This is a genomic window from Shewanella sediminis HAW-EB3 (assembly GCF_000018025.1).
GTDB classification, from domain to species: domain Bacteria; phylum Pseudomonadota; class Gammaproteobacteria; order Enterobacterales; family Shewanellaceae; genus Shewanella; species Shewanella sediminis.
In genome coordinates this window covers 5247974-5305239 of the sequence record NC_009831.1, presented here as the reverse complement: position 1 = coordinate 5305239, position 57266 = coordinate 5247974, and the positions used below count along the sequence as shown (strand labels likewise).

Here is a 57266-nt window from a genome sequence, read left to right as displayed (position 1 = left end):
TTAATGAAAGGAAACTTGCCGGCGTATTGATAGAGATGAATGGGCAGGCGGATAGCCATTGTCACTTGGTCATAGGGATCGGGATAAATGTTTCGATGTCTGAAGCTCAGGGTGAGAAGATTGATCAACCATGGAGTGACTTGTCACTTCAGAACCCAAGTCTGAATAAGACAGATTTGATGGTGGCCCTACAGAAACAACTACATCAAGACCTGATCGAATTCGAATCTCATGGTATGAAAGTCTTCTTACCAAGGTGGCAAGAGATAGATATCTTTTATGGTAAAGAGGTCAAGTTATTGATGGGAGAAAATCAAGTGCTTGGTATCTGTCGCGGAATCGATGAGACTGGAGCTATTCTGCTCGATACAAATAATGGGTTAGAAGCCTTTGTTGGCGGTGAAATCAGTCTAAGAAGCGCTGTCTAGCGCTTCTGGCAATTTATTACTTTCGCAATAAAACTTGACTCATTAAGTGATCGTATCCTTTTTGCAGGATCAGATGTGCACGATCGCGAGTGGGCTCGATGTTTAATTTTAAATTGGGTCCGTTAATACTGTCCCAAATATTGGCAGCAATTGTTTTTGCTTCGTTATCGGCCAAGTTTGAATAGTGATGAAAATAAGACTTTTCATCACTGAAAGCACCACCACGAAATTGTAAAAATCGGTCGATATACCATTTCTTCAGTAATTGTTCCTCTGCATCGACATAGATAGAGAAGTCGACAAAATCTGATACGAACGGTTGTTGAATTCCTACCGCCGAATCCTGTCCCGATTGTAAAACATTCAATCCCTCTATGATTAGGATATCTGGCTGTTCAATGGCTTGGTAATCACTTTTAATTCGGTCGTAGCTGATATGCGAATAAAGTGGCGATTTGACGTGTTCATTTCCCGCTTTGACATTGGAAATGAATTCAACCAGCATCTTCATATCGTAACTTTCAGGGAAGCCTTTTCTCTGCAATAAACCGCGACGCTTGAGTTCAGCTAGCGGATAAAGGAATCCATCGGTGGTGACGAGATCGACTCTTGGGTGCTCAGGCCACTGGCTGAGTAGTGCCTGAAGAATACGAGCAGTCGTGCTCTTACCAACCGCAACACTGCCAGCGATACTTATAATGTAAGGGCGCTTGGGGGGCTTTCGACCTAAGAACTCGTTGAGTACTAAACCTCGTTTTTGCTTTGCACCCACAATTAGGTTGAGTAAACGGCTGAGTGGGAGATAGATATCGGTGACCTCAGTCAAAGACAGTTTCTCATTTATACCTCTAAGATCAGCAAGTTCAGGCTCGTTGAGTGTTAGAGGTACCGATTCCCTTAATTCTGCCCACTGTGATCTGTTGAATCCCAGATATAGTGCATTGTGAATTGAATTTTCGGATGTCATTGGTTTTCTCCCTGTGAGGAGGCACAGTACACTAACAAATTATCTCGAACAATATTAAAGCTGACTTTCAGCGAGATGTTTATATAGACTTGGTTCGTGTGCTGTAAAAATAAACGCAAAGCTGTTTTTGTAACCGAAAAAGCAGATATTAATGCTTTTTTTCATTTTTTTTCGATTTAGCTATTGCACTCCGGCCGACATTTCCATAATATCCGCTACCGAAATGACACGCCGGCATAGCTCAGTTGGTAGAGCAACTGACTTGTAATCAGTAGGTCCCGAGTTCGACTCTTGGTGCCGGCACCATTTCTCTGGAGGGGTTCCCGAGTGGCCAAAGGGATCAGATTGTAAATCTGACGGCTCAGCCTTCGAAGGTTCGAATCCTTCTCCCTCCACCATTTTCTAGGTAGTTAGGTAACCTGAAGTAGGTTGCGCGGATGTCGTATAATGGTATTACTCCAGCCTTCCAAGCTGATAACGCGGGTTCGATTCCCGCCATCCGCTCCAATTTTCGCTGACAGTGCTCTGACTTGATGAGCACGCCCTAAAGGGTTAGGTTCAAAGATTCTGCCCTTCAGTGCCAGCCACTTTCAAACATCCTAATTACAGACAACAATAATTGATTCGATGACATTTATGCATCGGATTTTTTGTTATATGTAGGTTTCATCACCAAGATATCTGATTGGGGCAATACCATGGCTAAAGAAAAATTTGAACGTAATAAACCACATGTAAACGTGGGTACCATCGGTCACGTTGACCATGGTAAAACAACTCTAACTGCTGCTATCTCTTCAGTTTTAACGAAGACTTACGGTGGTGAAGTTAAAGATTTCGCACAGATCGATAACGCTCCAGAAGAGCGTGAGCGCGGTATTACAATTAATACTTCTCACATCGAATATGACACTCCTGCACGTCACTACGCACACGTAGATTGTCCTGGTCACGCCGATTATGTTAAAACATGATCACTGGTGCTGCACAGATGGACGGTGCGATTCTAGTAGTTGCTTCTACAGATGGTCCAATGCCACAAACACGTGAGCACATCCTGCTTTCACGTCAGGTTGGCGTACCATTCATTATCGTATTCATGAACAAATGTGACATGGTTGACGATGAAGAGCTTCTTGAGCTTGTAGAAATGGAAGTTCGTGAACTTCTTTCTGAATATGATTTCCCAGGTGATGACCTACCAGTTATCCAAGGTTCTGCGCTTAAAGCCCTTGAAGGCGAGCCAGAGTGGGAAGCTAAGATCCTTGAGCTTGCTGAAGCTCTAGATACTTACATTCCAGAGCCAGAGCGTGCTATCGATGGTGCATTCATTCTTCCAATCGAAGATGTTTTCTCAATCTCAGGCCGTGGTACAGTTGTTACCGGTCGTGTAGAGCGCGGTATCATCAAAGTTGGTGAAGAAGTAGAAATCGTTGGTATCAAAGATACAACTAAGACTACTTGTACTGGTGTTGAAATGTTCCGTAAGCTTCTTGACGAAGGTCGTGCTGGCGAGAACTGTGGTGTTCTTCTACGTGGTACTAAGCGTGAAGATGTTGAGCGTGGTCAGGTTCTTGCTGCTCCTGGTTCAATCACTCCACACACAACTTTCAAGTCAGAAATCTACGTTCTGTCAAAAGAAGAAGGTGGACGTCACACTCCATTCTTCAAAGGCTACCGTCCACAGTTCTACTTCCGTACAACTGACGTAACCGGTACTATCGAATTGCCAGAAGGCGTTGAGATGGTAATGCCTGGTGACAACGTTGCTATGACTGTTACACTAATCTGCCCAATCGCGATGGACGAAGGTTTACGCTTCGCTATCCGTGAAGGTGGCCGTACAGTAGGTGCTGGTGTTGTAGCTGAGATTGTTGCTTAATAGCGACTAATCTGAGAAGACACTAAAGAAAAGGAAGCTTCGGCTTCCTTTTTTTGTTTTTTTATATGCTATGTTGATCCAAGGTCGCTAGTGTTCTTGCTTCGTAGCCGGAATAAGAATACAATCTATGGCCGATTTTTGACCCTCTGAGCTTACGTTAGGTGTTTAGAGTAGCAAGTTGGATTTTAATGGGTTGATGAATTTGCAGAAATTCAAACAGCCGATCACAAGCTCAGGTCGTAGTGAGTAACGGAATTAACCGATGACAACAAATACTGAAAGCCAGGGTAACTCTCTGGATATTGTAAAGTGGGCCCTAGTCGTTATCTTATTGGCTGCCGCCATTATCGGCAATCAGATGTATAGCGAAACCAGTGTGTTGGTTCGTGCAATAGGTGTAGTAGTAGCTTTCGTTATTGCAGGATTTATTGCGCTTCAAACTGAGAAAGGTAAGCAAGCGCTTGCTTTTGCTCGTGAAGCACAAATTGAAGTACGTAAGGTAGTTTGGCCTACGCGTCAAGAAGCGCTTAATACAACATTTATTGTATTAGCCGCGACCGGTATTCTTGCGTTGATCCTTTGGGGTATGGACGCAGTATTGCTGAGAATTGTCAATTTTATTACAGGCGTATAGGCACTTCGTATGACTGAAGCAACTGAAGCTAAAAAAAGATGGTATGTAGTCCAGGCATTTTCTGGTTATGAAGGTCGTGTGCTTAAGACTCTGAATGAATACATTCAGATGCACAACATGGAACACTACTTTGGCGAAATTCTTGTTCCGACTGAAGAAGTCGTCGAGATGAGAGCCGGTCAGCGCCGTAAGAGTGAGCGTAAATTCTTCCCGGGCTATGTATTAGTCCAGATGGAAATGAATGACGAAAGTTGGCATCTGGTGAAGAGCATCCCACGTGTGATGGGCTTCATCGGTGGTACTTCAGATCGTCCTGCTCCAATCTCTGACAAAGAAGCTGACGCGATCCTTCAGCGTCTTGAAGAGACTGTTGAGTCTCCGACTCATCGCGTTATGTTTGAGCCTGGTGAAGTCGTTCGTGTTACTGACGGCCCATTTGCTGACTTCAATGGTACCGTTGAAGAGGTCGATTATGAGAAGAACCGCGTTAAGGTTTCTGTCATGATCTTCGGTCGTTCGACTCCGGTTGAGCTAGACTTCGGTCAGATCGAAAAAAGCTGATTAATTTAAATACAAAAAGTATTTGGACTGGGTGCTGATTTGTTGTAAAATCCGCACCCATTATTTTCGGGGAGCTAACTGGCATGTTGTCGGTGGCGTTTGAACCCATACTGAGGAAATACTCATGGCTAAGAAAGTTGATGGTTACATCAAACTACAAGTAGCAGCCGGTGCTGCAAACCCGTCGCCACCAGTCGGCCCTGCATTGGGTCAGAAAGGTGTTAACATCATGGAATTCTGTAAAGCATTCAATGCTCGTACTGAAAAGTTCGAGAAAGGCATGCCAATTCCAGTTGTTATCACTGTATATACTGATCGCTCTTTCACTTTTGAAACTAAGACGCCACCTGCATCTTTCCTACTGCTTAAAGCAGCAGGTCTGAAATCAGGTTCAGGTCGTCCTAACACTGAAAAAGTGGGAACTATCAAGCGTAGCGCTGTTCAGGAAATTGCTGAAACTAAAGCTACTGATATGACTGGTGCTGATATTGAAGCGATGACTCGCTCAATTGAAGGTACTGCGCGTTCAATGGGTTTGGTAGTAGAGGATTAATATAATGGCAAAGCTAACTAAACGCGCTCGCTTGATTCGCGAAAAAGTAGAAGTAACTAAAAACTACGACATCAATGAAGCTGTTGCACTACTTAAGGAACTAGCTACTGCTAAGTTCGTTGAGAGTGTTGATGTAGCGGTTAACCTAGGTGTTGACCCACGTAAATCTGACCAAAACGTTCGTGGCGCTACAGTGCTACCACACGGTACAGGTCGTGACGTTCGCGTTGCTGTGTTTACACAAGGCGCTAACGCTGAAGCTGCTACTGCTGCTGGTGCAGAACTTGTCGGAATGGACGAGCTTGCTGCACAAGTTAAAGCTGGTGAAATGAACTTCGACGTAGTTATTGCTTCTCCTGATGCAATGCGCGTAGTTGGTCAGCTAGGTCAAATCTTAGGCCCACGTGGTCTAATGCCTAACCCTAAGACTGGCACTGTAACACCAAACGTTGCTGAAGCTGTTAAGAATGCGAAAGCTGGTCAGGTTCGCTACCGTACTGATAAGAACGGTATCATCCACACTACTATCGGTAAAGTGGACTTCGAAGCTGCTCAAATTAAAGAAAACTTGGAAGCACTGATTGGAGCACTAGTGAAAGCTAAGCCTGCTGCAGCTAAAGGTGTTTTCTTGAAGAAAGTTAGCATCTCTACCACTATGGGTGCAGGTGTTGCTGTTGACCAGAGTACTCTGGACGACGCTAAGTAATTTTACAAAGCTCGCACATTAGTCTATAATGCGCGCACTTTGTGGGTTGGGGCCTATCATTTAACCTTTTGGGTAAATGTATAGGCTTCCGTCCAAGACCGTAGGTGTCGACTATAAAGTTAACTTAATTTCCTACGTAGACGGTGTCGGACCCCAGATAGATTTTGTTCTGCTGGATATACGCACCGTAAGTCGTTAACCATGAATTTGGTTAGCATGGTAATTGCTAGGGATTTCCCTAGATAGAATCCAGGAGTAAAGCCAATGGCATTAAGACTCGAAGACAAACAAGCGATTGTTGCTGAAGTCAACGAAGCTGCCAAAGGTGCTTTATCTGCAGTTGTTGCCGATTCACGCGGTGTAACTGTAGGTGAAATGACCGGTCTGCGTAAAGCAGCTCGCGAAGCAGGAGTGTACATCAGAGTTGTACGTAACACTCTAGTTAAGCGCGCTGTTGAAGGTACTGATTTTGAGTGCCTTAACGAGACGTTTACTGGTCCTACTTTAATTGCATTCTCTAACGAGCACCCAGGTGCTGCAGCGCGTCTTCTTAAAGATTTCGCCGCTGACCAAGAGAAATTTGCAATTAAAGCAGCAGCCTTTGAAGGGGAATTAATCCCTGCAGCCGATATAGATCGCTTAGCGAAACTGCCAACATACGACGAAGCAATAGCTCAGTTGATGATGACAATGAAAGAAGCATCTGCTGGCAAGCTGGTACGTACACTGGCCGCCCTTCGCGATCAAAAAGAAGAAGCAGCTTAAGTTTATACTTAGCCGCTTAAATTCAGAACAATAGGAATTTTTTGTTATGTCTATCACTAAAGACGATATCTTAAACGCTGTTGCAGAAATGTCTGTAATGGAAGTTGTTGCACTAATCGAAGCAATGGAAGAGAAGTTCGGCGTATCTGCCGCTGCTGCTGTTGTTGCTGGCGGTGCTGAAGGCGGTGCTGCTGCTGCTGAGCAAACTGAATTTGACGTCATGATGACTTCATTCGGTGAGAACAAAGTTAAAGTAATTAAAGCTCTTCGTGGCGCTACAGGTCTTGGCCTGAAAGAAGCTAAAGCTATGGCTGAATCTGCTCCAGTAGCAGTTAAAGAAGCTATCACTAAAGAAGAAGCTGAAGCTCTTAAGACTGACCTTGAAGAAGCTGGTGCTTCTGTAGAGATCAAGTAAGTTATAATTTAACTTACTAAGCCCGAGTAATCGGGTGAAGGCTGGCGGTTTTTTAACCGTCGGCCTTTTTTGCGCTGTAAGCGTAGGCGATTTTTTTTTCACCGTTTGTCGCCAGATTATGCAGTTCCTGACAGAGATTACTGGTTAGGTTCTTGCCATCAACGGTGATGGGCAAACGTGCTGTTTCAATCAAATGATTGGTTCAGTCTTGGTCACATCTCGCAATCAGAGGAAACCCATGGTTTACTCCTATTCTGAAAAGAAGCGTATTCGCAAAGACTTTGGTAAACGTCCACAAGTTTTGGATATTCCTTATCTTTTGTCTATACAGTTGGACTCATTCAAGAAGTTCACCGATCAAGATCCTACCGGTGAGCGTGGTTTTGAGGCCGCTTTCCGTAGCGTTTTTCCCATCAAAAGCTTTTCTGGTAACTCAGAGCTACAGTATGTTAGCTATAAGTTAGGTGAGCCTGTTTTTGATGTGAAAGAGTGTCAAATTCGCGGTGTTACATATTCCGCACCACTGCGCGTTAAATTGCGTATGGTGTTGTATGACCGTGAAGCGGCACCTGGCACAGTTAAAGACATTAAAGAACAAGAAGTCTACATGGGTGATATTCCCATGATGACTGACAACGGTACCTTTGTTATCAATGGTACTGAGCGTGTTATTGTATCTCAGTTACACCGTTCACCTGGTGTTTTCTTCGATCATGACCGCGGCAAGACCCACTCATCTGGTAAGGTGCTTTATAACGCACGTATTATTCCTTACCGTGGTTCTTGGTTAGATTTTGAATTCGATCCTAAAGATGCTCTGTTTGTTCGTATTGACCGTCGTCGTAAACTAGCGGCTTCTATCATTTTACGTGCATTAGACTATTCTACTCAGGATATTTTGGATCTGTTCTTCGATCGCGTTAATTTTAAGATCAAGAAAGATTCATTAGTGATGGATCTAGTTGCAGAGCGCCTACGTGGTGAGACTGCTAGCTACGATATCAAAGATTCTGAAGGTAGCATTCTTGTTGAGAAAGGACGTCGTATTACTGCACGTCATATTCGTCAGCTAGAAAAGACTAATACTACAGAACTTGAAGTACCGGTTGATTACATCTCTGGTAAGATCTCTGGTCAGGATTACATCGATCCGGATACGGGTGAAGTGTTAGTTTCAGCGAACGCTGAGATAAGCCTTGAAGATCTAGCTAAATTATCACTGGCTGGCATTAAAGAGATAAGCACACTGTATATCAACGAGCTTGATAACGGTGCTTACATGTCAGATACGCTACGTATCGATTCTACGACTAACCGCTTAGAAGCATTAGTTGAGATCTACCGTATGATGCGTCCTGGTGAGCCACCAACCAAAGATGCTGCCGAAGCCCTATTCCAGAACTTGTTCTTCAGTGAAGAGCGTTATGACCTATCTAAAGTTGGTCGTATGAAGTTCAACCGTCGTTTAAGCATTGATGACGACGAAGGTACAGGCATCCTATCTAAGGAAGATATCGTTGCTGTTATGAAAAACATCATCACTATCCGTAATGGTAATGATGAAGTTGATGATATCGATCACTTGGGTAACCGTCGTATCCGTAGTGTTGGTGAAATGGCTGAAAACCAATTCCGTGTAGGTCTAGTTCGTGTTGAACGTGCCGTACGTGAGCGTTTAAGCCTTGGTGATCTTAACGAGCTAATGCCTCAAGATTTGATCAACGCTAAGCCAATCTCTGCAGCAGTTAAGGAGTTCTTCGGATCTTCACAACTGTCTCAGTTTATGGATCAAAACAACCCACTTTCAGAAGTGACTCACAAGCGCCGTATTTCGGCTCTTGGTCCAGGTGGTTTGACTCGTGAACGTGCTGGTTTCGAAGTTCGAGATGTACACCCAACTCACTACGGTCGTTTATGTCCAATTGAGACCCCTGAAGGTCCAAACATTGGTCTAATTAACTCGTTAGCAAGTTTTGCACGTACAAACTCTTACGGCTTCCTTGAAACACCTTACCGCAAGGTTATTGATGGTGTTGTGACTGATCAGGTCGATTACCTGTCAGCGATCGAAGAAGGTCGTTATGTTATCGCACAGGCTATCGTCGACTTAGATGCTGACGGTCGCATGATGGACGAGCTCATCGCTTGTCGTCATAAAGGTGATTCAACCTTTATGGGTGCTGGTGACATTCAATATATGGATGTATCGCCGCAGCAGATCATTTCAGTTGCAGCGTCACTGATTCCGTTCCTAGAACACGATGATGCTAACCGTGCCTTGATGGGTGCGAACATGCAACGTCAAGCCGTACCAACACTAAAAGCTGATAAGCCATTAGTCGGTACAGGTATTGAGCGTACATTGGCAGTAGATTCAGGTGTTGTTGTTGCTGCTAAACGTGGCGGTTATGTCGATTATGTCGACGCTAGCCGTATCGTTGTTAAGGTTAACGAATCTGAGCTTACTCCTGGTGAAGCTGGTATCGACATCTACAACTTGACTAAATACACGCGTTCTAACCAGAACACCTGTATTAACCAACGTCCTTGTTGTTCGATGGGTGATCCGGTTGTTCGTGGTGACGTTTTAGCCGATGGCCCATCTACCGATTTAGGTGATTTGGCTCTTGGTCAGAACATGCGTATCGCGTTCATGCCTTGGAATGGTTACAACTTCGAGGATTCAATCCTTATCTCTGAGCGTGTAGCTATGGAAGATCGTTTCACGACTATCCATATTCAGGAGCTTTCATGTATCGCTCGTGATACTAAGCTAGGTAGTGAAGAGATCACAGCCGATATTCCAAACGTTGGTGAGTCTGCGCTTTCTAAGCTGGATGAATCAGGTATCGTTTACATCGGTGCTGAAGTTAAGGGTGGTGACATCCTAGTTGGTAAGGTAACACCTAAGGGTGAAACTCAACTGACTCCAGAAGAGAAACTACTCCGTGCTATTTTCGGTGAGAAGGCCTCTGACGTTAAAGACAGTTCACTTCGCGTACCTAACTCAGTTAAAGGTACTATCATCGACGTCCAGGTATTTACCCGTGACGGCGTTGAGAAAGATAAGCGTGCTGTTGAAATTGAAGAGATGCATGTCGGTCAGGCTAAGAAAGATTTGAGCGAAGAGTTCCAGATCCTCGAAGAGGGTGTTTATGGACGTGCCCGTAATCTTCTACTGAATGCAGGCTTTACCGAAGATCAGTTAGCGACTATTCCACGCTCACAGTTATTGGTTCAAACCATCGACGATGAAGCTAAGCAAACTGAACTTGAACAACTTGCCGAACAGCATGACGAACTAAAAGCAGATTTCGATAAGAAGTTTGAAATTAAGCGTCGTAAGATCACTCAAGGTGATGATTTAGCACCTGGCGTACTTAAGATTGTTAAGGTTTACCTTGCAGTTAAACGTACTATCCAGCCTGGTGATAAGATGGCTGGTCGTCACGGTAACAAGGGTGTTATCTCTAAGATTAACCCTGTTGAAGACATGCCTTACGATGAGAACGGTAACCCAATCGACATCGTTCTGAACCCACTAGGTGTACCATCTCGTATGAACATCGGTCAGGTTCTAGAGGTGCACATGGGTGCTGCTGCTAAAGGTATCGGTGATCGCATCACTGCTATGCTGGAAGAGCAACGCGAACTAGCAGAGCTTCGTGGCTACATCAAAGAAGTATATGAGTTAGGTGAAGAAGTGCAGCAGCGCGTCGACATCGATTCGTTTACCGATGATGAAGTATTGCGTCTTGCTAAGAACCTTAAGGGTGGTGTCCCAACTGCTACGCCTGCATTCGATGGTGCAAAAGAGAAAGAAATTAAGGAAATGCTGGCACTTGCTGGTCTTCCAACTTCTGGACAGCGCCGTTTGTTTGATGGTCGTACGGGTGATGAGTTTGAGCGTCAGGTAACTGTAGGTTACATGTATATGCTTAAGCTGAACCACTTGGTTGACGATAAGATGCATGCTCGTTCTACGGGTTCATACAGTCTTGTTACTCAGCAACCATTGGGTGGTAAAGCTCAGTTTGGTGGTCAGCGTTTCGGTGAGATGGAAGTTTGGGCACTAGAAGCATACGGTGCCGCATATACGCTTCAGGAAATGCTCACTGTTAAATCTGATGACGTTAACGGTCGTACTCATATGTATAAAAACATTGTCGACGGTAACCACCAGATGCAACCAGGTATGCCAGAGTCCTTCAATGTACTATTGAAGGAGATCCGTTCACTCGGTATTAATATCGAGTTGGATCAAGACTAAATCTAGGTTTATCTAGTTTGGCAATAAATTGGTGCTCCGCTCAAACGGGGCACCCGGTTTAACTCCTTCAGGAGAGAAACGTGAAAGACTTATTAAAGTTTCTGAAACAGCAAAGCAAGACCGAAGAGTTTAACGGCATTAAGATTGGCCTAGCGTCGCCAGATCTAATCCGTTCTTGGTCATTTGGTGAAGTTAAGAAGCCAGAAACCATTAACTACCGTACCTTTAAGCCTGAGCGTGAAGGCTTATTCTGTGCGCGTATTTTTGGTCCAGTAAAAGATTACGAATGTTTATGCGGTAAGTATAAGCGTCTTAAGCACCGTGGTGTGATCTGTGAAAAGTGTGGCGTTGAAGTTACACAGACTAAAGTACGTCGTGAGCGTATGGGTCACATCGATCTCGCTAGCCCAGTAGCCCATATCTGGTTCTTGAAGTCACTGCCGTCTCGTATCGGTTTGATGCTGGATATGACTCTGCGTGACATCGAACGCGTTCTTTACTTCGAATCTTTCGTTGTAATCGAGCCTGGCATGACCAGCCTTGAGCGCGGCCAGATGTTGACAGAAGAAAACTACCTGGATGCACTCGAAGAGTACGGTGATGAGTTTGAAGCCAAGATGGGTGCTGAAGCAGTTCTAGAATTGCTACGCGCTATCGAGCTTGAAAAAGAGATTGAGATGATGCGCGAAGAGTTGCCATCAATCAACTCTGAGACTCGTCGTAAGAAGATCACTAAGCGTCTTAAGCTTGTTGAGGCATTCTTCCAATCGGGCAACAAGCCTGAGTGGATGATCCTTAAAGTCTTGCCGGTTCTTCCACCAGATCTACGTCCACTAGTTCCACTGGATGGCGGTCGTTTTGCTACGTCTGATCTGAACGATCTTTATCGTCGTGTGATCAACCGTAACAACCGTCTTAAGCGTCTGTTAGATCTAGCTGCGCCAGATATCATCGTACGTAACGAAAAGCGTATGTTGCAAGAATCTGTCGATGCGCTATTAGATAACGGTCGTCGTGGTCGTGCAATTACGGGTTCTAACAAGCGTCCGCTTAAATCTTTGGCCGATATGATCAAAGGTAAGCAAGGTCGTTTCCGTCAGAACTTGCTAGGTAAGCGTGTGGATTATTCTGGTCGTTCGGTAATTACCGTAGGTCCAACACTTCGCTTACATCAGTGTGGTCTTCCTAAGAAGATGGCACTCGAGCTATTTAAGCCTTTCATCTATGGCAAGCTAGAAGGTCGTGGTCTTGCTACTACGATTAAAGCTGCTAAGAAGATGGTTGAGCGTGAAGTACCTGAAGTTTGGGATGTTCTTGACGATGTTATTCGTGAACACCCTGTAATGCTCAACCGTGCGCCAACACTGCACAGACTGGGTATTCAAGCGTTTGAGCCTGTATTGATTGAAGGTAAAGCTATTCAGCTTCATCCTTTGGTTTGTGCGGCCTACAACGCCGACTTCGATGGTGACCAAATGGCTGTACACGTGCCGCTAACGCTGGAAGCTCAGCTAGAAGCACGTTCGCTTATGATGTCAACCAACAACATCCTTTCGCCAGCAAACGGCGAGCCGGTTATCACACCGTCACAGGACGTTGTATTAGGTCTGTATTACACCAGCCGTGAGTGCGTTAACGGCAAAGGCGAAGGCATGGTGTTTGAATCAGTCGATGAAGTCGAAAAGGCTTACCGTACTAAGTTCGCAGCAATCCATGCTCGCGTAAAAGTACGTATCACTGAAACTAATATCGATGAAAATGGTGAGCGTTCAGAATCTCGTCGTATCGTTGATACAACGGTTGGTCGTGCACTGCTTTCTCGCATTCTGCCGAAAGGGTTGTCATATGATCTGGTTAACCAGAACATGGGCAAAAAGCAGATCTCTAAGCTGTTGAACACTTGTTACCGTCAACTAGGTCTTAAAGATACCGTTATCTTTGCAGATCAATTGATGTATGCCGGTTTCCATTATGCGACTGTATCGGGTGCCTCTGTAGGTATCAATGATATGGTTATTCCAGATGAGAAGTACACTCTGGTTGCCGATGCCGAGGCTGAAGTTCTTGAAATTCAAGAGCAGTTCCAATCGGGTCTGGTTACCGCCGGTGAGCGCTATAACAAGGTCATCGATATCTGGGCAAGTGCGAACGAGAAAGTCTCTAAGGCCATGATGGAAAACCTGTCTTCTGAGACAGTGATTAACCGTGAAGGTGTGCCTGAGAAGCAAGAGTCATTCAACAGCATCTATATGATGGCAGACTCGGGCGCTCGTGGTAGTGCTGCACAGATTCGTCAGTTAGCGGGTATGCGTGGTCTGATGGCTAAGCCGGATGGCTCAATCATCGAAACACCGATTGTAGCTAACTTCCGTGAAGGTCTAAACGTATCTCAGTACTTTATCTCTACTCACGGTGCGCGTAAGGGTCTTGCCGATACGGCACTTAAGACAGCTAACTCGGGTTACTTGACTCGTCGTCTTGTAGACGTTGCACAGGATCTTGTAGTTATCGAAGATGACTGTGGCACCTTCGAAGGTCTGACAATGAAGCCTCTCATCGAGGGTGGTGATGTTGTTGAGCCATTGCGTGAGCGTGTACTTGGTCGTGTTGTTGCTATCGATGTGATGTATCCAGGTACTGAGAAGGTACTTGCACCTCGTAACACTCTGCTTGATGAAGCTTGGTGTGACTTGTTGGAAGAACATTCAGTCGATGAGATGATCGTTCGTTCAGTTATCAGCTGTGATACAGACTTTGGTGTTTGTAAAGCCTGTTATGGTCGTGATTTGGCTCGTGGTCATATCATTAACCAAGGTGAAGCAATCGGTGTTGTTGCTGCTCAGTCAATTGGTGAGCCAGGAACACAGCTAACGATGCGTACCTTCCACATTGGTGGTGCGGCGTCTCGAGCTTCTGCTGAAAACAACGTTCAAGTTAAGAACGCTGGTACTGTTAAGCTGCATAATGCTAAGCACGTGACTAACAGCGAAGGCAAGTTAGTTATCGTTTCTCGTTCTTCTGAGATCGCCATTATTGACGAACTTGGTCGTGAGAAAGAGCGTTACAAGGTGCCATACGGTACTATTCTGGAAAAGCTTGAAGAAGCGTCTGTAGCGGCTGGCGAAATCATCGCTAACTGGGATCCACATACTCACCCAATTATTTCTGAAGTAGCGGGTAGTATTAAGTTCGTTGATATGCTTGATGGCGTCACTATGACACGTCAAACAGATGAGCTGACAGGTCTTTCTTCAATCGTGGTTATGGAAGTGGGTCAACGTCCTACTGCCGGTAAAGAGATGCGTCCAGCGATTCGTCTGGTTGGTGCCGATGGCAACGACTTGATGATCCCAGGAACAGAGGTTCCTGCGCAATACTTCTTACCAGCTAACGCGATTGTGAATCAAGATGATAATGCACCAATTAACGTTGGTGATGCATTAGCACGTATTCCGCAAGAATCGTCAAAGACCCGTGATATTACCGGTGGTCTACCTCGCGTTGCCGACTTGTTCGAAGCGCGTAAGCCAAAAGAGCCAGCTATTCTTGCTGAGTACTCAGGTACTATCTCGTTTGGTAAAGAGACTAAAGGTAAGCGTCGTCTTGTGATCACGCCTGCTGATGGTAGCGAAGCTTATGAAGAGATGATTCCTAAGTGGCGTAACCTGAATGTGTTCGAAGGTGAAAAAGTCGAACGCGGTGAGGTTATTGCTGATGGTGCTGAAGCAGCACATGACATCTTGCGTCTACGTGGCATTCATAAGGTTGCTAACTACATCGTTAATGAAGTTCAAGACGTATATCGTCTACAGGGCGTAAAGATTAACGATAAGCATATCGAAGTGATTATTCGCCAGATGCTTCGTAAGTGTGAAATCACTAACGCTGGTGATAGTCAGTTCCTTGCTGGTGAACAGGCTGAAGTGTCTCGTGTTAAGATCGCAAACCGCGAACTTGAAGCGCAAGGCAAGCAACCTGCAACATTCGAACGTGAGCTTCTTGGTATTACCAAGGCGTCTCTGGCTACAGAGTCATTTATCTCTGCAGCATCGTTCCAGGAAACGACACGCGTACTGACCGAAGCGGCAGTAGGCGGTAAGAGTGATAAGCTACGCGGTCTTAAAGAGAACGTGATTGTTGGTCGTCTTATCCCTGCGGGTACTGGTTATTCATATCACCAGAAACGTAATGCAGCAGCTGCAGCCGGTACAACTACCGAAGCGGCACCTGCAATTAGCGCAAGTGAAGCGGAACAGAACCTGGCAGATCTTCTAAATCTTGCCGGAAGTTCAGATTAATTTCGTGCTAAAACGTAAATAGGATGTTAAAAAGGCGCCTTTGGCGCCTTTTTTTTACTTATTATCGGTTAAAAGTTGTCTATTTCTTGACAGAATGGCATTACCTTTCTAAAATTTCGCGTCCCACACCTGTGGGATATAGATTTTTCACACCTTACTGTTGAGTTTATCAACTGATTCGGAGCTATACATGGCAACTGTAAACCAGTTGGTACGTAAGCCACGCGCGCCAAAAGTCGACAAGACTAATGTGCCTGCGTTGGATGCGTGTCCACAAAAACGTGGTGTTTGTACTCGCGTATATACAACCACACCAAAAAAACCTAACTCTGCACTACGTAAAGTAGCTCGTGTGCGTCTAACTAACGGTTTCGAAGTTACTTCGTACATCGGCGGTGAAGGCCACAACCTGCAGGAACACAGTGTAATCCTAATCCGTGGTGGTCGTGTTAAAGACTTACCTGGTGTGCGTTACCACACTGTTCGTGGCGCTTTAGACTGTGCTGGCGTAAGTGAACGTCGTCAAGGTCGTTCTAAGTACGGAGCTAAGCGTCCTAAGTCTTAACGTTTTCCGTTAAGTAAGGCCAAGCTAGATTATATTGAGATTCCAGTTTTGGGGTCCCTGAAGCATACGGAGAAATTGTTATGCCAAGACGTCGCGTTGTAGGACAACGTAAAATCCTACCAGATCCAAAGTTTAATAGTGAGTTGTTGGCTAAGTTCATCAACGTCATTATGCAGGACGGCAAAAAGTCGACTGCAGAAAAGATTATCTACAAGGCACTTGATACCGCTTCTGAAAAGAAAAGCGAAGATCATTTAGTGATCCTTGAAGCAGCACTTGAAAATGTTCGCCCATCGGTCGAGGTTAAATCTCGTCGTGTTGGTGGTTCTACTTACCAAGTACCATGTGAAGTACGTCCAGTACGTCGTAATGCACTGGGCATGCGTTGGTTAGTTGAAGCTGCACGTAAGCGTGGTGAAAAATCTATGGCTCTACGTCTAGCCGGTGAATTGCTAGACGCTTCAGATAACAAAGGTACTGCTGTTAAGAAGCGCGAAGACGTGCATCGTATGGCAGAAGCAAACAAAGCGTTTGCTCATTACCGCTGGTAATCTGATGGAGCTGGCATTTGCCAGCTCCATATTCTACATCTCTAAGGCATTTGCCTTAGTTAAGAGGGTTTAAACGTGGCTCGTACAACTCCGATTGAGCGCTACCGAAATATTGGTATTTGTGCTCATGTTGACGCAGGAAAAACCACAACAACAGAACGAGTTCTGTTCTACACTGGTGTATCTCATAAGATCGGTGAAGTTCATAATGGCGCAGCTACTATGGACTGGATGGAGCAGGAGCAGGAGCGTGGTATAACCATTACTTCTGCGGCAACAACTACGTTCTGGCGCGGTATGGAAGCACAGTTCGCTGAGCACCGTATCAACATCATCGATACGCCTGGCCACGTTGACTTCACTATTGAAGTTGAACGTTCGCTACGTGTTCTTGATGGCGCAGTTGTTGTGTTCTGTGGTTCATCGGGTGTTGAACCACAATCTGAGACTGTTTGGCGTCAAGCTGATAAATATCATGTGCCACGTATTGTATTCGTCAATAAGATGGATCGAGCGGGTGCTGATTTTGGAAGTGTTGTCGAGCAGATCCGTAACCGTCTGGGAGCGACTTGTGTACCGATTCATCTGAATATTGGTGCAGAAGAGGAGTTTAAAGGTGTTATCGACCTGATTAAGATGAAGGCCATAAACTGGTCTGAAGTTGATCAAGGTGCGACCTTTACCTATGAAGATATTCCTGCTGAGCTAGCCGATAAAGCAGCCGAAATGCGTGAATATCTCGTTGAAGAAGCAGCTGAAGCCTCTGATGAGCTGATGGATAAATACCTTGAAGAAGGTGAACTATCAGAAGAAGAGATTAAATCAGCACTTCGTAAACGGACTCTAGCTAACGAAATCGTACTTGCTACCTGTGGTTCTGCATTCAAGAACAAAGGTGTGCAAGCGGTTCTCGATGCTGTTATTGATTACTTGCCATCTCCTGTCGAAGTGCCTGCAATTAAAGGTATCGACGAGAAAGATCAAGAGACAGATCGTCCTGCGGACGATAATGCGCCTTTTTCTGCGTTGGCATTTAAAATTGCGACAGACCCGTTTGTTGGAACTTTGACCTTTATGCGCGTTTATTCGGGCGTATTGGAAACTGGTTCCGGCGTTTATAATTCGGTTAAGCAGAAGCGGGAACGTATCGGTCGTATGGTGCAGATGCACGCAAACGATCGCCAAGAGATCAAAGAGGTACGTGCTGGTGACATCGCGGCTGCAATTGGTCTTAAGGACGTGACTACCGGAGATACACTTTGCGATCCAGATCATAAAGTTATCCTGGAACGTATGGAGTTCCCTGAGCCTGTAATTACGATTGCTGTTGAACCAAGATCTCAAGCCGATGAGCAGAAAATGGGAATTGCGTTGCAAAAACTTGCAGCAGAAGATCCCTCTTTCCGTGTCGAAACTGATCCAGAATCAGGTCAGACACTTATCTCTGGCATGGGTGAGCTACACTTAGATATTATCGTTGACCGTATGCGTCGCGAATTTAGTGTCGAGTGTAACGTAGGTAAACCTCAAGTAGCTTATCGTGAGACTATTCGCTCTAGTGTAGAAGTCGAAGGTAAATTTGTACGCCAGTCAGGCGGACGTGGCCAATTTGGTCATGTTTGGTTGAAACTGGAACCTCAAGAAGAGGGCTTCGGGTACGAGTTTGTCAACGAGATTGTTGGTGGTGTTGTTCCAAGAGAATACATACCTGCAGTAGATAAAGGTATTCAAGAGCAGATGAAGAGCGGCGTTTTAGCTGGCTTCCCTCTCTTAGACGTGAAGGTTACACTTTATGACGGTTCATATCATGATGTGGATTCGAATGAAATGGCCTTTAAAGTTGCTGGTTCAATGGGCTTTAAGAAGGGTGCTCTAGAAGCAGACCCTGTACTGTTAGAACCATGCATGAAAGTCGAAGTCACAACACCTGAAGATTATATGGGTGATGTGGTCGGAGACTTGAACCGTCGTCGTGGATTGATCGAAGGTATGGATGACGGCATTGCCGGTGTCAAGCTCGTTCACGCGACTGTACCTTTATCTGAAATGTTTGGTTACGCAACAGATTTGCGCAGCGCATCTCAGGGGCGCGCTTCATACTCTATGGAGTTTTTGAAGTACTCTGATGCACCGCAAAACATTGCTAAAGCGATTATGGAAGCTCGTGGCTAATAGCCCGGCTTGCCATATTTGTATAAATTAATTGCTATTGCTCGGTTATAGCCGAGCATTTCTGAAAAGAAAGGAATATATCGTGGCTAAAGAAAAATTTGAACGTAATAAACCCCATGTCAACGTTGGTACTATCGGACACGTCGATCATGGTAAAACAACTCTAACTGCAGCTATCTCTTCAGTTTTAACGAAGACTTACGGTGGTGAAGTTAAAGATTTCGCACAGATCGATAACGCTCCAGAAGAGCGTGAGCGCGGTATTACAATTAATACTTCTCACATCGAATATGATACTCCTTCACGTCACTACGCACACGTAGATTGTCCTGGTCACGCCGATTATGTTAAAAACATGATCACTGGTGCTGCACAGATGGACGGCGCGATTCTAGTAGTTGCTTCTACAGATGGTCCAATGCCACAAACACGTGAGCACATCCTGCTTTCACGTCAGGTTGGCGTACCATTCATCATCGTATTCATGAACAAATGTGACATGGTTGACGATGAAGAGCTTCTTGAGCTTGTAGAAATGGAAGTTCGTGAACTTCTTTCTGAATATGATTTCCCAGGTGATGACCTACCAGTTATCCAAGGTTCTGCGCTTAAAGCCCTTGAAGGCGAGCCAGAGTGGGAAGCTAAGATCCTTGAGCTTGCTGAAGCTCTAGATACTTACATTCCAGAGCCAGAGCGTGCTATCGATGGTGCATTCATTCTTCCAATCGAAGATGTTTTCTCAATCTCAGGCCGTGGTACAGTTGTTACCGGTCGTGTAGAGCGCGGTATCATCAAAGTTGGTGAAGAAGTAGAAATCGTTGGTATCAAAGATACAACTAAGACTACTTGTACTGGTGTTGAAATGTTCCGTAAGCTTCTTGACGAAGGTCGTGCTGGCGAGAACTGTGGTGTTCTTCTACGTGGTACTAAGCGTGAAGATGTTGAGCGTGGTCAGGTTCTTGCTGCTCCTGGTTCAATCACTCCACACACAACTTTCAAGTCAGAAATCTACGTTCTGTCAAAAGAAGAAGGTGGACGTCACACTCCATTCTTCAAAGGCTACCGTCCACAGTTCTACTTCCGTACAACTGACGTAACCGGTACTATCGAATTGCCAGAAGGCGTTGAGATGGTAATGCCTGGTGACAACGTTGCTATGACTGTTACACTAATCTGCCCAATCGCGATGGACGAAGGTTTACGCTTCGCTATCCGTGAAGGTGGCCGTACAGTAGGTGCTGGTGTTGTAGCTGAGATTGTTGCTTAATAGCGACTAGTCTTAACTCAATATCAAAAAAGGCAGCTTAGGCTGCCTTTTTTATTGCCTATAATTTATCGGCTGAGCATCATTAATAGAAATAAGTGGATTTAGCGTAAGAAGTTTGTATAATGCCGCCACTTGATGGATTTCATCTTATAGATGATAATTCAATCACTGGGGTTGATCTGAGTGAATAAATCAGTATAATACCCCCTTCGCCTTAACCATTAGGCGAAATACATTAGTTAGACAATAGGTCTAACTCAAAAAAACAGCGACTCCGATTGTGAGTCGAACGGTTAAATCATCTCGCTCTGCGTTCCAATATGGAAGTGCAAGAGGGTGATTTTTTATGTGTCCATTTTAGGAGCTCTGGTCAATGCAGAACCAAAGAATCCGTATCCGCTTAAAAGGATTTGATCATCGTCTGATCGATCAGTCTACTGCGGAAATCGTTGAAACTGCTAAGCGTACAGGCGCACAGGTTCGTGGTCCAATTCCACTACCAACGCGTAAAGAACGTTATACCATTTTGACTTCTCCACACGTTAATAAAGATGCGCGTGATCAGTACGAACTTCGTACTCACAAACGTCTAGTTGACATCGTTGAGCCAACTGAAAAGACTGTAGATGCGCTTATGCGTCTTGATCTTGCGGCTGGTGTTGACGTTCAAATTAGCTTGGGTTAATAAGAGGTTTTCGAGATGGCTATCGGTCTTATCGGTCGTAAAGTGGGTATGACTCGCATCTTCGCTGAAGATGGTGTGTCTATTCCAGTTACAGTAATTGAAATCGCTTCTAACCGTGTTACTCAGGTGAAAACCTTAGAAACTGACGGTTACCGTGCACTTCAAGTTACTACTGGTACCAAAAAAGCTAATCGCATCACTAAACCAGAAGCAGGTCACTTTGCTAAGGCAGGCGTTGAAGCCGGTCGTGGTTTGTGGGAAGTGCGTTTGGCAGATGGTGAAGGCGAAAGCATTGAAGTTGGTGCTGAGCTAAATGTTGATATCTTCGCTGACGTAGCGAAAGTTGATGTTACTGGTCAATCTAAAGGTAAGGGCTTCCAAGGCGGTATTAAGCGTTGGAACTTCCATGCACAAGACATGACACACGGTAACTCACTGGCACATAGATCCAACGGTTCTATCGGTCAAAACCAGACACCTGGTCGCGTTTTCAAAGGTAAGAAAATGTCAGGCCACATGGGTGCAGAGCGTGTTACAACGCAGAATCTAGACGTTGTACGTGTAGATGCAGAGCGTAACTTGCTACTGGTTAAGGGTGCTGTTCCGGGAGCCACAAATGGCAACCTGATCATCAAACCTGCCGTTAAAGCTTAGGTCTGAGGAGATAGTAATGGAATTGGTATTGAAAGACGCACAAAGTGCTCTGGAAGTTTCCGAAACTACCTTCGGCCGTGACTTTAATGAAGCACTGGTTCATCAGGTAGTTGTAGCTTATGCTGCAAACGCACGTCAGGGCACTCGTGCTCAAAAGACTCGTGCGGAAGTTATTGGCTCTGGCAAAAAGCCATGGCGCCAAAAAGGTACTGGCCGTGCACGTGCCGGTACTGTTAAAGGCCCGATCTGGCGTGGCGGTGGCGTAACATTCGCTGCTAAAGCTCAAGATCACAGCCAAAAAGTAAACAAGAAGATGTACCGCGGAGCGCTGAAAAGCATATTCTCTGAATTGGTACGTCAAGACCGTCTTATCGTGGTTGAGTCGTTTAGTGTTGAAGCTCCTAAAACTAAAGAGCTTAAAGCTAAATTGGCTGAAATGAACCTGGAAGACGTGTTGATTGTTACTCCAGAAATTGACGAGAACTTGTTCTTGGCTGCTCGCAACTTGTACAAAGTTGACGTTCGTGATGTTGCTGGTATTGATCCAGTTAGCCTTATCGCGTTCAACAAAGTACTAGTCACTGCCGATGCTGTTAAGCAAATCGAGGAGATGCTGGGATGATCAGTCAAGAACGTTTGCTAAAAGTTATTCTTGCACCACATATCTCTGAAAAGAGTACTGTTTGTGCAGAAAATGACAACACGGTAGTTTTCCGTGTAGCTATCGACGCAACTAAAGCTGAAGTTAAGGCTGCAGTCGCTCAATTGTTCGAAGTTGAAGTTGATTCAGTTCGCACTCTAGTTAACAAAGGTAAGACCAAGCGTACCGGTGCCCGTATGGGTCGTCGTGTAGATTGGAAAAAAGCCTACGTGACTCTAGCTGACGGCGCTGAAATCGATTTCGTCGGCGCTGAGTAAGCAAAGGAGAATTATCATGGCAATTATTAAGTGTAAGCCAACTTCTGCCGGTCGTCGTCACGTTGTTAAAGTGGTGAATACTGACCTGCATAAGGGTAAACCTTTTGCTGGCCTGTTGGCGAAAAAATCTAAAAGTGGTGGCCGTAACAATACTGGCCGTATCACTGTTCGCCACATAGGTGGTGGACACAAGCAGCATTACCGTATTATTGATTTTAAACGAATCAAAGACGGTATCCCTGCAAAAGTTGAGCGTTTGGAATATGATCCAAACCGCACAGCAAACATCGCACTTGTTTTGTATGCTGATGGTGAGCGTCGTTATATCCTTGCTGCTAAAGGCATGCAAGCTGGAGATCCAATCCAGTCTGGTATCGATGCGGAAATCAAAGTGGGTAACGCTTTGCCATTACGCAACATCCCAATAGGTAGTGTTGTACACGCAGTTGAAATGAAGCCTGGTAAAGGTGCTCAGATCGCTCGTTCAGCAGGTACTTATGTACAAGTTGTAGCTCGTGATGGCGAATACGCTACTCTACGTCTTCGCTCTGGCGAAATGCGTAAAGTACCAGTAGACTGCCGCGCGACATTGGGTGAAGTTGGTAATGCCGAGCATATGCTACGCCAGTTAGGTAAAGCAGGTGCTAAACGCTGGAGAGGCGTACGCCCAACAGTTCGTGGTGTTGCAATGAACCCAGTAGATCATCCCCATGGTGGTGGTGAAGGCCGTACTTCGGGTGGCCGTCATCCTGTATCTCCAACGGGTGTTCCAACTAAGGGTTATAAGACTCGTAGTAACAAACGCACCGACAAGTACATTGTACGTCGTCGCAATAAAAAGTAAGAGGATTCGCCATGCCACGTTCTCTCAAGAAAGGTCCATTCATTGACCTGCACTTGCTGAAGAAGGTAGAGAAAGCGATGGAAGCGGGAGACAAGAAGCCTATTAAGACTTGGTCTCGTCGCTCTATGATCATCCCTAATATGATTGGGTTGACCATCGCTGTCCATAATGGTCGTCAGCACGTACCTGTGTTCGTAACTGACGAAATGATCGGCCACAAGCTTGGTGAGTTTTCACCAACTCGCACTTATCGCGGCCATGCTGCTGATAAGAAAGCGAAGAAGCGTTAATACGGGAGGAATAAGATGGAAGTTTTAGCTAAACATCGTTTTGCCCGTACGTCGCCTCAAAAGTGTCGTTTGGTTGCAGATCAAATCCGTGGACTGCCTGTTGCTAAGGCTCTCGAAATTTTAACTTTCAGCCCTAAAAAAGCTGCAGTACTTGTTAAAAAAGTACTGGACTCTGCAATCGCTAATGCTGAGCACAATGAAGGTGCTGACATTGACGAGCTAAGAGTTGGAGCCATTATGATCGATGAAGGTCCAACTATGAAACGTATCATGCCACGTGCCAAAGGCCGTGCTGATCGTATAATTAAGCGTACCAGCCACATTACTGTGGTTGTATCAGATCGCTAGGAGTTAGCAATGGGACAGAAAGTACATCCTAATGGTATCCGTCTGGGTATCACTAAGCCTTGGATCTCGACCTGGTACGCTGACAAGTCAGACTATGCCAATAACTTAACTAGTGACAGTGAAGTGCGTAAGTTTCTTGAAAAGAAACTTAAGCAAGCATCAGTTTCTAAGATTGTTATCGAGCGTCCAGCAAAGAGTGTTCGCGTTACTATTCACACTGCCCGTCCAGGTGTTGTGATTGGTAAGAAAGGCGAAGACGTTGAGAAGCTACGCAACGCAGTTGCTAAGCTGACTGGTATTCCAGCTCAAATCAACATCGCTGAGATCCGTAAGCCTGAGCTAGATGCTAAGCTTGTTGCCGATGGCATCGCTTCGCAGCTAGAGCGTCGTGTTATGTTCCGTCGTGCTATGAAGCGCGCAGTACAAAATGCAATGCGTCTTGGTGCTAAAGGTATCAAGGTTCAAGTTGGCGGCCGTCTAGGCGGTGCTGAGATTGCGCGTTCTGAGTGGTATCGTGAAGGTCGTGTACCTCTACATACACTGCGTGCTGATATCGACTATTCTACTGCAGAGAGTCACACTCAATACGGTGTGATTGGCGTTAAAGTTTGGGTCTTCAAAGGTGAAGTTCTAGACGGCGTTGTTCCTGCGCATGAAGAGCCGAAACAGCAGCCGAAGCGTAAGCCTCGCGGTAAATAGGAGAGCTGGCAATGCTGCAACCAAAACGAACTAAATTTCGCAAAATGTTCAAAGGCCGCAACCGTGGTCTAGCGAACGGCACTGAAGTAAGCTTCGGTGATTTCGGTTTGAAAGCTGTTGGACGTGGTCGTCTAACTGCTCGTCAAATTGAAGCTGCGCGTCGTGCTATGACACGTCACATTAAACGTCAAGGTCAAATCTGGATCCGCGTTTTCCCTGATAAGCCTATCACCTCTAAGCCTCTTGAAGTGCGTATGGGTAAAGGTAAGGGTAACGTTGAATATTGGGTTTGCCAAATTCAGCCAGGTAAGGTTCTTTATGAGATGGATGGTGTAACAGAGGAGCTAGCTCGTGAAGCTTTCGCTCTTGCTGCCGCTAAGCTGCCTCTTAAGACCACCTTTGTAACTAAGACGGTGATGTAATGAAAGCGAGCGAACTAACAGAAAAGAGCGTTGAAGAACTGAACGCTGAACTGCTTGGTCTGCTGCGTGAGCAGTTTAATCTGCGTATGCAACACGCCACTGGTCAGTTGACTCAGACTCATCAGCTTAAAATCGTGCGTCGCAACATTGCGCGCGTTAAGACCATTATTACTTCTAAGGCGGGTGCATAATGTCTGATAATATCCGTACTTTGCAGGGTCGTGTACTTAGCAACAAGATGGACAAGTCTATCACTGTAGCTATTGAGCGTAAGGTTAAGCATCCTTTATACGGGAAGTACCTTAAGCGCACTACTAAGATCCATGCACATGACGAACAAAATCAGTGTAATGCTGGCGATGTCGTGACTATTCGCGAATGCCGTCCGCTGTCTAAGACTAAGTCTTGGACTCTGGTTGAAGTAGTATCTAAAGCCTAAGCTTCTTAGGTTTTAAGCTAAACGGCTCCTTTTGGGAGCCGTTTTTATTTTAACACTATCTATTCTCAAATTCGGGTGTTATACTTGCGCGCCATTTTTGACAAAATTATTGTTAAAAATTGGCGAAAAAGTCGCCCCAAATTGGGGATGTAAGTAACGTTAGCGGAGCATTTACAATGATCCAAATGCAATCTACTCTAGATGTAGCCTGTAACAGTGGCGCTCGTAGAGTTCAGTGTATTAAGGTCTTAGGTGGATCTCATCGTCGTTATGCCGGTATCGGCGACATCATTAAGGTTTCTGTTAAAGAAGCTATTCCTCGCGGTAAAGCGAAGAAAGGTGATGTATATAGCGCGGTGGTAGTTCGTACTAAGAAAGGCGTACGTCGCCCAGACGGTTCTGTCATTCGCTTCGATCGGAACGCAGCTGTTTTGCTTAATGCAAACAATGCACCGATTGGTACTCGTATCTTTGGCCCAGTGACGCGTGAATTGCGTAACGAACAATTTATGAAAATTGTTTCTCTGGCACCAGAAGTACTGTAAGGAGCTTCAAATGGCAGCTAAAATCCGTCGTGAAGACGAAGTAATAGTATTAGCAGGTAAAGATCAGGGTAAACGCGGTAAGGTTTCTCAGGTTCTTCCTACTGGTAAATTAATTGTTGAAGGCATTAATCTTGTCAAGAAACACCAGAAGCCAAACCCACAATTGGGCGTAGCTGGCGGTATTGTTGAGCAAGAAGCACCGATACAAGCATCAAACGTAGCGATTTTCAACTCTGCCACTGGCAAAGCTGATCGCGTTGGTTTCCGATTTGAAGACGGCCAAAAGGTCCGTTTCTTTAAGTCGAACAGTGAACTCGTTAAGTAATTGGAGTAAACGATGGCGAAACTGCATGATAAATATCAAGAGACTGTTAGTCCTGAACTTGCTAAAAAGTTCGGTTTTACCAGTGTCATGCAAGTCCCTCGGATTGAGAAAATCACCCTTAACATGGGTGTTGGCGAAGCAGTAGCAGATAAGAAAGTTATGGAGCATGCGCTTCGTGACATGACTGCTATCGCTGGTCAAAAGCCGGTTGTGACTGTAGCTCGTAAGTCAGTGGCTGGTTTTAAAATCCGTGATGGCTACCCGATAGGCTGTAAGGTTACACTGCGCGGTGAGCGTATGTGGGAATTCTTAGAGCGTTTAGTTGATATCGCAATCCCGCGTATTCGTGATTTCCGTGGTATGAGCGCTAAGTCGTTCGATGGCCGTGGTAACTACGCAATGGGTGTACGTGAGCAGATTATCTTCCCTGAGATCGAATACGATAAAATCGATAAGATCCGTGGTATGGATATTGTGATCACTACTTCTGCGAAGAATGACGAAGAAGGCCGAGCTCTGCTTGAAGCCTTTAACTTCCCATTCAAGAAATAAGGGTAGCGTAATGGCAAAAAGTTCAATGAAAGCACGTGAAGCAAAACGTGCCAAGCTCGTGGCTAAGTTCGCTGAAAAGCGTCTAGCTCTTAAGGCTATCATTAACAACCCAACTACATCTGATGAAGATCGTTGGGATGCAGTTCTTAAGTTGCAAGGTCTACCACGTGACTCTAGCGCGGCGCGTCAGCGCAATCGCTGTAGTCAAACTGGTCGCCCACATGGTTATTTGCGTAAATTCGGCCTTAGCCGTATTAAGTTGCGTGAAGCTACCATGCGTGGTGAAGTTCCTGGTCTACGTAAGGCCAGCTGGTAAATACTTGTCACGGAGTAAGCTAATATGAGCATGCAAGATCCTATAGCGGATATGTTAACACGTATTCGTAATGGCCAAGCTGCTAACAAAGTATCAGTATCTATGCCTTCTGCTAAGCTAAAAGTCGCTATTGCGAAAACGCTTAAAGAAGAAGGTTATATCACTGACTACGCCGTAGCAGATGAAACCAAACCTGTTCTTGAAATTACGTTAAAGTATTTCCAAGGCCAGCCAGTTGTTGAGACTATCCAACGCGTTAGCCGTCCTGGACTTCGTATTTACAAAAGTAAAGACGAACTTCCAAAGGTTATGGGCGGACTGGGTGTCGCAATTGTGTCCACTTCTAAAGGTTTGATGACTGATCGCACTGCCCGCCAAAATGGCATGGGCGGGGAAGTTATCTGCTACGTAGCATAAGGAGCTAGCAATGTCTCGTGTCGCAAAAGCACCAGTCGCTATTCCTGCAGGCGTAGAAGTGACTCTAAACGAACAAACTATCACCGTAAAAGGTACTAAAGGTAGTTTGACTCGAGTAATAAACGCTGACGTTTCTGTTGTTGTTGAAAACAACGAAATTAAGTGTAGTTCTGTCGAAGGCGTTAAAACTAACGCTCAAGCGGGTACAGCTCGAGCTCTAATCAACAACATGGTTGTTGGTGTAACAGCTGGTTTTGAGAAAAAACTTCAGTTAATTGGTGTCGGTTACCGTGCGAAAATCGCTGGTAAAGGCGTTGATTTGACTCTAGGTTTCTCTCACCCACTAGTACACGAACTCCCAGACGGCGTAACAGCTGTTTGTCCTTCACAAACTGAAATCGTACTTTCTGGTACTGATAAGCAGCTTGTTGGACAAGTAGCAGCTGAGATTCGCGGCTACCGTCCACCAGAGCCTTATAAAGGTAAAGGTGTTCGCTATGCTGACGAACAAGTACGTCGTAAAGAGGCTAAGAAGAAGTAGGTAACGCGATATGGATAAGAAAACATCTCGCTTACGCCGCGCAACTCGCGCGCGTAAGAAGATCCAAGAGCTGGGCGTTAACCGTCTGGTTGTACATCGTACACCACGTCACACCTATGCTCAGGTAATAAGCCCTGATTCACAGGTTTTGGCGGCAGCTTCTACTGCTGAGAAAGCGGTAACAGAGCAACTTAAGTACACAGGTAACGTTGATGCAGCTAAAGCAGTGGGTAAAACCGTTGCTGAGCGTGCTATCGAAAAAGGCGTGACTGTAGTTGCATTCGATCGTTCCGGTTTCAAGTATCACGGACGTGTAGCTGCATTAGCAGACGCCGCTCGTGAAGCTGGCCTCAAGTTCTAAGGAATGATTAAAAATGGCTAAATTCGAAGCACAGCAAAAAGACGATCTGCAAGAGAAACTAGTTGCAGTTAATCGTGTTTCTAAAGTAGTTAAAGGCGGACGTATCTTTAGCTTCACTGCACTAACAGTAGTGGGTGACGGTAACGGTAAAGTCGGCTTTGGCTATGGTAAAGCGCGTGAAGTACCAGCAGCAATTCAGAAAGCAATGGAAAAGGCTCGCCGTAACATTGTTTCTGTTGAATTGATCAATGGTACTCTGCACCACCCTGTAAAGGGCCGTCACACTGGATCGCGTGTTTACATGCAACCAGCATCAGACGGTACCGGTATTATTGCCGGTGGCGCAATGCGTGCCGTATTGGAAGTAGCAGGCGTTCATAACGTTCTGTCAAAAGCATACGGTTCTACTAACCCGATCAACATCGTTCGCGCAACTGTAGATGCGTTGGTGCACATGAAGTCACCATCACAAATTGCAGCTAAGCGTGGCCTTAATGTTGATGAAATTCGAGGTTAATGCACCATGGCTACTAAAACTTTAAAAGTGACACAGACTAAAAGCTCAATTGGACGTTTGCCTAAGCATCGTGCAACTTTGACTGGTCTAGGTCTACGCCGTATTAATCACACTGTTGAACTTGAAGATACTCCTTCAGTTCGCGGTATGATTAACAAGGTTTACTACATGGTTTCGGTGGAGGAAGTATAAGATGCGTCTAAATACTCTATCACCTGCTGCAGGTGCTAAATCAGCAGCTAAGCGTGTAGGTCGCGGTATCGGTTCAGGCACTGGTAAAACTTGTGGTCGCGGCCACAAGGGTCAGAAGTCTCGTTCTGGTGGCGGCGTTCGCGTCGGTTTCGAGGGTGGTCAAATGCCACTTAAGATTCGTCTGCCTAAGTTTGGTTTTACCTCGCGTCGTGCGTTGGTAACAGCAGAAGTTCGCATTAGTGAACTTGCAAAAGTTAACGGTGATGTTGTCGACTTAAATGCACTGAAAGATGCGAATCTCGTTACTCGCAACATACAGTTTGCTAAAATCGTTCTTTCAGGTACCATTGAGCGCCCTGTGACCGTAAAAGGTCTGAAGGTAACCAAAGGTGCACGTGCAGCTATTGAAGCTGCCGGCGGAAAGATCGAGGAATAATACGTCGATGGCAAAACCAGGACTTGATTTAAAAAGCGCGAAAGGTGGATTTTCTGAACTGAAGACTCGCCTCCTGTTCGTGATTGGTGCGATTATCGTCTTTAGAGCCGGTTCGTTTGTACCAATTCCTGGTATTGACGCTGCTGTATTAGCAGAGCTGTTCAATCAGCAGAAGGGTACTATCTTAGGCATGTTTAACATGTTCTCTGGTGGTGCCCTTGAACGTGCTTCTATCTTTGCATTGGGAATCATGCCGTATATTTCGGCGTCGATTATCATGCAGTTGTTGACTGTCGTGCATCCTGCACTCGCTGAACTTAAAAAGGAAGGCGAATCAGGTCGTAAGAAGATCAGTCAATATACAAGGTACGGCACATTGGTCCTGGGTACATTCCAGGCAATCGGTATCGCAACGGGTCTGCCAAACCTAGTTCCAGGTTTAGTTGTAAACCTTGGATTTGGTTTCTATTTCGTTGCAGTTGTGAGTTTAGTGACAGGAACGATGTTCCTTATGTGGCTAGGTGAACAAATTACCGAACGAGGCATTGGTAATGGTATCTCGATATTAATTTTCGCAGGTATTGTTGCTGGTCTACCATCTGCTATCGGCCAAACGGCTGAGCAGGCGCGTCAAGGTGACTTGAACGTACTCGTATTATTGTTGATTGCAGTTATTGTATTTGCCGTAACTTATTTCGTTGTATTTGTGGAGCGTGGACAGCGTCGTATCGTCGTTAACTATGCAAAGCGTCAGCAGGGCCGTAAGGTGTTTGCAGCGCAAAGTACACATTTACCACTTAAGATAAATATGGCAGGTGTGATACCACCAATTTTTGCGTCGAGCATTATTTTGTTTCCAGGCACACTGGCTCAGTGGTTTGGTCAAAATGAGTCCCTTTCATGGTTAAGTGATTTTTCACTTGCTGTGTCACCAGGACAACCGCTCTACTCATTATTGTATGCATCAGCAATCATCTTCTTCTGTTTCTTCTATACTGCGTTGGTGTTTAACCCGCGTGAAACAGCTGATAATTTGAAGAAGAGTGGTGCGTTTATTCCTGGGATCCGTCCTGGAGAACAGACTTCGCGTTACATTGATAAGGTTATGACTCGCTTGACATTAGCAGGCGCACTGTACATTACCTTTATCTGTTTAATTCCGGAGTTCATGTTAATTACGTGGAAAGTACAGTTCTATTTTGGCGGTACTTCACTACTTATTATGGTAGTCGTAATCATGGACTTCATGGCTCAAGTTCAGACCCATATGATGTCTCATCAGTATGAGTCTGTAATGAAGAAAGCTAACCTGGTGAATAAAGCGAATTTAGATCGCTTTGGTCGCTAAGAAAGTTTTCTCGGAGTGATGAAATGAAAGTTCGAGCTTCCGTGAAGAAGATCTGCCGTAATTGCAAGATCGTCAAACGTAGTGGCGTTGTACGCGTGATTTGTGTTGAACCTAAGCACAAACAGCGTCAAGGCTAAAAACATTTGTTCAGCCCTGTTCGGGCTGAACAAAATTTTATTTGCAAAACTGTTGTCTGTCGAGTATCCTACCGGGCTTTTCACAGATAACCATTAACTATTTAGGAGTGCATAGTGGCCCGTATCGCTGGCATTAACATTCCTGATCAGAAGCATACAGTCATTGCATTGACTGGAATCTTCGGTATCGGTCGTACTCGCGCTAGAGCAATCTGCGCGACTACTTCTATTGCTGAAGACGCTAAGATCAAGGAATTGAGCGAAGCTCAAATTGATACACTACGCGAAGCAGTTGCCGAATACACTGTAGAAGGTGATTTGCGTCGTGAAGTTTCCATGAACATCAAGCGTCTTATGGACCTTGGCTGTTACCGTGGAATACGTCACCGTCGTAGCCTGCCTCTTCGTGGGCAACGTACTAAGACCAATGCGCGTACGCGTAAAGGTCCACGTAAACCAATCAGAAAGTAACGGGGTAAACCGAAATGGCTAAAGTTCCGTCACGTTCTCCGCGTAAGCGTGTACGTAAACAGGTTGCTGATGGCATGGCGCATATCCATGCGTCTTTCAACAACACAATTATTACCATTACTGACCGTCAAGGTAATGCACTATCTTGGGCAACTTCAGGTGGTTCAGGTTTCCGTGGTTCACGTAAATCTACCCCTTTTGCTGCACAGGTTGCTGCTGAGCGTGCAGGTGTTGCTGCTCAGGACTACGGTGTTAAAAACCTTGAAGTATTTGTAAAGGGTCCAGGTCCAGGGCGTGAATCAGCGATTCGTGCACTAAACTCGGTTGGTTATAAGATAACTAACATTACCGATGTGACGCCTATCCCTCATAATGGTTGTCGTCCTCCTAAGAAACGTCGCGTATAACTCGTCGTTTTTAATAGGATAGTTGGAGAAAGAACATGGCAAGATACTTGGGTCCCAAGCTCAAGCTCAGCCGCAGAGAAGGTACAGACCTTTTCCTAAAAAGCGGCGTGAGAGCAATCGATTCGAAGTGTAAGCTTGAAACTGCACCTGGACAACACGGCGCTCGTAAGACCCGTCTGTCTGAGTATGGTGTTCAGCTACGTGAGAAACAAAAAGTTCGTCGTACTTATGGTGTGCTTGAAAAGCAATTCCGTAACTACTACAAAGACGCTGCACGTACAAAAGGTAACACTGGTGAAAACCTACTTACTCTTTTAGAAACCCGTCTTGATAACGTTGTATACCGTATGGGCTTTGGCGCAACTCGTGCAGAAGCACGTCAGCTTGTAAGCCACAAGTCTATTATGGTAAATGGCAGCGTTGTTAACATTCCATCATTCAAAGTGTCTGCGAATGATGTAATTAGCATTCGTGAGAAGTCTAAGAAGCAAGCGCGTATTATTGCTGCTTTAGAAGTTGCTTCTCAACGCGAAAAGCCAACATGGGTTGAAGTTGATAACACTAAGATGGAAGGTGCTTTCAAGCGTCTACCTGAGCGTAGTGATTTATCTGCGGAAATTAACGAACAGCTGATCGTCGAACTTTACTCTAAGTAAAGTTAACACAAAAGAGAGGACACAATGCAGGGTTCTGTTACAGAATTTCTTAGACCGCGTCTCGTTGATATCGAGCAGGTTAATCCAACACGTGCCAAAGTTACACTTGAGCCGCTTGAACGTGGTTTTGGTCACACTTTAGGCAACGCGTTGCGTCGTATCCTATTGTCGTCTATGCCAGGCTGCGCGGTAACCGAAGTAGAAATTGATGGTGTACTGCATGAATACAGTAGCAAGGAAGGCGTGCAAGAGGATATCCTTGAGATCCTACTAAACCTTAAGGGGTTAGCAGTAGTGATCGAAGGGAAAGACGAAGCTATGCTTACTTTAAGTAAGTCAGGCGCAGGCCCTGTTACTGCAGCAGATATCACGCATGATGGTGATGTTACTATCATGAATCCTGACCATGTTATCTGTCATTTGACTGGTAATAATGATGTCAGCATGCGAATTCGTGTAGAGCGTGGTCGTGGTTATGTACCGGCATCAGCCCGTGCACAAACCGAAGACGATGATCGCCCTATCGGTCGTTTGTTGGTGGATTCTTCATTCTCACCTGTCGCTCGTATAGCCTACAATGTAGAAGCTGCACGTGTTGAACAGCGTACTGACTTAGATAAACTCGTTATCGATATGACCACAAACGGTACTATCGATCCTGAGGAAGCTATCCGTCGTTCTGCAACTATTCTAGCTGAACAGTTAGATGCGTTTGTTGAGCTACGTGATGTTACTGAGCCAGAGCAGAAAGAAGAGAAGCCGGAGTTCGATCCGATTCTGTTGCGTCCTGTGGACGATTTAGAGCTAACTGTACGTTCAGCTAACTGTTTGAAGGCTGAAGCGATTCATTACATCGGTGATCTGGTACAGCGCACAGAAGTTGAGCTGCTTAAGACTCCTAACTTAGGTAAGAAATCTCTTACTGAAATTAAGGATGTTTTAGCTTCTCGCGGACTGTCGTTAGGTATGCGTCTCGAAAACTGGCCTCCGGCTAGTTTAGCAGACGACCTTTAAGTCCAGACTTGTACAGATTTAGGTAATAAGGATTAGGTCATGCGCCATCGTAAGAGTGGTCGTCAACTAAACCGTAACAGCAGTCATCGCCAAGCTATGTTCCGTAACATGGCAAGCTCATTAGTCCGTCACGAAGTGATCAAGACTACTGTTGCTAAAGCGAAAGAACTGCGTCGCGTAGTTGAACCTCTGATAACACTTGCTAAGAGTGATAGCGTTGCAAATCGTCGTTTGGCATTTGCACGTACTCGCGACGCTGAAGTCGTAGGTAAGTTATTCAATGAATTGGGTCCACGCTACCAGGAACGTCCTGGTGGTTACACTCGTATCCTTAAGTGCGGTCTACGTACTGGTGATAAAGCGCCTATGGCGTTTATTGAACTAGTTGGTCGCCCAGAAGATGCTGAAGCTGTTGAAGCTGATGACTCTGCTGAGTAATTAAGGTATTTCATTTTAAAAAGCCGGGCTAACGCCCGGCTTTTTTATGTGTTGAATTTACCGCTTAAACTTATCTCTTTATTGGTTAATCAATCCACTTTGCATTTTTCGAGATATTGTCTGGAACTTTAAGTTCCCATCGCTCTATACCGCTCTTGCTGAACAGGTATAGACCCTTCCTATCAAAAACTAACGAAAGTGAATCGGGAGAAGAGCCTTCTAAAATCTGCTTCATTAGCCTACCTGCATGCTGACCATGAAGGTAAGCATCTAATACGTAGCCACCAATATTTTTGTCCGGCCCTATAGTAAACTCCCAAAATCCAAAGTGTGGTAATGGGGAATGTTCTCTGGTCCAGGCTATGACTTGCTCGGGCGACACGTGGTTTCCTGAACTATCACGTATCGTATGGTAAAGGCCGATAAATATGGCATCATATCCTTTCTCTTTGGCTTCAGAGATACATGTTTTCCACGCACTGAAGTTACTTGTCAGTACGAAATCCAGACTCACTTTTCCCATTTTTATACTGTCCAGAGATGGAGTGATCTGCTCGAGAGATGCAATTGAAGTTTTGCTATTATCGAAAAGTACCATAAACCTTTTATCTGTTTTTTCTATCAGCAACTGGTTTGCCAAGAGGAGTGATCTTTTGAACAGTGGTCTTTCAAGTACGCCGGTAAAATTTTTCTGGTTATGTATGTTATAGGTTCTGGGGTTTGTGTTGAGACCAAGGAATACGACCGGCATCTCTGTATTCACAAAGCGCTTATGCAGCAACTTTATGGCATTATCATCTGCCAGTACTACAAGATCAGGCTTAAGCTTCTCAAACGCCTCCCAGGCGCTTTCAGCCCTGGCAATAAACAATGGTTGGGGAAGTCTTTTTGTATCCAGATAAAAGTGGTGGTAATCGTGTTCATTACCAAGAATTGAAACTATGCCCTTATTGTAGTTCTTATCCCACTCGTACTCCTGATGATAGCTTTCAATGATCAACACTGATGCTGCCATCAATTTCAGTGGCATGATAATCAGTAGGAATAAGAGATACCGCATATTCTCGGTCTTCAAAGGGCTTTCTATAGTTATAGACCAGGTGTTACGGTACCGAAAGTCAGGCATAAAAAAGGCCTCTTGCGAGGCCTTCTTAGAAGTTCGATGGTAACTACTTAGTGACCACTTAATAACCGCTTAGTAACTAGTTTTTTGCTGTTCGTTGTAATCCAGCTTCTCATGAGTCTGTCCCATGGCTTCAGCTACCTCTGGAGGCATGTAGTTTTCATCATGTTTTGCTAAAACTTCAGTCGCCTGAAGCTTACCGCCTTCAATTAAAACACCTTGAGCAACGATACCTTGGCCTTCTCTGAACAGATCCGGCAGCAGATCATCGTAAGTAACCAGAATTTCACCGCCGGCAGCATCGTGAACTGCAAACTCTACGTGTAAACTATCAGGATCGCGGACCATCGAGCCGATGGTAACCATGCCACCGACACGTATGCGTTGACCTACTTCAGGCAAAACACCGGTATCCTTCTTACCCTGAACAATCTCGGTTGGAGTGTAAAACAAATTCAGGTTTGAGTTGAGGGCGTACAGTAAGAGTGACGCAATCGCGGCCACCCCGCCAATTAAGGCTACTGCTAATGTTAATCTTTTTTTACGTCTAGCGTTCACTATTTGGTACTCCGGTTTTCTTTAAGGCGCTCTTCTCGCTGTATTTTTTGCGAGATCCCCACCAACACCTTACGTTTTTGTCCAAGGCTGTGAACTACGAGAATACCTAACGACAGAAAGGTTACTCCATAAGCCAGCCATACGTAGAAGGCATAGCCTCCCATGTTAAAAAAATCTGTTAATGAATCGAACTGCATTATTTGACTCCTTCGGCTTTAGCTAGTTCCCGTACCCAAGGGCGCATTCCATTTCTTGCTAAAATTTCGGCTCTGAATCGTATCAATGTAATTGCACCTATCATCATTCCAAAGCCAACGATATTTATCAGCAATGGATAGAGCATATCTGAAGACATACTCGATTTCTCAGTGATCTTGATTGTTGATGGTTGATGCAGCGAGCTCCACCACTCGACAGAGTATTTAATAATCGGAATATTAATTACGCCGACAATGGCTAAGATACCAGCGGCTCTGGCTGCTAATACTTTATCTTCAAACGAAGCATAAAGAGATATAACCCCTAAATATAGGAAAAGCAGTACCAGTTCAGCGGTTAAACGTGCATCCCAGACCCACCAAGTGCCCCACATAGGTTTACCCCAGGTAGCACCTGTAATCAGTGCAATAAAGGTAATTACAGCTCCGATGGGGGCAATCGCGGCAGCGGCCCAGTCAGCGGATTTAATCTGCCAGACAAGTCCGATAAAAGCAGAGCTGGCCATCGCCATGTATGCCGCCATAGACATAGAAGCCGCCGGTACATGTATAAAGATGATTCTATAACTATCACCTTGCTGATAGTCGGTTGGGGCAAATACGAGCCCCCATACAGAACCAATACCTATCAGTCCAGTTGCCAGCATGGCGAACCAAGGGAGGAGTTTTCCGGATAAATTATAGGCGCGTTCGGGATCCGCGTAACTATGTAGCCATTTCCACATTTTAGTTAGTACTCACTCTTAGCGATGCACCAATTGCAAAAGGTGCCAATATTAATGAACCGACCAACATCGCACCTATGATTGCGAGATGGCCACTGTAGGGTAAATTTAAGCCCGCCGCATCAATTGCTGAGGTCGCAAAGATGAGTACCGGGATATACAAAGGCAGGATAAGCAGGCTGAGTAACACTCCGCCTTTATGTAATCCTACCGTTAAGGCTACACCAATGGCACCCAGCAAGCTTAATACTGGTGTACCCAAAGCTAGTGTTGCCATTAATGCACCATAGCTATTGCCATCTAAGTGCAGCAGTACTGCTAATAGCGGAGCAATTAATATTAACGGTACTCCGGTTAAAATCCAATGTGCTAATACCTTAGCCAAAACCATCAAAGGCAGAGGTTGCGGGCTTAATAACATCTGCTCCAGACTGCCGTCCACGAAGTCCGCCTTAAATAATCTCTCCAGCGAAAGCATTGAGGCCAACAGGGCCGCAACCCAGATTATTCCTGGTGCTACTCTGGATAAGATTTGTGGCTCAGGACCAATACCTAATGGAAACAGAGTAACCACTAAGATAAAAAAGAGCAGGGGATTGAATATATCGCCTTTGTGACGGATAGCAATTTGTAAGTCACGTTTTAAAAGTGTGAAAAATGCTTGTCTAAAACTGATGCCTTTCTTCATTATTAAACCTTATACAAAGCGATACTCAAGACTAATCTTGCGAAGTATATCGTCACCGATAATTCCCATATCCTGGTGGGTGGTCATGATGACGCAACCGCCTCGTTTAGCATGGGCTAAAAAGATGTGCTCTAACTCTTCAACACCTTTCTTATCAATCGCAGTAAAAGGTTCGTCTAACAGCCAAATCTTACAGTCAGTATGCCATAGTCGTGCAAGTGCTGTACGTCTATGCTGCCCTGCTGAAAGATGACCCGCCAGTGCTTCTTCAAAACCGGCTAAATTAACTTTGCCAAGTATGCCGCGAGTATCGAACTGATCATACCCGCTAATCCTTAAATTGAAGTTAAGATTCTCTTCAGCAGTTAGCTCCGTTTTTACGCCAGCCAGGTGCCCGAGGTAGAGAAGATCGTCGTTGTACTCATCTCTGTTACGGGTTATATCTTCGCCTTGATAATAAACATCGCCGGCATATGGGCGAGATAAACCGGCTAAGATGCGCAGTAAACTGGTTTTTCCAGAGCCATTCGGCCCCTCTATCTGAACGATTTCGCCCGCTGTGATTTCAAAACTAAGTTCATCAAACAGAATTCGTTCTTCACGAATACAGGTCAATTGATTGGCTGAAAGCAGGGTCTTTGCTATTTGTTGTTCTGCCACTGAGTCCTCTATATCAAGCCGAATGTTAACACAAGAGATATTAACACAATCCCTTTTAGGGGTTTAGTAATGGTTGATTCTATCTGTCAGCAATTTGATATGCTTCCGAAAATTGAACCTTTTAACAAGATTAACTGAACTTTTTCAACATTTGCTAATATAGTCTCCATTTTGTGTATCAAGTCGTGCTATTAGCATGCAAGCTTTGATTGAAATCACAAAAAGGTGAGATTTATTGGAGTTTGATGTATTCTATAGGCGCTAAATAAATAGTCTGCCTTAACTCTTAGTCAGTTAAAAGGGCAGCATTGAAGCTTTGTTAGTATTTGCATTAGGAACATCAAACATGAAAAAATTGTTAGCATTGACTGCTTTCGCTGCATTGACTTTGTCTGCAAACGTATCTGCACAAGAAGGTAAAGCCATCTACGACAAGGCGTGTCAAGTATGTCATAGCATGGGTGTCGCTGGCGCTCCAAAAGCACATGATGCTGCAGCTTGGGAACCACGTATTGCTCAGGGCTTGGATACTCTGGTATCTACAATCAAAACTGGTAAAGGCGCTATGCCACCAGGTGGCATGTGTACAGATTGTACAGATGAAGATTACAAGAAGGCTATTGAGTTCATGTCTAAGTAATCTTTGTTGTAGCTCTCTTATCAAGAGACATAAAAAAACCGGCCGATGCCGGTTTTTTTGTCTCTCAAATTTGAGCGCAAAAAAGGCCTGCAGAAGCAGGCCTTTAATATATCAATTAACTAGTGTTATTCCACTAATGTATCGATCAAGAGTTGAGTCGTGTCACCCACTTTAACCATTGCCAAGTGACCTTGAAGATCACCGACCTGTGGCTTAACTGTTCCATGTTTAGATAGTACCGCAATAATCTCGACATTTTTTGCGCCACTTAGCTTTACATCCCCACCCATAGAGGTGGTGTCATCTAAGGTGATAGTCGTCGGTAAGCTTTTAGCCGACACCTTGACGGCAGCTAATGGAACCTTAGGGCCCTCAGTGCTACGCGCAAAGATAAATAGCATATCAGAGCTATTAACTTTATCTGCTAATTCAGGTGCGATTGAAACTTCGACATTAACAGTCTTAGCCGTATCTTTTACGTTGGCGTGCGCAGCATCATTTGGCATTTCACCTGTTTCTGCTTCCATTCTCATTTTAGCGCTGTCGATGGCGTTGATGATGGCACTGCGATCGACATCTTTTCGTTCGCTATCAAGAATGATCTGCCAAGACTCGATGGCTTTTTGGTAATCGGCAGTGAAGAAGGAGTCCATACCAACCAATAGTAGTGTCGAAGGATCTTCAGGATCGAGAGACAAAGATTGATCGATAATAGCCTGGACTGCTGGAGTCATCTGCTGGTTGGCTTTGTAATACATAGCCGTTGCTTTAGGTCCAAGTAACTCGGCATGAGTTCCAACTAATACTATAGCCTTGTCGAAGGTTTTTACCGCATCATCGTAACGACTGGCTGAAATATAGCTATGTCCTAAGCTGAACAGTAACTGACTGTTTTCAGGCTCTGCTTTAGCTTGATCTTCCATAGCCTGGAGACGTTGCTGCATGACCTGTTCTTGAGTCATTCCAGCATGTGGCCCACCCGGTTGAGGTTGATTTAGTTTTGCGTATGCACCAAGAGTGGTATAAAAGTACCCTGATACTCCGATAATGACGATAGACATCAACACCGGCCACAATAACCCTTTAGGCTTCACTTTATTTACCAAAGACTCATCGACACCTTGCTTCATGTCCTGAAGCAAACTTATCTCTAACTCTTTCTTAAGAGCATCAAATTCAATTTGATCTAACAGTTCATCCTCGAGCTCTTTTTCTAGTGTAGCTAGACGATTGTTAAATAGTTCGAGGTTTGTTTGTCTACGTACTCCTGCTTCTTCCGCTTGCAACATCTTTTGCTGACGAAAGTGAGGAAACCAAATCAGCACTAGGCTGACTAACACAAAAAGCGCAATAAAAATCCAGAGAGTGGTCATTATTTCTTTTTCACATTAGTTACAAAAAATGCGGATACACCGCAGGGATAGGGATAGGATTATACGGAAAGATTATTCATTGAACAGTAATATAAGGAGTTCATTACTTTAAAAGATGATAGTTGAGTACTGGTTCACAGTTCGTTTCTATTTTTTTTAAATGGATGAAACTTAAGTTTCACCTAAGGGTCAGACCTTAAAATCCGGTGCTTTTAACATCTGTATCCGTGACTATTCTGAACAGAGAATGAGACAGGTCACCCATATTTGTTCGAAAGAAGCAGACAGATACAACAGCAAATACTAAAATGACTCAAAATATGTACCTTGAGTAGTGTAAGCTGCAAACTCTTGTGTGTTGAATCAAGCACTAACTTGATCAATTCATCTATAGGACTGAGGAAAACCCATGATCCCAGAATTAGGACACTTATCGTTGATAATAGGATTGGCATTCGCTTTCCTGTTAGCCAGCGTTCCTTTAATTGGTGTTGCACGTAAAGACCAATACTTAGTGCGTTATGCTTGGCCATTAAGTTATGGCATGTTCTTCTTTATATTCTTATCCGTCGTTGTTCTTGGTTATAGCTTCGCTATTGATGATTTTTCGATAGCATACGTTGCTCATCATTCAAATTCACAACTGCCAATTTTCTTTAAGATAGCTGCGGTATGGGGTGGGCATGAAGGCTCATTACTATTCTGGGTTTTCTCCCTTTCAGCATGGTCTGCAGCAGTAGCCTATTTCAGTAAATCTATTGAAGAGGTCTTCGTTGCTAGGGTACTGGCAGTACTGGCATTGATTATAATAGGCTTTACGCTGTTTATGATCTTAACGTCGAGTCCATTTGAGCGTTTGTTCCCTGTGCCAATGGAAGGGCGCGACCTCAACCCTATGCTTCAGGATGTAGGATTAATTTTCCATCCGCCTATGTTGTACCTCGGTTATGTTGGCTTCGCCGTTAGCTTTGCTTTTGCAATTGCGGCCTTAATGGGCGGGAGTCTCGATTCTGCCTGGGCACGCTGGAGCCGTCCGTGGACACTCGCGGCTTGGGTATTCCTTACCGGTGGTATTTCATTAGGTTCTTGGTGGGCATATTATGAGCTTGGCTGGGGCGGTTGGTGGTTCTGGGATCCAGTTGAAAACGCGTCATTTATGCCTTGGTTGATCGGTACCGCGTTATTGCACTCCGTTATTGTTACTGAGAAGCGCGCCGCATTCCGTAACTGGACGGTATTGCTATCTATCTTTGCTTTCTCATTGAGCTTGCTTGGTACCTTCATCGTTCGTTCAGGTGTTCTGACTTCAGTGCATTCATTTGCAGCAGACCCAAGTCGAGGCATGTTCATTCTCTTGCTCCTGGGGCTGGCAGTCGGCGGTTCGCTCACCTTATTTGCATTTAGGGCCAGTGAGATGAAGAGTCCTGCCCGTTTCGAGCTGAAGTCAAAAGAAACCATGCTGTTAGTGTGTAATATTTTGCTGACGGTAGCGTGCGGTACGGTACTTCTGGGTACCTTGTATCCGCTACTCATCGATGCACTAAACATGGGTAAAATTTCCGTAGGACCTCCTTACTTTAACGCAGTGTTTGTGCCTATCGTTCTTGTACTATTTGTCTTTATGGGAATCGGTCCAAATATTCGTTGGAAAAAAACTAAGCCTGGCGAATTAAAGGCTAAGTTATTGGTACCTGCAGTGATCGCAACGGTTGTTGGTGCGGCAGCTCCTTTCCTAGCCGATGGTCAATTCAATATCTGGGTTATGCTGGGTGTGGGTACCGCTACATGGGTTACCCTTACCACGTTAAGAGCAGCCTTCGATATCACCAAAGCTAAAGATGGCTCGTTTAGCTTGGCCAGGATGGGAAGAAGTCAGCTGGGTATGATCATTGCCCATCTGGGTATCGCTGTTTCTGTCGTAGGTGGAACAATGGTTTCAAACTACTCGATAGAGAAAAGTGTACGTATGGGGCCTGGGATCAGCCAGGAGCTTGCCGGTTATACCTTTAACTATATTGAAACTAAGAATGTTGTAGGTCCTAACTACACGGCTCAACAGGGGCAGGTAGAAGTCACTAAAGATGGTGAGTTTGTCGCACTGCTAAGACCGGATCGCCGTCAGTACAATGTTCGTACTATGGACATGACAGAGGCTGGAATCGATTGGGGATTATTCAGAGATCTCTATATCACAATGGGTGATCCATTGAGTAGAACTCAGTTTGCTGTTCGTCTGAACTACAAGCCATTTGTTCGTTGGTTATGGTTCGGAAGCATATTTATGATGGTCGGTGGTTTCTTTGCCGCATCTGATAAGCGTTATCGTACAAAGAAAGTAACAGAGGCATCGAAAGCTGATGCTCAAAAAGAGAAATTAGCTACGGCTTAACTTGAATTGGGGCAAGTATGAAGAAGAGGCTAGTACTATTTATTCCGTTGGTATTATTCTTAGTTATGGGAGTCTTCCTTTATAAGGGACTCTTCCTTAATCCACAGAATCTAGACTCTGCACTGGAGGGAAAGCCGATACCGGCTTTCCAGCTAGAGCGTCTTGAGGACCGTGGTGATTTAATTACAAACGAAAGCTTAAAAGGTCATGTTTCATTATTGAATGTATGGGCTACATGGTGCCCATCTTGTAAGTATGAACATCCTTACCTGATGAGATTAGCAAGACAAAATATCTTGCCAATCTACGGTATTAACTATCGTGATGAGCGCGCCATGGCGATTCGTGAGCTAAACCGTCAGGGCGACCCTTATACAGCCAACATTTTCGACCACGATGGCCGCTTAGGGTTAGACCTTGGTGTTTATGGTGCTCCGGAAAGTTACCTGGTCGATCATAATGGAATTATTCGTTACCGCTACGCTGGTCCAATCGATCAACGCGTCTGGAATGAAACCTTATTTCCTATGATTGAAGAACTCCAGGCTGCGGCTAAATTGGATGGTGCATCATGAATAAGTTGATATTTAAGTTTGTCGGCATGATTCTTTTGTCTATGACACTGATCTCATCGGCCTTTGCAACTCCGGTCGATACTTACGAGTTTAAATCTGTAGAGAATCAAAAACGAGCGCTAGAGTTAGCTCACTCGCTTCGCTGTCCGCAGTGTCAGAATCAAAATCTAATTGATTCAAACTCACCCGTTGCGCAAGATCTCCGTCTTGAAGTGTATGAGATGGTTGATGCAGGTAAAGACGACGAGGAAGTCATCGAGTTTATGACCAGCCGTTATGGTGAGTTCGTACTCTATAAGCCAAGAATGGAAGCAAAGACCTATGTTTTATGGTTAGGTCCGGTTGCATTACTCCTATTTGGCTTGTTGATTGGCTTCTTCTTTATACGTAAGCAACGTATATCTGAAGTCGATGAGCAGGAGCTCAGTGCTGAAGAGCAAAAAGAGTTAGATAAATTGCTTAAGCGAGATGATAAATGAAGAAACGGTTAGCTAGTGTGCTAACGGTTTCACTGTTGGCACTAGGTTCGTTATCTGTAAGCACAGCATTTGCGTATCCTGGTATGCAAAAAAAAGCAGAAGCTGCGAGTCAGTCCAGTATTGACCTTATTAATGTATTGCCAAAAACGTATCCTATCGACGTCGTTCCCTTTAAAGATAGCAAAGGTGATGCGGTAGATTTTAGTCAATATAAGGGTAAGGTGATCATGGTCAATATGTGGGCGACTTGGTGCCCACCTTGCGTTCGTGAACTGCCAGCGATTGAACGTTTATCTACTAAGTTCGATTCCAAAGACTTTGAAATTTTACCTATCTCAATCGATCTTGAAGGTAAAGATAAGGTTGAACCATTTTTGAAAGAGCTAGGAATGGAAGCGTTTAATTCTTACTATGATGAAAAGCAAAAGTTAGGTCGTGTTTTTCCACTAGACACGATTCCAGCCACTTTCATCTTGAACAAAGAAGGTGAACTGTTGGCCTTTGTGCGCACTTTTGTCGATTGGGATGACAAAAAAGCCGAAGAGCTGATACAAAGTTTTATAGATAAGCCTTAAATCAGGATTATCTAGATTGAAGAAAGGGACCTCTGGTCCCTTTCTTCAATCTATAAGACGTTATTAATGAGTAAAGTGTACCGTAAACGTATTATAAATCGCCACTTCGTCTAATCAGCATACGTTCGATACGATTATTGAAATATTCACTCAAAAAGCCCTTGCGCCCTTTCTTAAACTCCCTATAATGCGCATCCACTGACACGGCACAGCAGGCCATCTAGACTAACGCTTTGAGATTAGACATAGTCGCTAAGCTAGATAGAACGGGACTTGCAGCAGTGTTAGAGATTAGATTTTCAATAGAAACTCTAATCAGGTGAAAAGCGGTTTAAGTGGTTCATTGATGTGCCTTACATACGAGAGTGTATAAGAAAACATCGCTTGAAAAACTTCTTAAAATAAGCGCTTGACGCCAACCGCGGAGCGTGTAGAATACGCCTCCTCAAGCCAACGACCTAGCGTCTAACGGCAGCATCTGAAAGATTGATGCTAACGCTCTTTAACAAATTGAAACAAGAAATCTGTGTGGACACTCACAGGTGTTGAGTTATTCGAAACTACTTCTCACGAAGTAGTCAAAAATTTTACTCAATGTAAGATGAGTGTTCATAGCAATATGTACAAACGTTTGTAAGATTCTTCCGAGTCTTTTAAACGAAATCAGAATTCATTGAGCCGGTTCTTAGGAACCAACAAAACTTTAATTGAAGAGTTTGATCATGGCTCAGATTGAACGCTGGCGGCAGGCCTAACACATGCAAGTCGAGCGGAAACGGAGATAGCTTGCTATCAGACGTCGAGCGGCGGACGGGTGAGTAATGCCTAGATATCTGCCTAGTCGTGGGGGATAACAGTTGGAAACGACTGCTAATACCGCATACGCCCTACGGGGGAAAGGAGGGGACCTTCGGGCCTTTCGCGATTAGATGAGTCTAGGTGGGATTAGCTAGTAGGTGAGGTAATGGCTCACCTAGGCGACGATCCCTAGCTGTTCTGAGAGGATGATCAGCCACACTGGGACTGAGACACGGCCCAGACTCCTACGGGAGGCAGCAGTGGGGAATATTGCACAATGGGCGAAAGCCTGATGCAGCCATGCCGCGTGTGTGAAGAAGGCCTTCGGGTTGTAAAGCACTTTCAGCGAGGAGGAAAGGTAGGTAGTTAATAACTGCTTGCTGTGACGTTACTCGCAGAAGAAGCACCGGCTAACTTCGTGCCAGCAGCCGCGGTAATACGAGGGGTGCAAGCGTTAATCGGAATTACTGGGCGTAAAGCGTACGCAGGCGGTTTGTTAAGCCAGATGTGAAAGCCCCGGGCTCAACCTGGGAATTGCATTTGGAACTGGCAAACTAGAGTCTTGTAGAGGGGGGTAGAATTTCAGGTGTAGCGGTGAAATGCGTAGAGATCTGAAGGAATACCGGTGGCGAAGGCGGCCCCCTGGACAAAGACTGACGCTCATGTACGAAAGCGTGGGGAGCAAACAGGATTAGATACCCTGGTAGTCCACGCCGTAAACGATGTCTACTCGGAGTTTGGTAACTTAGTTACTGGGCTCCCAAGCTAACGCATTAAGTAGACCGCCTGGGGAGTACGGCCGCAAGGTTAAAACTCAAATGAATTGACGGGGGCCCGCACAAGCGGTGGAGCATGTGGTTTAATTCGATGCAACGCGAAGAACCTTACCTACTCTTGACATCCAGAGAATTCGCTAGAGATAGCTTAGTGCCTTCGGGAGCTCTGAGACAGGTGCTGCATGGCTGTCGTCAGCTCGTGTTGTGAAATGTTGGGTTAAGTCCCGCAACGAGCGCAACCCTTATCCTTATTTGCCAGCACGTAATGGTGGGAACTTTAGGGAGACTGCCGGTGATAAACCGGAGGAAGGTGGGGACGACGTCAAGTCATCATGGCCCTTACGAGTAGGGCTACACACGTGCTACAATGGTCGGTACAGAGGGTCGCAAAGCCGCGAGGTGGAGCTAATCCCACAAAGCCGGTCGTAGTCCGGATCGGAGTCTGCAACTCGACTCCGTGAAGTCGGAATCGCTAGTAATCGTAGATCAGAATGCTACGGTGAATACGTTCCCGGGCCTTGTACACACCGCCCGTCACACCATGGGAGTGGGCTGCACCAGAAGTAGATAGCTTAACCTTTCGGGGAGGGCGTTTACCACGGTGTGGTTCATGACTGGGGTGAAGTCGTAACAAGGTAGCCCTAGGGGAACCTGGGGCTGGATCACCTCCTTACCTATACGACTAACTTAATGTTTGTTGAGTGTTCACACAGATAACTTGTTCTTGTTAGAGCGAGTGGCATACCTAGACGGTAATGCTTGTTCTTTAAAAATTTGGAAAGCTGATAGTGTTAATGTGAAAGGGACTATTGTGGAAGATATCTCGTAAGGGATAACAACTGCTTTAGTTAATAGCATTAATGCGAAAATAAATAATTGAGTTCTCAAACACTTAAAATCAAGTGCCCGAACGATTTACCTTAATTGGTAATGAGTTCATGAGTATTCTTTTGGCGAAAGTAAACACCATTAGTTGCAATGCAACACAGATGAAACTCATTTGGGTTGTATGGTTAAGTGACTAAGCGTATACGGTGGATGCCTTGGCAGTCAGAGGCGATGAAGGACGTAGTAACTTGCGAAAAGCGTTGGCGAGCTAGTAACAAGCATTTGAGCTAACGATGTCCGAATGGGGAAACCCACTCACATAAGTGAGTATCACATACTGAATACATAGGTATGTGAGGCAAACCCGGGGAACTGAAACATCTAAGTACCCGGAGGAAAAGAAATCAACCGAGATTCCCCTAGTAGCGGCGAGCGAACGGGGATTAGCCCTTAAGCGTAGAGGGTGTTAGTGGAATGTGTTGGAAAGCACAGCGGCACAGGGTGATAGCCCCGTACATGAAAACTAACTTTACGTGAAAACGAGTAGGACGGGACACGTGACATCTTGTCTGAACATGGGGGGACCATCCTCCAAGGCTAAATACTCCTGACTGACCGATAGTGAACCAGTACCGTGAGGGAAAGGCGAAAAGAACCCCTGTGAGGGGAGTGAAATAGAACCTGAAACCGTATACGTACAAGCAGTGGGAGCGGTTCTTGAGACCGTGACTGCGTACCTTTTGTATAATGGGTCAGCGACTTACATTTTGTAGCGAGGTTAAGCGAATAGCGGAGCCGTAGGGAAACCGAGTGTTAACTGCGCGTTTAGTTGCAAGGTGTAGACCCGAAACCCGGTGATCTATCCATGGGCAGGTTGAAGGTTGAGTAACATCAACTGGAGGACCGAACCGACTTATGTTGAAAAATGAGCGGATGACTTGTGGATGGGGGTGAAAGGCCAATCAAACCGGGAGATATCTGGTTCTCCTCGAAAGCTATTTAGGTAGCGCCTCGTACGAATACCATTGGGGGTAGAGCACTGTTAAGGCTAGGGGGTCATCCCGACTTACCAACCCTTTGCAAACTCCGAATACCAATGAGTACTATACGGGAGACACACGGCGGGTGCTAACGTCCGTCGTGAAAAGGGAAACAACCCAGACCATCAGCTAAGGTCCCAAAGTTATTGCTAAGTGGGAAACGATGTGGGAAGGCTTAGACAGCTAGGATGTTGGCTTAGAAGCAGCCATCATTTAAAGAAAGCGTAATAGCTCACTAGTCGAGTCGGCCTGCGCGGAAGATTTAACGGGGCTAAGCAATACACCGAAGCTATGGGTTTGCTAGTTTACTAGCAAGCGGTAGAGGAGCGTTCTGTAAGCCGTTGAAGGCGAAGGGGTAACCCACGCTGGAGGTATCAGAAGTGCGAATGCTGACATGAGTAACGATAAAGGGAGTGAAAAACTCCCTCGCCGAAAGACCAAGGGTTCCTGTCCAATGTTAATCAGGGCAGGGTGAGTCGACCCCTAAGGCGAGGCCGAAAGGCGTAGTCGATGGGAAACGGGTTAATATTCCCGTACTTCTGCTAACTGCGATGGAGAGACGGAGAAGGCTAGGCTAGCGCGGCGTTGGTTGTCCGCGTTTAAGACTGTAGGCTGTTCACTTAGGCAAATCCGGGTGAACATTAAGGCTGAGAGTTGATGACGAGGTCCTAAGGGACTGAAGTAGTTGATGCCATGCTTCCAGGAAAATCTTCTAAGCTTCAGGTTAGCAGGAATCGTACCCCAAACCGACACAGGTGGTTGGGTAGAGAATACCAAGGCGCTTGAGAGAACTCGGCTGAAGGAACTAGGCAAAATGGTACCGTAACTTCGGGAGAAGGTACGCTCCCGACGGTGATGAGACTTGCTCTCTAAGCTGTTGGGAGTCGCAGATACCAGGTGGCTGCAACTGTTTATCAAAAACACAGTACTGTGCAAACTCGCAAGAGGAAGTATACGGTATGACGCCTGCCCGGTGCCGGAAGGTTAATTGATTGGGTTATCTTCGGAGAAGCTCATGATCGAAGCCCCGGTAAACGGCGGCCGTAACTATAACGGTCCTAAGGTAGCGAAATTCCTTGTCGGGTAAGTTCCGACCTGCACGAATGGCGTAATGATGGCCACGCTGTCTCCAGCCGAGACTCAGTGAAGTTGAAATTGCGGTGAAGATGCCGTATACCCGCGGCTAGACGGAAAGACCCCGTGCACCTTTACTATAGCTTGGCACTGAACATTGAACCTACATGTGTAGGATAGGTGGGAGACTTTGAAGATGGGACGCTAGTTCTGTTGGAGTCAACCTTGAAATACCACCCTTGTAGCTTTGATGTTCTAACTCAGGTCCCTGAATCGGGATTGAGGACAGTGCCTGGTGGGTAGTTTGACTGGGGCGGTCTCCTCCCAAAGAGTAACGGAGGAGCACGAAGGTTGGCTAAGTACGGTCGGACATCGTACGGTTAGTGCAATGGCATAAGCCAGCTTAACTGCGAGACATACACGTCGAGCAGGTACGAAAGTAGGTCATAGTGATCCGGTGGTTCTGAATGGAAGGGCCATCGCTCAACGGATAAAAGGTACGCCGGGGATAACAGGCTGATACCGCCCAAGAGTTCATATCGACGGCGGTGTTTGGCACCTCGATGTCGGCTCATCACATCCTGGGGCTGAAGTCGGTCCCAAGGGTATGGCTGTTCGCCATTTAAAGTGGTACGCGAGCTGGGTTCAGAACGTCGTGAGACAGTTCGGTCCCTATCTGCCGTGGGCGTTGGATGATTGAAGGAAGCTGCTCCTAGTACGAGAGGACCGGAGTGGACGAACCGCTGGTGTTCGGGTTGTTATGCCAATAGCATTGCCCGGTAGCTACGTTCGGAATCGATAACCGCTGAAAGCATCTAAGCGGGAAGCGAGTCCTAAGATGAGTCATCCCTAGGAATTTAATTCCTCTAAAGAGCCGTTCGAGACTAGGACGTTGATAGGCAGGGTGTGTAAGCGTTGTGAGGCGTTGAGCTAACCTGTACTAATGACTCGTGAGGCTTAACCATACAACCCGTATGGGTTTTGTATGAAGCTAGTGTGATTACTTCAAAAGAATACAGTACTTGATTTTAGTGTGACTTAATTATTTAAAAGCTTTCTAAATTTTACCAAATTAGTCTGGAAACCATAGCATTGTGGCCCCACCTGATCCCATCCCGAACTCAGAAGTGAAACGCAATCGCGCCGATGGTAGTGTGGGGTCTCCCCATGTGAGAGTAGGTCATTTCCAGGCGCCTAATAACGATAAAGCCCTAGCAGAAAACGCTAGGGCTTTTTTCGTATATACGCTCCGCGAAAGCATCTACTTCACATGCAGTCCACAGCTGCTAACGCAGTGTGGGCCCCTCAGTTCGGCGACTACGTCACCTCTCGCTACAAAGCAGCTGAATGCTTCGCATCCAAGGCACTACTTTTTCGCCCCCATGTAAGAGGCCTTCGGCGTATTCCATTTCTCTCATAGGGTGAGGAGCCGGTGCTCATCAAGCAACGTTTTATACAGGCTCTGGCGGAGGCTTCCTGCGTTATTCTAATCAGAAGCTGACCATGACAGGCGCCTTTGTTGCAGACGAGACAGTGGCTACTCCTTATGTCAGTCGATAAGTGCTCTTTCAATATCGATACTTCCGCCATATCCTTTCTGAGCTTTGTCTGTCTTGTTAAGTGAACATATTTAGAATCAATTAAATAATGTGTAAGTGTTGCTATTCATTCATGGGTTACTTACTTTAGCTGCAAATAAAGAAATGCAGATTTAAGGATATTCAATGAAGCTCGAGATGATTTGTACTGGTGAAGAGGTGTTAGCGGGTCAGATTGTTGATACTAATGCAGCCTGGTTTGCCAATACCTTGATGGGGAAGGGCATTGAGTGTCAACGACGAATTACGGTTGGAGATCGTCTGGAAGATCTTGTCGCAGTCTTCAAAGAGCGTAGCACTGAGGCCGATATCATTATGGTCAATGGGGGCTTAGGTCCTACGAGCGATGATCTCTCTACAGAGGCAATGGCATTGGCTATGGGAGTTCCACTCGTTGAGAGCAAAGAGTGGCGTACTAAGCTGGAAGCTTGGTTTACCAGAAATAACCGTGTTATGGCTGCAAGCAATCTTAAGCAAGCGTTACTACCCGAGGGGGCTGTAATGATTGATAATCCAGTCGGTACCGCATGCGGCTTTGCCGTCAAACTTAATCGTGCATGGCTGTTTTTTACACCTGGTGTTCCTTTTGAATTCAAACGAATGGTAAAGGAGCAGTTTATTCCTTTCGTAGAGAAACAGTTTGCGCTGTCTGAGTCTGTTTCAGTTAAGAAGCTACTTACCCTTGGCAGAGGTGAGTCGTCATTGGCCGATGAGTTGGATGTAATTCAACTCCCAGAAGGCGTCACTCTAGGCTATCGTTCTTATATGCCCTATATTGAGATAAAGCTGTTTGCACGGGGTCAGTCAGCCATAGATTCGTTACCTGATATTGAAGCTCAAGTTAAAAAGGTACTCGGAAATGGGATCGTTGCCGAAAACATCACTACGTTAGATCAAGAGATCCATGAGCGACTCATTAATTCAGGCCTAAGTTTGAGCGTCGCCGAGTCTTGCACCGGCGGTATGATAACGAGTGGTTTAGTCGCGTTTGCGGGAAGTTCATCTTACCTTCACCAAGGCTTAGTCACTTATAGCAATGAAGCTAAGGTCAAGGTGCTTGGTGTTAACTCTCAGACTCTGGATGATTATGGCGCTGTATCGATAGCTACAGTTGAAGAGATGGCAAAAGGTGCCCGTGGTATTCTCGGGAGTGATTACGCTCTCGCCACAAGCGGCATTGCAGGTCCTGAAGGTGGAACAGATGAGAAGCCTGTTGGTACCGTTGCCATCGCACTCGCAACAAAGTCGGGTATTTACAGTCAGATGGTTAAGTTGCCTGGACGATCACGTGCCTTGGTGAGAGCATTAAGTACTGCAGTTGCTTATGACATGCTTCGAAGGGAGTTGTTGGGTGAGGCTGTGATTGTTGATTACTCCTCTTTCTCTCGTTTCTGCAAGTAACCCAAGCAGTTTGAAAATGCCATTAACGAGTCTTGGTCATTAATGGCATATTAACCTATTAATTACTTATCAATTATTAATCAAAGATCAGCTTAAGTTTGCCTGGCATAACCTTGATTCTCTTAGTCATCTCGGCAATTAAAGCCTGGTTTGAGTCTGAAGTATCCAGTACATATACTGGCTGAGTTTCCAAGAAATGAGTAAGAAAGCCCATCATCTGAGGAGCAACCTGTTTGACCGCTTTCTCAATATCTTTTGGATTAGATTCAATGCCGATAAGCCTGAGTTGCCTCAAATAAACACTATGGCTTTGGGCATCGTACCAAGGCTCAGCTTCGAAGGTCGTCTTCATATCTGCGTTAATAGGCAATAATGGGTTTCTTACCTTGACCACGCTGTCTGCGGTAACTGACATGATGCCTGGCTTATGCCCAAGTTTTACATCTATATTATTGATGCGCATCTCAATGCCAAAGAATTGATTCCCCTCTTTGACCTCGAAATGTATCTCATCAGATAGATAGCCTTCTAATTCACTCTCGGTGATGCTGTACTGACTCACACATCCAGTCAGCAACAGCATGAAGAGCGGGATAAGGGATCTAAATATCTTCATTAGCCGGTATTTCTCATGCCTGCTGCAACTCCAGCAATGGTTATCATCAACGCCAGTTCTACATTGGTCGACGCTTCCTCTTCTTTACGAGTACGCGCTAACAGTTCTGCTTGCACAAAGTTAAGGGGGTCGATGTAGGGGTTGCGAAGCGTCACAGACTCTCTATTCCAGGGGGTGTGCTCCATAAGAGCATTAGACTGGGTTAATTCTAAGACGGCTTTGATACCCGTCGCCAGACGAGTGCGAAGTGCTTCACCCAAATGGTGGAGGTTTTCTGGTACTAAGCACGTTTCATAATATTTTGCGAGGTTTGGTTCAGCCTTAGCGTAGACCATCTCTAACATAGATATACGAGTCTTGAAGAATGGCCAATCTTGTTCCATCTCCTGTAGTAATGCCATCTCTCCACGATCGCTTGCCGCTTGCAGGGCTTCACCGGCTCCAAGCCATGCGGGTAACATCAAGCGGTTCTGTGACCATGCAAATATCCAAGGTATTGCACGTAGACTTTCGATTCCTCCATCGACTCTACGTTTTGCCGGTCTGCTACCTAAAGGTAATTTACCCAGTTCAACCTCTGGGGTTGCTGCGCGGAAATAGGCGACAAAATCAGGCTCGTCTCTCACAATGGAGCGATAGGCATCGACCGACTCTTCGGCTAGCTTTTGCATACAGGCGCGCCATTCGGGCTTAGGTTCCGGAGGCGGCAGGAGGGTTGCCTCCATTACCGCAGAGGTATACAGGGCTAGGCTTTGAACTGCGAGTTTAGGCAGGCCAAACTTAAAGCGGATCATCTCGCCTTGTTCTGTAACTCGAATGCGACCATCGACAGAGCCTGGTGGTTGTGAAAGGATCGCCTCATGCGCAGGTCCGCCGCCACGTCCAATAGTGCCGCCTCGGCCATGAAATAAGGTTAACTTAACTTCTGCTTGTCTGCTTACCTCTACCAGCTCTTCTTGAGCATGATATTGAGCCCAGGCTGCGGCCATCACACCGGCATCTTTTGCCGAATCTGAGTAACCTATCATGACTTCTTGATGGCCTTTGGTGTAACCACGATACCAATCAATAGCAAATAGTGCAGTCATACAACTCGAGGCATTATTGAGATCATCGAGAGTCTCAAATAAAGGAACGACCCGCATAGGGTGTGGACAGCCCGTTTCTTTTAATAACAATAAAACGGTTAAAACGTCCGACGGCTTGCTGGCCATGGAGATAACATAGGACCCAAGGGCTCGAGCTGGTTGAGTCGCTATAAGGCGACAGGTACTCACGACTTCTGCAACATCATCACTGGGTTGCCAGTTAGATGGGATCAGCGGTCGCTTGCCTGTTAGCTCTCTCAGGAGAAATGCTTGTTTTTCACTCTCATCCCAATGGTTGTAATCGCCCATGCCTAAGTAACGGGTTAACTCAGCAATGACATCGCTATGGCGTTCGGCATCCTGCCTGATATCCAGCCTTAGCATGTGAATGCCAAAACAGGCGATGCGACGTAAAATATCTAACAAGAGTCCATGGGCGATCAGGCTCATACCTGAGTCTGTTAGACTTCTATATAGCATTAATAGTGGCTCTTTTAGATCGCTTTCGTGCCAAATTATTGAGCTTAGGTCTATTTCAGGGCTGTGACCTTCGAGGCGCGCATTAAGGTAGTCAACGGTGTTACGTAATTTTTGTCTAAGGTCTTTAAGTACATCTCTATAGGGCTCAAGGCTATTATTAGTATATTCCAATAATTCTGCATTGGCTTCTTCCACCGAGAGGTCATTAACAAGCACGACAATATCTTTCAGGTAGAGACGGGCCGCCGTGTGACGGTTACGATCGAGTACCTCTTGAGTGACTTTTGCGGTTACGAAAGGGTTGCCATCACGGTCTCCCCCCATCCAGCTCGAGAAGCGTACCGGCGCTATATCCGTAGGCAGTTGTTTGCCTGTGCGTTCCTCAACCTGTTCGTTGAGTTGTCTGAGAAAATCGGGAATAGCCTGCCAGAGAGAGACTTCGATCGTGCTCAGGCCCCAACGCGCTTCGTCGACAGGGGTTGGCCTTTCATTTCTGATCTCATTGGTATGCCAAATCTGGGCAATCAATTGACGCAAGCGCAGGTGCTGTTGTTTCTTCTCTCTTTCGGTGAGCTGCGGATTTTCCAATGCAGCCAAAATATCGATCACCGATGCATATTTTTGAATGAGTGTTCGGCGAGAAATCTCTGTCGGATGCGCTGTCAGTACCAAGTCGATATCTAAATTTTCCAGACAATCGAGCATCTTCTCTTGATCTATGTTGCTACTCAGTACTCGCCCTAACAGCTGTTCAACCGGGTCTGGGACACAGACCAGTTCGTCACAGTTGCGACTGATGGTGTGAAACTGTTCGGCGATATTAGCCAAGTTGAGAAATTGGTTAAAGGCTTTTGCGAAGGGAACCAGTTCATTATCTGGCAGTGCAGTGAGCAGTTTGAGCATCTCATCTCTTGCTGCTTCATCTCCTTGCCGAGAACTCTTTGCCAGTTGACGGATCTGCTCGATCTTTTCAAGAAAAGCATCGTCTAAATTGGTGCGTATTGTCTCACCAAGAATTTGCCCTAAGGTACCCACATTTGACCTTAAAGACGCATACATATCTGCCATACGTGCTCCATACCTGAATTCATGCTAATCAACCACAATACCCAGCGTCAGCGCCTAAGGTCAATACAACTATTACAGATAATGTAAACTTATGTGCTCTACATCACTCGGCTGTCATCTACTGCCCGGGCTAAGTGCCTAAGAATAGTTTATTTACCTGAGTATGAAATGCCTAAGTGTTACTTGATACATGCATGATAGATAAGCTGTTTTAGTAGGGCTGTTGTTTGATCTATATAGGCAATGTCGAGATACTCGTCGGGTTGATGAGCTTGCTCTATACTGCCGGGCCCTAATACGAGTGTTTGACAACCAAGTTTAGAGATATAGGGGGCTTCGGTGGCATAATTGACGACTTCTGGTGCGTTTGCCGACAACTCTGCTACCAGACGGGTCCAGCTACCATTGGCATCACCAGCGAATGATTCGGAGCCTGGGTAAAGAGGGGCAACATTAATGCTGCCGGGATACTTGTCATTAATTGGTGTGAGGTAATGGGTCACCATTTGTTCTAACTCTTCCAGTGCCAGACCAGGCAGTGGGCGGATGTCGATATGGAGATCGCAGCATCCACAGATACGATTAGCTGCATCGCCACCATGAATATGACCGAAATTCATCGTAGGGTAGGGAACACTAAAAGCCTCCTCTCGGTAGTTATCGGCTAAGTGTTGTTTTAACTTAAGTAGTTGCCCCATCACTTGATGCATGATCTCTATGGCATTAAGTCCTTTAGCCGGATCGGAGGAGTGTCCGCTTCTACCTGTAACTCTGATACCTTGAGTTAAGTGCCCCTTATGCATATACACAGGTTTCAAACTGGTGGGTTCACCGATTATTGCATAGTCAGGGGCAATCGATTTGGCTGCTGCAAACGACTTGGCGCCATTCATGGTTGTTTCTTCATCGGCACTGGCGAGTATATGTAATGGGCGTTTAAATTGTGCCAGTGGCATATCTTTAACGGCTTCCAATACCAGAGCAAAGAATCCCTTCATGTCGCAGGTGCCAAGACCATACCAACGATTATCTTTTTCCGTTAATTTAAATGGATCTTGGCTCCAACGTCCCTCATCAAATGGCACAGTATCCGTGTGTCCTGCAAGCAGTAAGCCCCCTTTTCCAGTGCCCAAACTAGCAACTAAGTTATGTTTCTTCCTTGTGTTTGGCACCGGCTGCACTGTGCATTGGAAGCCTAAATCATCAAACCAGTTATGCAATAAGTCTATAACACCTTGGTTGCTCATATCTTGTTCGGCTTCGAGGGCGCTTATTGAAGGGGTAGCAATAAGTTGGCTAAAGTTGCTTTTAAGATCCGGGAGTGTAGTCATAAATTATCCGTAAAATATATATTCAAATATATTGCATAATTAGTTTGTTGTGATAGTCTATCAAACAGCTAAGACAAGTACCACACTACAGCGATTATTATTGAGAGTAAAAATGATGATTTCATATCAGAAAATTAACATAAAGGTTATGTGTACAGACTTCCTGCGACGATAAACTTGTCAAATTGGTATTTCTACCAGGGCTTAAGTTGTGCCCCCTCTTTTTTCTTTAAAATATAGCACCCAAATTAAGAAGTCATAGATTATGAAAAGCATTGCTATCATTGGCGCCAGTGGATACACGGGCGCACAAATTACCTCTCTCATTAATGCCGATGAAAACTTGATGATTCAAGGCTTGTATGTTTCGGAAAATAGTTTAGATAAAGGTAAGCCTTTGTCAGACTTATACCCAAGCTACAGTCATATTTCACTCTCTCTTTCTCCTCTCTGTGATGACGCAAAAATGCTCATTGTTGAGCAGGCCGATGCGGTGGTTCTTGCAACCGACCATGCCGTGAGCTTGCATCTGGCTGCATGGTTCTATCAAAAGGGCTTAACCGTATTTGATCTTAGTGGCGCATATCGTTTTTCAGATGTAGAACAATATCCTAAATGGTATGGCTTTAATCATGAATATCAAGATGTTCTCTCAGATGCTGTCTATGGATTAGCCGAGTGGAATAGTGAGCAAATCGCTAGTAGTAAGATGATTGCTGTTCCCGGCTGTTATCCAACAGCATCTCTAACGGCACTGAAACCTATTGGCATGTTTTTAACCGATGCATTTCCGGTTATTAATGCCGTCAGTGGTGTGACTGGTGCCGGCAGAAAAGCGCAGCTACATACCAGTTTTTGTGAAGTCAGCTTGACTCCCTATGGTGTGCTGGGTCATAGGCATCAACCTGAGATTGCCACTCAGCTGGGACAAGAGGTCATATTTACTCCTCATCTTGGCAACTTTAAGCGTGGAATTTTGGCGACGATCACGGTGCAGTTAAAACCAGAAAGCACCGAAGCCGATGTCGCAGCAGCATATGCTGTTTATGATGATGCTCCACTCATTACGGTCAAGCAAAACCAATTCCCTAAGGTCGATGACGTCGTTAACACTCCAAACTGCCACCTGGGGTGGAAGTTCGATCCAGAGACTCACTAT

Annotated in this window: 60 protein-coding genes, 3 tRNA genes, 3 rRNA genes and 1 pseudogene (2 of these 67 running past the window's edge); 55 read left to right on the top strand and 12 right to left on the bottom strand. The window is 45.4% G+C overall.

Annotated features, from left to right (window positions below; genetic code table 11):
• A protein-coding gene (gene birA / locus SSED_RS22600) for a bifunctional biotin--[acetyl-CoA-carboxylase] ligase/biotin operon repressor BirA (protein WP_012144663.1) crosses the window boundary here: on the top strand, positions 1-428 show its 3' end. 535 nt of this gene lie to the left of the window's left edge; the window shows 428 of its 963 coding nt (coding positions 536-963); its start codon lies off the left edge, out of view; its stop codon occupies positions 426-428.
• 16 nt (positions 429-444) lie between these two features.
• On the opposite strand, the gene coaA is transcribed toward birA, so the two are convergent.
• Positions 445-1395 (bottom strand): type I pantothenate kinase, encoded by a 951-nt coding sequence (gene coaA / locus SSED_RS22595; protein WP_012144662.1) that lies wholly within the window; start codon positions 1393-1395, stop codon positions 445-447.
• A 230-nt stretch (positions 1396-1625) separates the two neighbouring features.
• On the opposite strand from coaA, the gene SSED_RS22590 reads away from it, so the two are divergent.
• The 10 genes and pseudogenes from SSED_RS22590 (at position 1626) to rplL (ending at position 6911) form a co-directional block, all read left to right on the top strand.
• Positions 1626-1701 (top strand) — tRNA-Thr (locus tag SSED_RS22590).
• 7 nt (positions 1702-1708) lie between these two features.
• Positions 1709-1793 (top strand) — tRNA-Tyr (locus SSED_RS22585).
• Positions 1794-1828: 35 nt separating this feature from the next.
• A tRNA-Gly gene (locus SSED_RS22580) sits at positions 1829-1902 on the top strand.
• A 191-nt stretch (positions 1903-2093) separates the two neighbouring features.
• Positions 2094-3277, top strand: a pseudogene (tuf, locus tag SSED_RS22575) (elongation factor Tu).
• Positions 3278-3539: 262 nt separating this feature from the next.
• Positions 3540-3911, top strand: coding sequence for a preprotein translocase subunit SecE (gene secE, locus SSED_RS22570; protein WP_012144661.1), 372 nt, complete (start codon positions 3540-3542; stop codon positions 3909-3911).
• Between the two features lie 9 nt (positions 3912-3920).
• Entirely contained in the window at positions 3921-4472 is a 552-nt protein-coding gene (nusG, locus tag SSED_RS22565) for a transcription termination/antitermination protein NusG (RefSeq protein ID WP_012144660.1), read from the top strand.
• A 124-nt stretch (positions 4473-4596) separates the two neighbouring features.
• Positions 4597-5025 (top strand): 50S ribosomal protein L11, encoded by a 429-nt coding sequence (rplK, locus tag SSED_RS22560; RefSeq protein WP_012144659.1) that lies wholly within the window; start codon positions 4597-4599, stop codon positions 5023-5025.
• Positions 5026-5029: 4 nt separating this feature from the next.
• Positions 5030-5731, top strand: coding sequence for a 50S ribosomal protein L1 (gene rplA / locus SSED_RS22555; protein ID WP_012144658.1), 702 nt, complete (start codon positions 5030-5032; stop codon positions 5729-5731).
• Positions 5732-5995: 264 nt separating this feature from the next.
• A complete protein-coding gene (gene rplJ, locus SSED_RS22550) occupies positions 5996-6496 on the top strand; it encodes a 50S ribosomal protein L10 (RefSeq protein WP_012144657.1) in 501 nt (166 codons plus the stop codon).
• A gap of 46 nt (positions 6497-6542) precedes the next feature.
• Complete coding sequence (gene rplL / locus SSED_RS22545) at positions 6543-6911, top strand: 50S ribosomal protein L7/L12 (RefSeq protein ID WP_012144656.1); 369 nt, start codon at positions 6543-6545, stop codon at positions 6909-6911.
• Between the two features lie 52 nt (positions 6912-6963).
• Here the strand turns inward: rplL and SSED_RS24890 are convergent, their stop codons facing one another.
• A complete protein-coding gene (locus SSED_RS24890) occupies positions 6964-7104 on the bottom strand; it encodes a hypothetical protein (protein WP_185817696.1) in 141 nt (46 codons plus the stop codon).
• Between the two features lie 45 nt (positions 7105-7149).
• Between SSED_RS24890 and rpoB the strand changes: the two genes are divergently transcribed.
• The 34 genes from rpoB to rplQ all read left to right on the top strand — a co-directional run bounded on the left by rpoB (position 7150) and on the right by rplQ (position 34006).
• Entirely contained in the window at positions 7150-11181 is a 4032-nt protein-coding gene (rpoB, locus tag SSED_RS22540; RefSeq protein WP_012144655.1) for a DNA-directed RNA polymerase subunit beta, read from the top strand.
• Between the two features lie 80 nt (positions 11182-11261).
• On the top strand, positions 11262-15479 hold the full coding sequence (rpoC, locus tag SSED_RS22535; RefSeq protein ID WP_012144654.1) for a DNA-directed RNA polymerase subunit beta': 4218 nt from the start codon (positions 11262-11264) through the stop codon (positions 15477-15479).
• A gap of 190 nt (positions 15480-15669) precedes the next feature.
• Positions 15670-16044 (top strand): 30S ribosomal protein S12, encoded by a 375-nt coding sequence (gene rpsL / locus SSED_RS22530; RefSeq protein WP_012144653.1) that lies wholly within the window; start codon positions 15670-15672, stop codon positions 16042-16044.
• Positions 16045-16124: 80 nt separating this feature from the next.
• Positions 16125-16595, top strand: coding sequence for a 30S ribosomal protein S7 (rpsG, locus tag SSED_RS22525; protein WP_012144652.1), 471 nt, complete (start codon positions 16125-16127; stop codon positions 16593-16595).
• A gap of 75 nt (positions 16596-16670) precedes the next feature.
• Positions 16671-18767, top strand: a complete 2097-nt coding sequence (gene fusA / locus SSED_RS22520) for an elongation factor G (protein WP_012144651.1) — start codon at positions 16671-16673, stop codon at positions 18765-18767.
• Positions 18768-18849: 82 nt separating this feature from the next.
• On the top strand, positions 18850-20034 hold the full coding sequence (gene tuf / locus SSED_RS22515) for an elongation factor Tu (protein ID WP_012144650.1): 1185 nt from the start codon (positions 18850-18852) through the stop codon (positions 20032-20034).
• Between the two features lie 373 nt (positions 20035-20407).
• Complete coding sequence (gene rpsJ, locus SSED_RS22510; RefSeq protein ID WP_005503530.1) at positions 20408-20719, top strand: 30S ribosomal protein S10; 312 nt, start codon at positions 20408-20410, stop codon at positions 20717-20719.
• Between the two features lie 15 nt (positions 20720-20734).
• Positions 20735-21373, top strand: a complete 639-nt coding sequence (gene rplC / locus SSED_RS22505) for a 50S ribosomal protein L3 (protein ID WP_012144649.1) — start codon at positions 20735-20737, stop codon at positions 21371-21373.
• Positions 21374-21389: 16 nt separating this feature from the next.
• Positions 21390-21995 (top strand): 50S ribosomal protein L4, encoded by a 606-nt coding sequence (gene rplD / locus SSED_RS22500; protein ID WP_012144648.1) that lies wholly within the window; start codon positions 21390-21392, stop codon positions 21993-21995.
• Positions 21992-22291, top strand: coding sequence for a 50S ribosomal protein L23 (gene rplW, locus SSED_RS22495; RefSeq protein WP_012144647.1), 300 nt, complete (start codon positions 21992-21994; stop codon positions 22289-22291). Before rplD ends, rplW begins: the two co-directional genes overlap by 4 nt.
• A gap of 16 nt (positions 22292-22307) precedes the next feature.
• Positions 22308-23135 (top strand): 50S ribosomal protein L2, encoded by an 828-nt coding sequence (gene rplB / locus SSED_RS22490; protein ID WP_012144646.1) that lies wholly within the window; start codon positions 22308-22310, stop codon positions 23133-23135.
• Positions 23136-23146: 11 nt separating this feature from the next.
• A complete protein-coding gene (gene rpsS / locus SSED_RS22485; RefSeq protein WP_006083596.1) occupies positions 23147-23425 on the top strand; it encodes a 30S ribosomal protein S19 in 279 nt (92 codons plus the stop codon).
• 15 nt (positions 23426-23440) lie between these two features.
• Positions 23441-23773: a 50S ribosomal protein L22 gene (gene rplV / locus SSED_RS22480; protein WP_012144645.1), complete on the top strand. Its 333-nt coding sequence runs from the start codon at positions 23441-23443 to the stop codon at positions 23771-23773.
• Between the two features lie 9 nt (positions 23774-23782).
• Positions 23783-24472 carry a 30S ribosomal protein S3 gene (rpsC, locus tag SSED_RS22475; protein ID WP_012144644.1) on the top strand — a complete coding sequence of 230 codons (690 nt, stop codon included), beginning with the start codon at positions 23783-23785 and terminating at the stop codon, positions 24470-24472.
• Between the two features lie 11 nt (positions 24473-24483).
• The gene (gene rplP, locus SSED_RS22470) at positions 24484-24894 is read left to right on the top strand and encodes a 50S ribosomal protein L16 (RefSeq protein ID WP_012144643.1); all 411 of its coding nucleotides are present in this window, start codon (positions 24484-24486) and stop codon (positions 24892-24894) included.
• The gene (gene rpmC / locus SSED_RS22465) at positions 24894-25085 is read left to right on the top strand and encodes a 50S ribosomal protein L29 (protein ID WP_012144642.1); all 192 of its coding nucleotides are present in this window, start codon (positions 24894-24896) and stop codon (positions 25083-25085) included. The genes rplP and rpmC overlap by 1 nt, the downstream gene beginning before the upstream one ends.
• A complete protein-coding gene (gene rpsQ, locus SSED_RS22460) occupies positions 25085-25333 on the top strand; it encodes a 30S ribosomal protein S17 (protein WP_012144641.1) in 249 nt (82 codons plus the stop codon). The genes rpmC and rpsQ overlap by 1 nt, the downstream gene beginning before the upstream one ends.
• Positions 25334-25509: 176 nt before the next feature.
• Positions 25510-25878: a 50S ribosomal protein L14 gene (gene rplN / locus SSED_RS22455; RefSeq protein ID WP_012144640.1), complete on the top strand. Its 369-nt coding sequence runs from the start codon at positions 25510-25512 to the stop codon at positions 25876-25878.
• A gap of 10 nt (positions 25879-25888) precedes the next feature.
• The gene (rplX, locus tag SSED_RS22450) at positions 25889-26203 is read left to right on the top strand and encodes a 50S ribosomal protein L24 (RefSeq protein ID WP_012144639.1); all 315 of its coding nucleotides are present in this window, start codon (positions 25889-25891) and stop codon (positions 26201-26203) included.
• A 12-nt stretch (positions 26204-26215) separates the two neighbouring features.
• On the top strand, positions 26216-26755 hold the full coding sequence (rplE, locus tag SSED_RS22445; RefSeq protein WP_012144638.1) for a 50S ribosomal protein L5: 540 nt from the start codon (positions 26216-26218) through the stop codon (positions 26753-26755).
• Between the two features lie 10 nt (positions 26756-26765).
• Positions 26766-27071, top strand: a complete 306-nt coding sequence (gene rpsN / locus SSED_RS22440; protein WP_012144637.1) for a 30S ribosomal protein S14 — start codon at positions 26766-26768, stop codon at positions 27069-27071.
• A gap of 24 nt (positions 27072-27095) precedes the next feature.
• On the top strand, positions 27096-27488 hold the full coding sequence (gene rpsH, locus SSED_RS22435; protein WP_012144636.1) for a 30S ribosomal protein S8: 393 nt from the start codon (positions 27096-27098) through the stop codon (positions 27486-27488).
• 10 nt (positions 27489-27498) lie between these two features.
• Complete coding sequence (gene rplF, locus SSED_RS22430; RefSeq protein WP_012144635.1) at positions 27499-28029, top strand: 50S ribosomal protein L6; 531 nt, start codon at positions 27499-27501, stop codon at positions 28027-28029.
• A gap of 10 nt (positions 28030-28039) precedes the next feature.
• Entirely contained in the window at positions 28040-28390 is a 351-nt protein-coding gene (rplR, locus tag SSED_RS22425) for a 50S ribosomal protein L18 (RefSeq protein ID WP_012144634.1), read from the top strand.
• Positions 28391-28403: 13 nt separating this feature from the next.
• Positions 28404-28907, top strand: coding sequence for a 30S ribosomal protein S5 (rpsE, locus tag SSED_RS22420; protein ID WP_012144633.1), 504 nt, complete (start codon positions 28404-28406; stop codon positions 28905-28907).
• A 6-nt stretch (positions 28908-28913) separates the two neighbouring features.
• Positions 28914-29099, top strand: a complete 186-nt coding sequence (rpmD, locus tag SSED_RS24390; RefSeq protein WP_020912153.1) for a 50S ribosomal protein L30 — start codon at positions 28914-28916, stop codon at positions 29097-29099.
• A gap of 1 nt (position 29100) precedes the next feature.
• Positions 29101-29535, top strand: a complete 435-nt coding sequence (gene rplO / locus SSED_RS22415) for a 50S ribosomal protein L15 (protein ID WP_012144632.1) — start codon at positions 29101-29103, stop codon at positions 29533-29535.
• A 7-nt stretch (positions 29536-29542) separates the two neighbouring features.
• Positions 29543-30883 carry a preprotein translocase subunit SecY gene (secY, locus tag SSED_RS22410; protein WP_012144631.1) on the top strand — a complete coding sequence of 447 codons (1341 nt, stop codon included), beginning with the start codon at positions 29543-29545 and terminating at the stop codon, positions 30881-30883.
• A gap of 23 nt (positions 30884-30906) precedes the next feature.
• Positions 30907-31020, top strand: coding sequence for a 50S ribosomal protein L36 (gene rpmJ, locus SSED_RS24385; RefSeq protein WP_006083579.1), 114 nt, complete (start codon positions 30907-30909; stop codon positions 31018-31020).
• 114 nt (positions 31021-31134) lie between these two features.
• Positions 31135-31491 carry a 30S ribosomal protein S13 gene (rpsM, locus tag SSED_RS22405; RefSeq protein ID WP_012144630.1) on the top strand — a complete coding sequence of 119 codons (357 nt, stop codon included), beginning with the start codon at positions 31135-31137 and terminating at the stop codon, positions 31489-31491.
• Positions 31492-31505: 14 nt separating this feature from the next.
• Positions 31506-31898, top strand: coding sequence for a 30S ribosomal protein S11 (rpsK, locus tag SSED_RS22400; RefSeq protein ID WP_012144629.1), 393 nt, complete (start codon positions 31506-31508; stop codon positions 31896-31898).
• 35 nt (positions 31899-31933) lie between these two features.
• Positions 31934-32554 carry a 30S ribosomal protein S4 gene (gene rpsD, locus SSED_RS22395; protein WP_012144628.1) on the top strand — a complete coding sequence of 207 codons (621 nt, stop codon included), beginning with the start codon at positions 31934-31936 and terminating at the stop codon, positions 32552-32554.
• A 24-nt stretch (positions 32555-32578) separates the two neighbouring features.
• The gene (locus SSED_RS22390; RefSeq protein ID WP_012144627.1) at positions 32579-33568 is read left to right on the top strand and encodes a DNA-directed RNA polymerase subunit alpha; all 990 of its coding nucleotides are present in this window, start codon (positions 32579-32581) and stop codon (positions 33566-33568) included.
• A gap of 39 nt (positions 33569-33607) precedes the next feature.
• Positions 33608-34006, top strand: coding sequence for a 50S ribosomal protein L17 (gene rplQ, locus SSED_RS22385; RefSeq protein ID WP_012144626.1), 399 nt, complete (start codon positions 33608-33610; stop codon positions 34004-34006).
• Positions 34007-34091: 85 nt separating this feature from the next.
• Here the strand turns inward: rplQ and SSED_RS22380 are convergent, their stop codons facing one another.
• The 6 genes from SSED_RS22380 to ccmA form a co-directional block, all read right to left on the bottom strand.
• Positions 34092-35066 carry an ABC transporter substrate-binding protein gene (locus tag SSED_RS22380; RefSeq protein ID WP_150104375.1) on the bottom strand — a complete coding sequence of 325 codons (975 nt, stop codon included), beginning with the start codon at positions 35064-35066 and terminating at the stop codon, positions 34092-34094.
• Positions 35067-35201: 135 nt separating this feature from the next.
• On the bottom strand, positions 35202-35687 hold the full coding sequence (ccmE, locus tag SSED_RS22375; RefSeq protein WP_012144624.1) for a cytochrome c maturation protein CcmE: 486 nt from the start codon (positions 35685-35687) through the stop codon (positions 35202-35204).
• The gene (ccmD, locus tag SSED_RS22370; protein ID WP_012144623.1) at positions 35687-35884 is read right to left on the bottom strand and encodes a heme exporter protein CcmD; all 198 of its coding nucleotides are present in this window, start codon (positions 35882-35884) and stop codon (positions 35687-35689) included. Before ccmD ends, ccmE begins: the two co-directional genes overlap by 1 nt.
• Entirely contained in the window at positions 35884-36630 is a 747-nt protein-coding gene (gene ccmC, locus SSED_RS22365; RefSeq protein WP_012144622.1) for a heme ABC transporter permease CcmC, read from the bottom strand. The genes ccmD and ccmC overlap by 1 nt, the downstream gene beginning before the upstream one ends.
• Before the next feature lies 1 nt (position 36631).
• On the bottom strand, positions 36632-37318 hold the full coding sequence (ccmB, locus tag SSED_RS22360) for a heme exporter protein CcmB (protein ID WP_012144621.1): 687 nt from the start codon (positions 37316-37318) through the stop codon (positions 36632-36634).
• Between the two features lie 9 nt (positions 37319-37327).
• Entirely contained in the window at positions 37328-37978 is a 651-nt protein-coding gene (ccmA, locus tag SSED_RS22355) for a cytochrome c biogenesis heme-transporting ATPase CcmA (RefSeq protein ID WP_012144620.1), read from the bottom strand.
• 346 nt (positions 37979-38324) lie between these two features.
• On the opposite strand from ccmA, the gene SSED_RS22350 reads away from it, so the two are divergent.
• Positions 38325-38618: a c-type cytochrome gene (locus tag SSED_RS22350; RefSeq protein ID WP_012144619.1), complete on the top strand. Its 294-nt coding sequence runs from the start codon at positions 38325-38327 to the stop codon at positions 38616-38618.
• 125 nt (positions 38619-38743) lie between these two features.
• Here SSED_RS22350 and ccmI read toward each other — a convergent pair whose 3' ends face one another.
• Positions 38744-39991, bottom strand: coding sequence for a c-type cytochrome biogenesis protein CcmI (gene ccmI / locus SSED_RS22345; RefSeq protein ID WP_012144618.1), 1248 nt, complete (start codon positions 39989-39991; stop codon positions 38744-38746).
• Positions 39992-40400: 409 nt separating this feature from the next.
• On the opposite strand from ccmI, the gene SSED_RS22340 reads away from it, so the two are divergent.
• From SSED_RS22340 to SSED_RS22305, 8 genes are all read left to right on the top strand, one after another.
• Complete coding sequence (locus SSED_RS22340; RefSeq protein ID WP_012144617.1) at positions 40401-42380, top strand: heme lyase CcmF/NrfE family subunit; 1980 nt, start codon at positions 40401-40403, stop codon at positions 42378-42380.
• Positions 42381-42397: 17 nt separating this feature from the next.
• Positions 42398-42955, top strand: coding sequence for a DsbE family thiol:disulfide interchange protein (locus SSED_RS22335; protein ID WP_012144616.1), 558 nt, complete (start codon positions 42398-42400; stop codon positions 42953-42955).
• On the top strand, positions 42952-43434 hold the full coding sequence (gene nrfF / locus SSED_RS22330) for a heme lyase NrfEFG subunit NrfF (protein ID WP_012144615.1): 483 nt from the start codon (positions 42952-42954) through the stop codon (positions 43432-43434). The genes SSED_RS22335 and nrfF overlap by 4 nt, the downstream gene beginning before the upstream one ends.
• Positions 43431-44009, top strand: a complete 579-nt coding sequence (locus SSED_RS22325; protein WP_012144614.1) for a TlpA family protein disulfide reductase — start codon at positions 43431-43433, stop codon at positions 44007-44009. Before nrfF ends, SSED_RS22325 begins: the two co-directional genes overlap by 4 nt.
• 704 nt (positions 44010-44713) lie before the next feature.
• A 16S ribosomal RNA gene (locus SSED_RS22320) occupies positions 44714-46256 on the top strand.
• Positions 46257-46594: 338 nt separating this feature from the next.
• Positions 46595-49490 (top strand): 23S ribosomal RNA (locus SSED_RS22315).
• A gap of 111 nt (positions 49491-49601) precedes the next feature.
• A 5S ribosomal RNA gene (gene rrf, locus SSED_RS22310) occupies positions 49602-49717 on the top strand.
• Together the 16S, 23S and 5S rRNA genes form the textbook arrangement of a ribosomal RNA operon.
• 532 nt (positions 49718-50249) lie before the next feature.
• A complete protein-coding gene (locus SSED_RS22305) occupies positions 50250-51524 on the top strand; it encodes a CinA family nicotinamide mononucleotide deamidase-related protein (RefSeq protein WP_012144613.1) in 1275 nt (424 codons plus the stop codon).
• Positions 51525-51600: 76 nt separating this feature from the next.
• Here SSED_RS22305 and SSED_RS22300 read toward each other — a convergent pair whose 3' ends face one another.
• From SSED_RS22300 to argE, 3 genes are all read right to left on the bottom strand, one after another.
• The gene (locus tag SSED_RS22300) at positions 51601-52140 is read right to left on the bottom strand and encodes a YceB family lipoprotein (protein WP_012144612.1); all 540 of its coding nucleotides are present in this window, start codon (positions 52138-52140) and stop codon (positions 51601-51603) included.
• Complete coding sequence (gene ppc, locus SSED_RS22295; RefSeq protein ID WP_012144611.1) at positions 52140-54776, bottom strand: phosphoenolpyruvate carboxylase; 2637 nt, start codon at positions 54774-54776, stop codon at positions 52140-52142. Before ppc ends, SSED_RS22300 begins: the two co-directional genes overlap by 1 nt.
• Before the next feature lie 179 nt (positions 54777-54955).
• On the bottom strand, positions 54956-56107 hold the full coding sequence (argE, locus tag SSED_RS22290) for an acetylornithine deacetylase (protein ID WP_012144610.1): 1152 nt from the start codon (positions 56105-56107) through the stop codon (positions 54956-54958).
• A gap of 265 nt (positions 56108-56372) precedes the next feature.
• On the opposite strand from argE, the gene argC reads away from it, so the two are divergent.
• Positions 56373-57266, top strand: partial view of an N-acetyl-gamma-glutamyl-phosphate reductase gene (gene argC / locus SSED_RS22285; protein ID WP_012144609.1) — the 5' portion only. 87 nt of this gene lie beyond the right edge of the window; only the first 894 of its 981 coding nucleotides appear in the window; the start codon lies at positions 56373-56375; its stop codon lies beyond the right edge, outside the window.

Coding starts and splice junctions, on each gene's coding strand:
- coaA (WP_012144662.1), bottom strand. CDS start 1,395: ATGACATCCGAAAATTCAATTCACAATGCACTATATCTGGGATTCAAC.
- secE (WP_012144661.1), top strand. CDS start 3,540: ATGACAACAAATACTGAAAGCCAGGGTAACTCTCTGGATATTGTAAAG.
- nusG (WP_012144660.1), top strand. CDS start 3,921: ATGACTGAAGCAACTGAAGCTAAAAAAAGATGGTATGTAGTCCAGGCA.
- rplK (WP_012144659.1), top strand. CDS start 4,597: ATGGCTAAGAAAGTTGATGGTTACATCAAACTACAAGTAGCAGCCGGT.
- rplA (WP_012144658.1), top strand. CDS start 5,030: ATGGCAAAGCTAACTAAACGCGCTCGCTTGATTCGCGAAAAAGTAGAA.
- rplJ (WP_012144657.1), top strand. CDS start 5,996: ATGGCATTAAGACTCGAAGACAAACAAGCGATTGTTGCTGAAGTCAAC.
- rplL (WP_012144656.1), top strand. CDS start 6,543: ATGTCTATCACTAAAGACGATATCTTAAACGCTGTTGCAGAAATGTCT.
- rpoB (WP_012144655.1), top strand. CDS start 7,150: ATGGTTTACTCCTATTCTGAAAAGAAGCGTATTCGCAAAGACTTTGGT.
- rpsL (WP_012144653.1), top strand. CDS start 15,670: ATGGCAACTGTAAACCAGTTGGTACGTAAGCCACGCGCGCCAAAAGTC.
- rpsG (WP_012144652.1), top strand. CDS start 16,125: ATGCCAAGACGTCGCGTTGTAGGACAACGTAAAATCCTACCAGATCCA.
- rpsJ (WP_005503530.1), top strand. CDS start 20,408: ATGCAGAACCAAAGAATCCGTATCCGCTTAAAAGGATTTGATCATCGT.
- rplC (WP_012144649.1), top strand. CDS start 20,735: ATGGCTATCGGTCTTATCGGTCGTAAAGTGGGTATGACTCGCATCTTC.
- rplD (WP_012144648.1), top strand. CDS start 21,390: ATGGAATTGGTATTGAAAGACGCACAAAGTGCTCTGGAAGTTTCCGAA.
- rplW (WP_012144647.1), top strand. CDS start 21,992: ATGATCAGTCAAGAACGTTTGCTAAAAGTTATTCTTGCACCACATATC.
- rplB (WP_012144646.1), top strand. CDS start 22,308: ATGGCAATTATTAAGTGTAAGCCAACTTCTGCCGGTCGTCGTCACGTT.
- rpsS (WP_006083596.1), top strand. CDS start 23,147: ATGCCACGTTCTCTCAAGAAAGGTCCATTCATTGACCTGCACTTGCTG.
- rplV (WP_012144645.1), top strand. CDS start 23,441: ATGGAAGTTTTAGCTAAACATCGTTTTGCCCGTACGTCGCCTCAAAAG.
- rpsC (WP_012144644.1), top strand. CDS start 23,783: ATGGGACAGAAAGTACATCCTAATGGTATCCGTCTGGGTATCACTAAG.
- rplP (WP_012144643.1), top strand. CDS start 24,484: ATGCTGCAACCAAAACGAACTAAATTTCGCAAAATGTTCAAAGGCCGC.
- rpmC (WP_012144642.1), top strand. CDS start 24,894: ATGAAAGCGAGCGAACTAACAGAAAAGAGCGTTGAAGAACTGAACGCT.
- rpsQ (WP_012144641.1), top strand. CDS start 25,085: ATGTCTGATAATATCCGTACTTTGCAGGGTCGTGTACTTAGCAACAAG.
- rplN (WP_012144640.1), top strand. CDS start 25,510: ATGATCCAAATGCAATCTACTCTAGATGTAGCCTGTAACAGTGGCGCT.
- rplX (WP_012144639.1), top strand. CDS start 25,889: ATGGCAGCTAAAATCCGTCGTGAAGACGAAGTAATAGTATTAGCAGGT.
- rplE (WP_012144638.1), top strand. CDS start 26,216: ATGGCGAAACTGCATGATAAATATCAAGAGACTGTTAGTCCTGAACTT.
- rpsN (WP_012144637.1), top strand. CDS start 26,766: ATGGCAAAAAGTTCAATGAAAGCACGTGAAGCAAAACGTGCCAAGCTC.
- rpsH (WP_012144636.1), top strand. CDS start 27,096: ATGAGCATGCAAGATCCTATAGCGGATATGTTAACACGTATTCGTAAT.
- rplF (WP_012144635.1), top strand. CDS start 27,499: ATGTCTCGTGTCGCAAAAGCACCAGTCGCTATTCCTGCAGGCGTAGAA.
- rplR (WP_012144634.1), top strand. CDS start 28,040: ATGGATAAGAAAACATCTCGCTTACGCCGCGCAACTCGCGCGCGTAAG.
- rpsE (WP_012144633.1), top strand. CDS start 28,404: ATGGCTAAATTCGAAGCACAGCAAAAAGACGATCTGCAAGAGAAACTA.
- rpmD (WP_020912153.1), top strand. CDS start 28,914: ATGGCTACTAAAACTTTAAAAGTGACACAGACTAAAAGCTCAATTGGA.
- rplO (WP_012144632.1), top strand. CDS start 29,101: ATGCGTCTAAATACTCTATCACCTGCTGCAGGTGCTAAATCAGCAGCT.
- secY (WP_012144631.1), top strand. CDS start 29,543: ATGGCAAAACCAGGACTTGATTTAAAAAGCGCGAAAGGTGGATTTTCT.
- rpmJ (WP_006083579.1), top strand. CDS start 30,907: ATGAAAGTTCGAGCTTCCGTGAAGAAGATCTGCCGTAATTGCAAGATC.
- rpsK (WP_012144629.1), top strand. CDS start 31,506: ATGGCTAAAGTTCCGTCACGTTCTCCGCGTAAGCGTGTACGTAAACAG.
- rpsD (WP_012144628.1), top strand. CDS start 31,934: ATGGCAAGATACTTGGGTCCCAAGCTCAAGCTCAGCCGCAGAGAAGGT.
- SSED_RS22390 (WP_012144627.1), top strand. CDS start 32,579: ATGCAGGGTTCTGTTACAGAATTTCTTAGACCGCGTCTCGTTGATATC.
- rplQ (WP_012144626.1), top strand. CDS start 33,608: ATGCGCCATCGTAAGAGTGGTCGTCAACTAAACCGTAACAGCAGTCAT.
- SSED_RS22380 (WP_150104375.1), bottom strand. CDS start 35,066: ATGCGGTATCTCTTATTCCTACTGATTATCATGCCACTGAAATTGATG.
- ccmD (WP_012144623.1), bottom strand. CDS start 35,884: ATGCAGTTCGATTCATTAACAGATTTTTTTAACATGGGAGGCTATGCC.
- ccmC (WP_012144622.1), bottom strand. CDS start 36,630: ATGTGGAAATGGCTACATAGTTACGCGGATCCCGAACGCGCCTATAAT.
- ccmB (WP_012144621.1), bottom strand. CDS start 37,318: ATGAAGAAAGGCATCAGTTTTAGACAAGCATTTTTCACACTTTTAAAA.
- SSED_RS22350 (WP_012144619.1), top strand. CDS start 38,325: ATGAAAAAATTGTTAGCATTGACTGCTTTCGCTGCATTGACTTTGTCT.
- ccmI (WP_012144618.1), bottom strand. CDS start 39,991: ATGACCACTCTCTGGATTTTTATTGCGCTTTTTGTGTTAGTCAGCCTA.
- SSED_RS22340 (WP_012144617.1), top strand. CDS start 40,401: ATGATCCCAGAATTAGGACACTTATCGTTGATAATAGGATTGGCATTC.
- SSED_RS22335 (WP_012144616.1), top strand. CDS start 42,398: ATGAAGAAGAGGCTAGTACTATTTATTCCGTTGGTATTATTCTTAGTT.
- nrfF (WP_012144615.1), top strand. CDS start 42,952: ATGAATAAGTTGATATTTAAGTTTGTCGGCATGATTCTTTTGTCTATG.
- SSED_RS22325 (WP_012144614.1), top strand. CDS start 43,431: ATGAAGAAACGGTTAGCTAGTGTGCTAACGGTTTCACTGTTGGCACTA.
- SSED_RS22305 (WP_012144613.1), top strand. CDS start 50,250: ATGAAGCTCGAGATGATTTGTACTGGTGAAGAGGTGTTAGCGGGTCAG.
- SSED_RS22300 (WP_012144612.1), bottom strand. CDS start 52,140: ATGAAGATATTTAGATCCCTTATCCCGCTCTTCATGCTGTTGCTGACT.
- ppc (WP_012144611.1), bottom strand. CDS start 54,776: ATGGCAGATATGTATGCGTCTTTAAGGTCAAATGTGGGTACCTTAGGG.
- argE (WP_012144610.1), bottom strand. CDS start 56,107: ATGACTACACTCCCGGATCTTAAAAGCAACTTTAGCCAACTTATTGCT.